The following is a 55,288-nucleotide window of genomic DNA, read 5'->3' on the forward strand; positions in this document are numbered from 1 at the left end:
ACGGCCGCGTCACCCGCCACCTCATCGACCACCGCTGCCGGGTGATCGCCACCACCGACCCCCTCGGCCACACCACCCACTTCACCTACGACACCCACGGCAACCTCCTCACCCGCACCGACCCACTCGGACGCACCACGGCGTTCTCCCACGACAAGGAGGGCCGGCTGGTCACGGTCACCCGTCCCGACGGCACCGAACTCCGTGTCGTACGCGGCCCGTCCGGCCTGCCCACGGAGCGTCGGGACCCGGACGGCGCCCGGTGGCTCCAGGAGTTCGACGAGCGGGGGAACCGCACCGCGGTGACCGATCCGGCCGGCCGCACCACCCGCTACACGTACGACGAGGCCGGTCTCCTGACGTCGGTCACCGATGTCCTGGGTGCCACCACCGTCGTGCGCTGCGACCGGGCCGGCCGCCCCGCGGAGGTGACCGACCCTGCCGGCGGGACCACCCGTCTGGAACGCGACGGCCTCGGCCGTCCGGTCCGCATCACCGACCCGGTGGGCGCCGTCACCCGCCTGGAGTGGCACGCCGACGGGCAACTCGCCAGGCGCACCGGCCCCGACGGCGCCACCGAGTCCTGGACCTACGACGGCGAGGGCAACTGCCTCACCCACACCGACCCGGCCGGCGGGGTGTCCCGCTTCGAGTACACCCACTTCGACCTCCTCGCCGCCCGCACCCGGCCCGACGGCGCGCGGTACGAGTTCGAGCACGACGCCGGCCTGCGGCTGACCCGGGTCACCGACCCGCAGGGGCTCGTCTGGACGTACGGGTACGACCGGGCCGGCCGGCTCGTCTCCGAGACCGACTTCGACGGCCGCACCGTCACCTACGGCCTCGACGCCGCCGGACAGCTCACCACCCGGACCGATCACCTCGGCGGCGTGGCCGCGTACGCGTACGACGAGCTCGGCCGGGTGATCCGCAAGGAGGCCGGGGGCCGGGTCACGGTCCACACCTACGACCGCGCCGGACGCCTGATCCAGGCGTCGAGTCCGGACAGCGAACTGGTGCGCCGCTACGACCGGTGCGGCCGGCTCAGGACCGAACTCGTCGACGGCCGCGCCCTGGACCACGCCTACGACGCCGCCGGCCGCCGGATCCGTCGCACCACCCCCACCGGGCTGGTCACGAGCTACGCCTACGACGCCGCGGGCCGCCCCACCCGGGTGACCTCCGGGGGCCACGACATCACCTTCACGCACGACGCGGCCGGACGCGAAGTGGCACGCGTCTTCGGTGACGTCGTCACCCAGGTCTCCGCCTGGGACGAGGCGGGCCGGCTGTCCGCCCAGCACCTCACCGCCGGCTCCCGCACCCTCAACGAGCGCACGTACGCCTACCGCGCCGACGGCCGCCTCACCGCGACGTCCGACCTGGTGTCGGGGACGCGCACCTTCGACCTCGACCCGGTCGGCCGGGTCACCGCCGTCCACGCGCGCGGCTGGAGCGAGCGGTACTCCTACGACGCCAGCGGCAACCAGTCCTCGGCCGCCTGGCCCGACTCGCACCCCGGCCACGAGGCCACCGGGCCCCGCGCCTACAGCGGCACCAGTGTCACGCGTGCGGGTGACGTCCGCTTCGAGCACGACGCCCTGGGCCGCGTCACGCTGCGCCAGAAGACCCGGCTCTCCCGCAAACCGGACACCTGGCGCTACACGTGGGACGCCGAGGACCGTCTCACCTCCGTGGTCACCCCGGACGGCACCCGCTGGCGCTACCGCTACGACCCCCTGGGCCGGCGCACCGCCAAGCAGCGCCTGGCGGCGGACGGCGAGACCGTGGCGGAGGAGATCCGTTTCACCTGGGACGGCCTGACCCTCTGCGAACAGACCACCGTCTCCGGCGACCTGCCCCGCCCGGTGGCGCTCACCTGGGAGCACCGCGGCCTCGTGCCCCTGGCGCAGACCGAACGGATCCTCACGGCGGACGCCCGTCAGGAGGAGATCGACCGGCGCTTCTTCGCCGTGGCCACCGACCTGATCGGCACCCCGACCGAACTGGTCGACGAGTCCGGGGACATCGCCTGGCGCACCCGCACCACTCTGTGGGGGACCACCGCCTGGTCCCGCTCCAGCACGGCGTACACCCCGCTGCGCTTCCCCGGCCAGTACTACGACCCGGAGACCGGCCTCCACTACAACCTCTTCCGCCACTACGACCCGGAGACCGGCCGGTACACGTCCGCGGACCCGCTGGGGCTCTCGCCCGCGCCGAACCCGGTCGCCTACGTGACCAACCCGCACACCGTGTGCGACCCCTTCGGCCTGTCCCCGTACTCGAACGGTGACGGCCCGGCCATCGGCGAGTACACCTCCAAGGGCGAGGGGCAGGACCTCAAGCGCTCCGCCAAGGTGGGCGACGACCAGTGGCACTTCAACACCGGCCACGGCTACGACCGGGCCCACACCGGACCGGGCGGGACCACGAACGACCTGCGCACCACGAACCTGAAGCCCGACCAGATCGAGCAGGCGATCGTCTCCGACGTGTACGGGTACATGAAGGACGGCGGAGCCGTTCCCCGCGCCGGAACCCCCGAGTTCACCGGCCCGCTCGACAGGTCGGTACAGATCGACGGGCACGACGTCGGCTACCGGGTCATCCAGCGGCCGGACGGGGCCTACCAGCTGTCCACCTACTGGCTCAACCCGTAGCGCAGAGCCCTCGATCCCGGCGCCGCACCGGCTGTTCGGGCAGCGCCGGGATCGACTGTTAGGGTCTGGGCGCCCGTACCGTCCACGACCGCCCCGGCGCTCCGGCGCTCCCGGGCGACGGAAACACTTCGTCAGGAGAAGCGACAGATGCCCGATCCGACCCCCGCGGCCAGGAGCCTCAGCCAGGCCATCGACGGCGCCGACAGCCGGCAGGTCAACGAAGCGGCCCGTGAGTTCGTCGAGCAGCTCACCTTCGCGACGGCCGACGAGATCCTCGCCATGCTCCGTGACGTCCTCACCGAGGACTGGATGGCCCTGCCGCCCTGGGCCCGCAATCTCGCCTACCGGCTGGCCTGCCTGCAGCGCCCCGACGACCCGCAACTGCTCCGGGAGGCGGCAGCGGACCTGTTGTCCTTCGGGCCGGACTGGGACGCGTTCGCCGAAGACCTCAAGAGGCGCGCGGCGGAACTGGGGTAGGGCCGGATCTCCGTACAGCCCGCAGAGACGAGGTGATCAGTTCTCGGTGCCATGCCGAGCCATGTACCCCGCCGTGCGTTCGGCCAAGGGGGCGCCGCGGAGTCCGTCCGCCTCTGTCCGGAACCCCTTCTCCGGCGCTGTGTTCACCTCTGTCCGCGCCCCTCGAAGTCCCGGCGGACGGTGGCGCCCTGATCCTCGGTCAGCCCGGCGCGGTCCGGCAGGTCCAGAACGGCCCCGCAGTGCTCACACAACGTCCCGCCTTCGGCAGGCGTGCCGCATGCCTTGCAGAATCGTCCGGTCTGCTGATCCTTGATCTCTTCTGTCATGGCGTCTCCGATACGGTGAGGACAGTGCCGAACGTCGCGTACCCGAAGCGCGCGGAGTGATGCGTTCTGTGCCGGGTGCCCCGCGGTCCGTGGAACTGAGGAGCCGGGCTCCCCTGCCCCACGGACCGGCGTCCAGCGCTGATGCTCACGCCGGGCGGCCGGCGGCCGGCAGTCGTCCCCGAGTCGGTTGCGACGCCACCCCCGACTGCCGAGAGGCGGGGACAGCAGCGACGGCAGGGGTCGGGTCAGGCCAGGCCACCGGTGCCATGTCCCCCTGTATGGCCCCGGCCACCAGCGGCGTCGGCGCCGGGGCGGCCGGCACCTTGCGGTACACCGCCTCGTACCCGGCGCCATGGTCTCCGGCTGGAAGCGTGCGATGACGTGGTCACCGCGGTCCCGCGAGCCGAGGGCGCCCACCGCCCGGATCGCCTCGGGCAGGCCGGCGACGTCGTCGCGGACCAGGCCGGTGACCGTCGACGACCACCTCCAGGCGGCCTCTTGCAACGCCAACGCGTGCCACGCCTATGCCTGCCTCGACAACGCGTGGCCACGCCTATGCCTGCCACACCGCGGCCGGCCCACCACCCTTCGCGTGATCCCTATTCCGGATGCCGTCGATCCACGGTGTGGATGTGCCGGTCACCTCCGGACGGTCCGCCTCACTCCCCGGGTGCGTCCGCGAGCCGTCTGCCGACCCGCTCGGCCGTCTCGCGCAGCCAGATGTGGGCCGCGTCATGCGTGTGCACGGGGTGCCACCACATCGCCTCCCGCAGCGGCACCGCCTCGTACGGCGGCTTCAGCACACGGACGGCGGCCAGCGGCGCCATCAGCCGGGCGAGACGGGCCTGGACCAGGGCGATGCGCCGGGTGCCGGCGACCAGGAGCGGCAGCAACTGGAAGCTGTCGACGGAGACTTCGACACGCGGTTCGATCCCGAGCATGCCGAGCTGGCGTACGGCCGGAGCGTCGTAGGTCCGCTGGTAGGTGACCCAGGGCAGCCTGGCCAGGTCCTGCCGGGTGAGCCGGTCGTCCACGCTCGGGTGGTCGTCGGCGACGAGGAAGACCCAGCGGTCGTCGTAGAGCTCGGTGGCCGGGAAGTCGCTGATGACACCGTGCGGCATGAACAGACCGTCGGTGGCGCTCAGCAGCGTGGCGGTGTCGTCGACCACGGTGGTGGGCGTCTGTGTGAAGCGCAGCCGGATGCCGGGCGCCTCCTCGTGGACGACGCGGGCGAGTTCGGTGCCGAAGACGGCGACCGCGTAGTCGGAGGCGACCAGCTTGAACTCGCGGCTCTCCTTGGCCGGGTCGAAGTCGGCCTGGCTGGCGAAGAGGCGTTCCAGCACGTCGTAGGCGGTGGAGGTGCGGTCCAGGAGTACCTGGCCGAGGGCGGTGAGCTCGTAGTGGCCGCCGACGCGGGCGAGCAGGTCGTCGTCGAAGTGGCGGCGCAGCCGGGCCAGCGCCGCGCTCATGGCGGGCTGGCTGAGACCGACGCGCTGCCCCGCTCGGGTGACGTTGCGCTCTTCGAGCAGGGCGCGCAGCGCGACCACGAGGTTGAGGTCGAGACGGGCCAGATTCACGGGGGCTCTCCTTGCGGTACGACGCCGATCTGGGGAAATAGACCCGGTGGATGCCGTGCATCCACAGAATCGATTTCCCTGATCGCGGGTGCGGGGTCCAGATTAGTCACACCGCAATCAGGAGGACATGTCCGTGAAACCTGAACCCGCGTCCGCGCTCTTCGCCGGGCCTTTCGCACTCGCCACCCTGTCGGCCCCCGATGGGCCGGCCTTCCCCGCCCTCGTCACGCCGGACGGCCAGGTGATCGACCTGCGCATCGCGCTGCTGGACCGTACGTTGACGACGCGGGGGCTGCTGGAGCGCTGGGAGACGGCGCTGCCGCGACTGCGCGAGCTGGCCGCCGACTGCGGTACGGAACGCCGGCCGCTGGGTGAGTTCCGGGTGCACGCTCCCGTCGAGCCGCGCCAGGTGTTCCAGTCCGGCGCGAACTACCGGCAGCATGTGATCGATCTGCACGTGGCCCACCGCGCCCCCGGCGACGACCGGTCCGAGGACGAGCGCCGCGCGGAGGCCGCGGAGATCATGGACCGGCGGGCGGCGGAGGACCTGCCGTACGTGTTCATCGGGCTGCCGAGCGCGATCACCGGCCCCTACGACGACGTGGTCCTTCCCGCCTGGGCCGAACAGCCGGACTGGGAACTGGAGTTGGCGGCCGTCATCGGCAGGCCCGCCCACCGGGTCCCACCCGAGGAGGCGCTGGAGTACGTAGCCGGGTACACGATCGCCAACGACCTGACCGACCGGGCCACCGTCTTCCGCCGGGACATGCCGCAGATCGGCACCGACTGGCTGCGCAGCAAGAACGCGCCCGGGTTCACCCCGCTCGGCCCCTGGCTGGTGCCCGCCGAGTCGATCGCCGACCCCGGTGATCTCCGCGTCACGCTCAAGCTCGACGGCGCGACCATGCAGGACGAGTCCACCAAGGACATGATCTTCAGCGTGGCGCGGATGGTCGCGTACGCCTCCCAGGCCGCCCAACTCCTCCCCGGCGACCTCGTGCTGACGGGATCCCCGGCCGGCAACGGCATGCACTGGGGCCGGCTGCTGCGCGACGGCGACGTGATGGAGGGGGCGATCACCGGGCTCGGCGCGCAGCGCACCCGCTGCGTGGCGGAGGCCTCCTCATGACCCTGGACCGCCTCGACCCCGAGGGTGCCATCGCCGAGGCCGCCAAGGCGTGCTCCAACTGGGGGCGTTGGGGCGAGGACGACGTGCTCGGCACCCTCAACTTCCTCGACGAGGCCAAGCGCCGGCAGGGCGCGGCCCTGGTGCGCACAGGTGTGAGCTTCTCGCTCTCCCAGCGCTTCGACATGCACGGCCCGCAGAAGGGCTGGCGGCGCCGGACCAACCCCGTGCACACCATGCTCGACACGGGCACCGACGCCGCCCTCGGCAACCAGGGCTTCCCGCACGGCATCGGCGGCGCCGACGACGTGATCGCGATGCCGTTGCAGTGCTCCACGCAGTGGGACGGGCTCGGGCACATCTTCGACCACGGCAGGGCGTGGAACGGGCGCCCGGCGGAGAAGGTCGTCACCTCGGACGGCGACCTGGTCACCGGCATCGAGCACATGGCGCCGCACGTCGCCGGCCGCGGTGTGCTGCTCGACGTGGGCCGGGTGATCGGCGACGACGGGGAGCTGCCCGACGGGTTCGCGGTCACCGAGGAGCACCTGACCGCGACCGCCGAGGCGCACGGGGTGACCGTGGAGCGCGGGGACATCGTCGTCGTCCGCACCGGACAGCTGGCCCGGGTGCGGCGCGAGGGCTGGGGCGACTACGCGGGCGGGCCGGCGCCCGGTCTGTCGTTCACCGCGGCCGGCTGGCTGCACCGGACCGAGATCGCGGCGATCGCCACCGACACCTGGGGCTTCGAGGTCCGGCCCAACGAGTTCGAGCACGCCTTCCAGCCACTGCACCAGGTGGCGATCCCCCACATCGGCCTGCTGATCGGCGAGATGTGGGACCTGGAGGCACTGGGCCGGGACTGCGCGGCCGACGGCGTGTACGCGTTCTGGCTCACCGCCGCACCGCTGCCCATCACCGGCGCGGTGGGCTCCCCGGTCAACCCGGTCGCCGTCAAGTAACCAGCGGAACGAAGGAGTTCCCCCATGAGCACACCCCGCACGGTCCTGGTGGTCGGCGGCGGCGCGGCCGGCAACGCCGTGACGATCCTGCTGCGCCGCGCCGGGATCGCCGTCGATCTGATCGAGGCCAGGGACGACTGGAACGCCACCGCCGGCTCGGGCATCACCCTCCAGGGCAACGCCCTGCGCGTGCTGCGTGAACTCGGCGTCTGGGACCGGGTGAAGGAGTCCGGCTTCGGCTTCGGCTCCGTCGGCATCACCGCCCCCGACGGCACGGTGCTGCACGTCGCCCGGGATCTGCGCACCGGCGGCGACGACCTGCCCGCCACGATCGGCATGCAGCGCCCGCGACTCCAGCGGATCCTCATCGACGCCGTCCGGGCGAGCGGGGCCCGGGTACGGCTGGGCACCAGGGCCGAGACCTTCGACCAGGACGGCGACGGCGTGCGGGTGCGGTTCACCGACGGCACCGAGAGCCGCTACGACCTGGTGGTGGCCGCCGACGGGCTGGGCTCGGCCACCCGGACCGCCATCGGCATCCCCGACAAACCGGAACCGACCGGAATGGCCATCTGGCGGATCGCCGCCCCGCGCCCGCCCGGCGTGGTCCGCACCGACCTCGCCTACGGCGGCCCCGCCTACATCGCCGGCTACTGCCCCACCGGCGACACCACCCTGTACGCCTACGTCGTCGAGGGCAACCGCGACCGGGCGTCGGTCCCGCCGGAGTCGTACGCCGCCGAGATGCGCCGCCTCGCCTGCGCCTACGGCGGCTTCTGGACTCAGATCACGCCGCACATCACCGACTCCGCCCAGGTCAACTACACCTGGTTCGACCGGCTGTTGGTGGAGGGCTCCTGGCACCGCGGCCGCATCGTGCTGGTCGGCGACGCGGCGCACTGCTGTCCGCCGACGCTCGCCCAGGGCGCGGCGATGTCCCTGGAGGACGCCCTCGTGCTGGCCGAACTGCTCACCGGCGCCGACGACTGGGACGACACGCTGTTCCAGGCGTACTACGAGCGGCGCGTCCCGCGCGTGCGCGCGGTGGTGGAGGCGTCGGTGCGGCTCGGCCAGTGGCAGCTGGACGGCGTGCGCGACGCCGACGTACCCGGACTGATGGGCCGCACCATGACGATGCTCCGGGAGCTGCCGTGAGGGTGCCCACGATCGACGTGCACGCGCACGTCCTGCTGCCGGAGGTCGAGGCTCTGCTGGACGGCCTGCCGGGGCTCGCCGAGGCACGGGCGCTGGACGCCCGCCGCAACGGCCCCGCCGCCCTCGCCGTCAACGTCCCCATGGTGCGCGAGCGCATCCCCAGGCTCACCGATCCGGTCGTACGCCTGGCCGCCATGGACGCCCAGGGCGTGGACATCCAGCTGGTGAGCCCGTCGCCCTCGCACTATCACCACTGGACCGACGAGGCGACGGCCGAGAAGCTCTGCCGGCTGGCCAACGAGGCGACGGCGGCCCACTGTCGGGCCGCCCCGGACCGCCTCAAGGGCCTCGGGCTCGTACCGTTGCAGCACCCGCACCGGCTGGTGACGGCCCTCGACCACGCCCTCGGCCAGGGCCTGCTGGGCGTGGAGATCTCCAGCCACGCTCCCGGGCGGGAACTGTCGGACCCGGCGTACGAGCCCTTCTGGTCCCGGGCCGAGGAGACGGGCGCGCTGCTCTTCCTGCACCCGTTCGGCTGCACGCTCGACCAGCGCCTGGACCGGTGGTACCTGTCCAACACCGTCGGCCAGCCCACCGAGAACGCCGTCGCCCTCTCGCACCTGATCTTCTCCGGCGTCCTGGACCGCCACCCGGACCTGAAGCTGATCGCCGCCCACGGCGGTGGCTACCTGCCCACCCACATCGGCCGCTCCGACCACGCCTGGTCGGCCCGCTCCGACGCGGGCACCGGCTGCGCGCACCCGCCCAGCAGCTACCTCAGGCGCCTCTACTTCGACTCCCTCGTCCACGACCCGCACACTCTGCGGGAGTTGATCCGCGCGGCCGGATCCGACCGCGTCCTGCTCGGCTCGGACTTCCCCTTCGACATGGGCACCGAGGACCCCGTCGGCGCGCTGCGCGCCGCCCGGCTGCCCGAGGCCGACTTCGACGCCGTACGAGGTGGCAACGCCGCCGCCCTGCTGACGGAAGGACCGACATCATGAACGCCCGACTGCTCACCCACCTGAGGCACGTCGACCTCGCCGTGCCCGACTACGACAAGCAGCTCGACTTCTACGCCGGCGTCTGGGGCCTGACGAAGGTCGCCGAGGACTCCGGGATCTCCTTCCTGGCCGCCGAGGGCTCGCCCGAGCAGTACGTCGTACGGCTGCGCAAGGCGCGGGAGAAGCGTCTGGATCTCGTGTCGTACGGCGCCGCGTCCCGCACGGACGTCGACACGCTCGCCGAGCGGCTGCTGTCCCAGGACGTACGGCTGATCTCGCGGCCCGGCCCGGTCGACACCCCCGGCGGCGGCTACGGCTTCCGGTTCTTCGACGTCGACGGCCGCACGATCGAGGTGTCCGCCGACGTGGAGGTGCGGCGGCACCGCAGGATCGAGGAGAAGGAGGCGATCCCGGTCAAGCTGTCGCACGTGGTCCTCAACTCCCCCGACCTGAACCGGACTCGGCAGTGGTACGAGCGTCACCTCGGCTTCCGGCTCTCCGACACGCTCAGCTCACCGCACATGGGCGAGGTCATGCACTTCATGCGGATCTCCAGCCAGCACCACTCCATGGCCATCGCCCAGGGCCCGCACACCTCGCTGCACCACGTCTCCTTCGAGATGCGCGGTCTCGACGAGTACATGCGCGGCTCCGGCCGGGTCATGCGCGCGGGATTCCAGAAGATCTGGGGCCCGGGCCGCCACATGGCCGGCGACAACACCTTCACCTACTTCCTCGACCCGCACGGCAACACCGTCGAGTACACGACCGAGCTGGAACTCCTCGACGAGGACACCTGGCACCCGCATGTCTACGACTTCTCCCAGCCCGAGGTCACCGACCAGTGGGGCACGGCCAATCCGATGAACGAGCTGGTCGCCAAGGAGTCCTTCAACGACGTCGACCGCGGCTGCTTCGTCGCGCCGCCGGTCTGAGGGGCCGACGATGCGCTTCGCGACCTTCGTGTACGAGGGGGTGCACCGCTGCGGCCTGGTCGAGGAGGACTCGGTGCGCCCCTTCCCCGTCGGCACGGATCTCCTGCACCTGCTGCGGGCCGGTCTTCCGGCCGGTCCGCACCAGGCCGGTCCGCAGCAGGCCGGCCCCCCGGTGCCCCTGTCCGCCGTACGGCTGCTGCCACCGCTCCAGCCGCCGTCGGTGCGGGACTTCGTCACCTTCGAGGAGCACGTCGAGGGCGTCCGCCGATCCGTCGAGGGCACCGGCGGCGTCCCCGAGCAGTGGTACGCCGCCCCGACCTTCTACTTCACCAACCCGCACGCCGTCTACGGCCCGGGCGACGGCATCCCGGTGCCGCCCGGCTCGGCCCTCCTGGACTTCGAGCTCGAGGTCGCCGCCGTCATCGGCCGCGAGGGCCGCGACCTCACGCCGGAGCAGGCCCGCGACCACATCGCCGGCTACACCGTCCTCAACGACTGGTCCGCCCGCGACCTGCAGTCGGCGGAGATGAAGGTCGGCCTCGGCCCGTGCAAGGGCAAGGACACCGCCACCACCCTCGGCCCCCACCTGGTCACCGCCGACGAGCTGGAGCCGTTCCGGGACGGGGACGGCTTCCTGCGCCTGAGGCTGACCGCCGAGATCAACGGCGAGGTGGTCGGCGAGGACCTGCTGTCCCACATGAGCTGGACCTTCGAGGAGATGGTCGCCTACGCCTCCCGCGGCACCCGCGTCGTGCCCGGCGACGTGCTCGGCTCCGGAACCTGCGGCAACGGCGGCTGCCTCGCCGAACTGTGGGGCGTTCGCGGCGAGCGGACCCCGCCGCCCCTGAAGCCCGGCGACACCGTCACCCTCACCGTCGAGGGCATCGGCACCCTCACCAACACCGTCGTGCCGGGCGCCGAACCGGTGCCCCTGCCGACCGGCCGGCGCCGGCCACGGAAGCGGTCATGACCGGCCCGCGCCCGGGGAGGCTGCTCGGCAAGGTCGTGGTCGTCACGGGCGCGGCCCGCGGCCAGGGCGCCGCGGAGGCCGAGGCCCTGGCCCGGGAGGGCGCCCGGGTCATCGCCACCGACGTGAACCCCACGGGCGACTGCCGCCGGCTGGACGTCACCAGCGAGAGCGAGTGGGCCGATCTCGCCGCCGAGTTGCACGGGTCCTACGGCCAGGTGCACGGCCTGGTCAACAACGCCGGCATCACCTGGCGCGCCCGCCTGGACGCCGTACGGGTCGAGGACTTCGCCCGCGTGCACGACGTCAACGTCATCGGCCCGCTGCTCGGCATCCAGCATCTGACCCCGTTGCTGCCGCCCGGCTCCTCGATCGTCAACGTCGGCTCCTCCGCCGCGCTCACCGCCCACTGTCCGGTCGCCTACACCACCAGCAAGTGGGGCCTGCGCGGCCTGTCGAGGACGGCGGCACTGGAACTCGGGCCCCGGGGCATCCGGGTCAACACCATCCACCCGGGCTACATCGAGACGGAGATGACCGCTTCCGCCGCGCCCGCGTTCCGCGAGGCGAACGTCCGCGAGACCCCGCTCGGGCGCACCGGCACCGTCGACGAGGTCACCCCGCTCGTGATCTTCCTGCTCTCCGACGAGTCGTCCTTCATCACCGGCACCGACATCCCCGTCGACGGCGGTCTCACCGCGCACGGCGGTGTCAAGTCCATCTCGGACGCCCTGCGTTGGGAGGCGTCGTGAAGCGCTTGGACGGCACAGTCACCCTGATCCCGGGGACCGCCGGCGGGCGGTCGCGCTCACCTCCGGTCGGTCTCTGGACGTGACCGAAGAGGCTCCGCCCGGGCCGGATCCTGGTCGACGTCGCAGGCGATCAGTCGAAGTCGTAGGCGGTGAAGGCGAGGCAGACGGCCGTTCCGTCCTCCTCCAGTGCCTCGTGGCCGTCTCGTTCCTCGGCCTCGACCGGGCGCGTCTTCGTCAGGTCTCCCGGACCGGCGCGTAAACCTCGGGCTCCACTCCGAACGTCCAGGCGACGCCCGCCTTCGCGGTCCGGGTGGTGGGAGGTACCCGCAGCCAGTACGTGCGCCGGGTGCCGTCCGGTTCCGGAGTGGAGTTGAGCACCTCCACCATCGCCACCGGCTCGTCGTCCGGCAGGTCGATCCGCCACAGGGTGCCCGTCTCGTCCCGGTGCACGGGCTGGGCCTGGGAGTCCGTCAGATAGCGGTCGTAGCCGTAGTGCTCCAGCATGATCCGGCGCAGCTCGGCGTTCTCCTCGGAACGGATCCGTTCCGGTGTGAGCGCGGGCAGTTCCGCGAGGAACTCAGCCGGGACGGGCATACCGCGCCACGCGTGGAGGGCGAAACCGTCCGGGTAGGCGAGCGCCGGGCCGTCTCCGTGGTCGAGCCGGCCCGCCTCGTCCCGGTGCAGGGCCACGGGTCGCTCGGACACGACCGCCACCCGGGCGTACGGCCACCACCAGCCCGCGCTGCGGCACACCGCGGCCACACCGTCGAGCGGCCCGTCGTCCGTGGCGAACGCGGCGAGCCAGGGCGCGTCGTGCTGCCCGAGCACCGCGTCCAGAAGGAGCAGCCGGGTCTCTGCGGCCGCCGCTCCCGTCTGCCGGCCCACCAGCTCGTCGAGGACGCCGGTGCGGATCCGGTCCACGAGGGCCTGGGTGGGCTCCCACAACCGTCCACCGGTCGCCGCCCAGTGCGCCGACCAGCCCGCGGCCCCCAACTCCGCGTGGAGACGGCGCCGTTCAAGTGCCCAGGGCGTGCTGCGGACCGCATCCCGCACGCTGGGGCCCCGGTCCGCGAGTTCCCGGAGCAGCGTGACGGCCGCGCGCGGCGAACCGGCCCACACCACACGCTCCGGTGCGGCGAGTCCCGCCCGCCGGTACGCCCACCGGACACCGTCCTCGGCGGCTGTCCGGTCGGCCGGAACGGTCGCCGACGCCCACGCGCGCCACACCCCCAGGCCGTCGGAGGAGATGTCCTCCACCGCCGACGCGCCCGTGTCCGCCCTGGTCATGAGCCCCTCCGTCACGTACCCCTCCATCATGTGCCCGCCCCTCATCTGCGTCTCCGCCATGTGCCCGCCCGCCCAGCGCTGTTCAGTCCGCCACGATCCGCACGGACCCGGGCACGTACTCCCGCTGTCTGATCACCCGGTACCACCCCTTGGGCAGCGAGATCGCCGCGTGCTCCTCATGCACCACCCGCCCGCCCTGGGGCAGGTGCAGCAGGAACGGACCGAACGGCCCCGGCTCACGCACCAACTCCCCCGGTCCGACGACCGCGTGGGCATGTCCGGTGACCTCGCCGAGCGCCAGCACGAGCCGGCCCCGCGCGTCACGTCGCTCCCTCGGCGTGTGGGCCACATGCGCGGGCACCGCTTCCTCCTTCACGGGCACGATCAGTACGTCTCCCTGCCGGTACATGGCTCTCCCCTCACCGCCGGGTGCCCGTCGCACCGGCCTCATGACGAAGACCGTACGGGCCGCCACTGACAACGCGCCCTCAAGCCAGCCCCCGCCCACCGGGGTTGTCAGTGCCTGTTGGTAGAACTGCCGTCATCACAGACCGCACACCCTTTCTGCTCAGGAGCAGCCGCATGACCATCGGTGACCACCTCCGCACGCTGTACCGGCTGCCCGCCCACGACTTCCCGGGCCCCGACGCGAAGACGGACGGCCTGCCCGGCCCGGACTCCGTCGCCTGGCGCGTCAAAGCCGACGTGTACGACTCCGAGGAGGACTGGGCGGGAGCCTTCGCGCGCTTCTGCGCCGCCCTCGACACCACACGCGTACGGGCCCTGATCGTCGGCGCCTGGGCGGAGGCCTACGACACGGGCCCGTCCGGCGTCATCGAGGCCCTGCTCGCCGCCCGGGAGCGCTTCCCCGAGCTGCGCGCACTGTTCCTCGGCGACATGGTGATGGAGGAGTGCGAGATCTCCTGGATCAACCAGGCCGACGTCACCCCGCTGCTCACCGGCTTCCCCGCCCTGGAGGAGTTCGGTGTGCGCGGCGGAACGGGGCTGGAGTTCCCCGCGCTGAGCCACGGCGCGCTGCGCAAGCTCGTGGTGGAAACCGGTGGCCTGCCCGCCGAGGTGGTGCGCGGCATCGGCGGCAGCGATCTGCCCGCCCTGGAACATCTCGACCTGTGGCTGGGCACCCCTGACTACGGCGGCGACAGCGAGGCCACCGATCTGGAGCCCATCCTGTCCGGCGCCCGGCTGCCGCGCCTGCGTCATCTGGCCCTGCGCAACAGCGAGATGCAGGACGCCGTCGCCGCGGCCGTCGCCTCCGCGCCCGTCGTGGCCCGGCTGGAGGTGCTGGACCTGTCCATGGGCGTCCTGACCGACGAGGGCGCCGGCGCGCTGCTGGGCGGTCAGCCGCTCACCCACCTCAAGAAGCTCGACCTGCACCACCATTACCTCAGCAAGCCCTTCGAGGACCGCGTCCGGCAGACCCTGGAACCGGCGGGCGTGGAGGTGGACCTCGACCGTGACGACGCGGAGGAGGAGACGGAGGACGACGGCACGGTCTGGCGATACGTCGCCGTGGGCGAGTGAGTACACCCTCAGCGGCCCGGCCGGCGGCTCCTTCCCGGCCGTGCTTCGCAGTCGTCGGCAACCCGGAGAACCGCAGGGTGGCCCTCTTCGGCGACGCGGTCCGTGCGGCCGGTCTGCCCGGCCCGCGCGTCGTCCCCTGGGTGGACGTCCTGCGCGCCCGGGGAGCCGGGTTCGCCGCCGACGAGATCGTCCGCGTCGACTCACCGGGCGAGAACCGTGAGGTCGACCGTCTGCTGCGGGGTGCCCAGGACCCCACCCGGGTCGAGGGGTCGGCCCGTTGGTACGCCGGGTTCACCGCCGCGCTGCGCGGCCTGCGCGGCGGCATCCGGCTGGACGACCCCGACGACCTCGCCGTGCTGTTCGACAAGCGCCGCTGTCACGCCGTGCTCGACGCGGCGGGCGTCCCCGTCCCCGCCTCACCCACCTCGGGCCCGCGGAGCGCCCCGGTGCGCGGCTGGGACGACGTACGCACGCTGATGCGCGAGCACCGGATGCCGCGGCTGTTCGTCAAACCCGCGCACGGCTCGTCCGCGTCGGGAGTGCTCGCCGTCGAGACCGGCGGCGGCCGGATCAGGGCCACCACCTCCGTGGAACTCACCCCCGAGGGCCGTCTGCACAACTCCCTCAAGGTGCGCCGCTACGACCGCGAACAGGACATCGCCGCCATCGTCGACGCGCTCGCCCCCGACGGCCTGCACCTCGAACGCTGGCTGCCCAAGGCCTCCCAGCAGGGCCGCGCCGCCGACCTGCGAGTGGTCGTGGTGGCGGGCCGGGCCACCCACGCGGTGGTCCGCACCAGCCGCTCGCCGCTGACCAACCTCCATCTCGGCGGCAGCCGAGGCGACCTCGACGCGGCCCGGCAGGCGGTGGAGGCGGCGGGCGCCCGGTGGGCCGACGTGCTCGGCGTGTGCGAGCGGGCCGCGGCCTGTTTCCCCCGCACCCTCTGCGTCGGTGTGGACCTGCTGCCGGCCATCGGCTGGCGCCGCGCCTTCGTCGGCGAGATCAACGCCTTCGGAGATCTGCTGCCCCGGCTCACCGGCCTGCCCGGCAGCGGCGCCGAGGGCCTGGACACCTACGCCGCGCAGGTGGCGGCCGTCCTGAACGGTCACACCCCGTCCGGCCCGCACGATCCGTACAGCCCGTACAGCCCTGTACAGAACAAGGACACCGCATGCCTGAGCCGGACATGAACGAGGTCGTCGGCAGTCACGACATCCTCCTCGTCACCCTCGACACGCTGCGTCACGACGTGGCCGTCGAACTGGCGGCGGCGGGCCGGATCCCGCACCTCGCCCGCCATCTGCCCGACGGCCGCTGGGAGGAGCGCCACGCGCCGGGCAGTTTCACCTACGCCTCCCACCAGGCGATCTTCGCGGGTTTCCTGCCGACACCCGCCGCCCCCGGGCCTCATCCACGGCTGTTCGCGGCGAGCTTCGCGGGCAGCGAGACCACCGCCGACGGCACGTTCGTCTACGACACCCCGGATCTCGTGTCCGGCCTGGCCGAGGCCGGCTACCGCACCGTGTGCGTCGGAGGTGTGGGCTTCTTCAACAAGCAGGGCCCGCTCGGCTCGGTGCTGCCCGGACTCTTCCAGGAGTCCCACTGGGAGCCGGAGTTCGGCGTCACCTCACCTCACTCGTTCGAGCATCAGATCGCCCGCGCCGAAGAGGTCATCGGCCGGCTGCCCGCCGAACAGCGGCTGTTCCTGTTCGTGAACGTCTCCGCCCTGCACCAGCCGAACTGGTTCCACCTGCCCGGCGCGACGCGTGAGGCCGGAGACACCTGCCGTACGCACGCCGCCGCGCTGGAGTACGTCGACCGGCACATCGGCCGGCTCTTCGCCGCCGCGAGCAGCCGTCGCCGCTGCTTCGCCATCGTGTGCTCCGACCATGGCACCGCCTACGGCGACGACGGTTACACCGGCCACCGCCTGGGCCACGAGTCCGTGTGGACCGTGCCCTACGCCCACTTCTTCCTCGATCCCGCCGAGGCCGCCGTATGACCACCGCCCAGCTGACCAGCCCCTACCAGCACTACGTCTACGCCTACCCCCACAAGACCGCCTACCGCGAGCTGCCCGACCGCCCGGCGCTCGCCTCGCTGTGGGCAGCGGAACCGAAGGACGCCCTCTCCCTCTACCTGCACATACCGTTCTGCGAGGTCCGCTGTGGCTTCTGCAACCTCTTCACCCGCATCGGCGCTCCCGACGGTCTGACCGGCGCCTACCTCGACGCGCTGGAACGGCAGGCGGGCGCCGTACGAGACGCGCTCGGACACGCGGACGACGTCCGGTTCGCCACCGCGGCCTTCGGGGGCGGCACGCCCACCTTCCTCACCGCGGCCGAGCTGGAGCGCCTGTGCGACATCGCCGAGCACGGCATGGGCGCCGGCCTGCGCGCGATCCCGCTGTCCGTGGAGGCCTCGCCGGCCACCGCCACCGCCGACCGCCTCGGTGTCCTGGCGGAACGCGGGACCACCCGGCTGAGTCTGGGCATCCAGAGCTTCGTCGACTCCGAGGCGCGGGCCGCCGTACGTCCGCAGCGCCGCGCCGATGTCGAGGCCGCCCTCGCCCGCATCCGTGACACCCGTATCCCGGTCCTCAACATCGACCTCATCTACGGCATCGACGGCCAGAGCGAACAGAGCTGGCGGCACTCCCTGGACGCGGCCCTCGCCTGGCGCCCCGAGGAGCTCTACCTCTATCCGCTCTACGTCCGCCCGCTGACCGGCCTCGGCCGCCGCGGCGCCGACCACCGTCCCGACCCGGCCTGGGACGAGCAACGGCTGCGCCTGTACCGCGCGGGCCGCGACCATCTCCTCGGGCACGGCTACACCCAGCAGTCCATGCGCATGTTCCGCCGAGCCGACGCCCCACCGCAGGGCGCCGACGACTACGCCTGCCAGACCGACGGCATGATCGGCCTCGGCTGCGGGGCCCGCTCCTACACCTCCGCCGTGCACTACTCGTTCGACTACGCCGTCGGCACGCACGAGATCCGCGGCATCATCGACGACTACGTGGCCACCGCCGACTTCGGCCGCGCCGAGGTCGGCTACCGCATGGACGGCCAGGAGGCGCGCCGCCGTCACCTGCTGCAGTCACTCCTCCAGGCCGAGGGGCTCGCCGTCGACGACTACCGCGCCCGCTTCGGCAGCGCCCCCGCCGACGACTTCGGCCCGGAACTGCACCGCCTCGCCGACCGCGGCTGGCTGACCGACACCGGCTCCACGACCCTGCGGCTCACTCCGGAGGGCCTGGCGCACTCCGACGCCATCGGCCCGGAGCTGTTCTCCCCGACCGTACGGGCCGCGATGTCCGACTACGCGAGGAAGTGACCGTCCCGCCATGGATCTGACTGTCCTGTACCGGGGTCCGCTCGCCTCCTGCGACTACGACTGCCCCTACTGCCCGTTCGCCAAGCGGCGCGACTCGACCGCCCAGCTCCGCGCCGACCGCGCCGCCCTGGAACGCTTCGCCCAGTGGGCCGGCGACCGGACCGACGACCGGCTCTCCCTCCTCTTCACCCCGTGGGGCGAGGGCCTGGTCCGCTCCTGGTACCGGCGCACCCTCGCGGAACTGTCCCACCTCCCGCACATCCGCCGGGTGGCCATCCAGACCAACCTCAGCTGCCGCACCGACTGGCTGGCCGAGGCGGACGCCGGCACCCTAGCCCTGTGGTGCACCTACCACCCGGGCCAGACCCCCTACGACCGCTTCCTCACCAAGTGCCGCGACCTGGCCGACCGCGGAATCCGCTTCAGCGTCGGCGTCGTCGGCCTGCCCGAACACCTGGAGGCGGCCCGCCGCCTGCGCGCCGATCTGCCCGGACACGTCTACCTGTGGATCAACGCGGCCGAGGGACACACCTACCAGGACGCCGACGCCGACCGGTGGACCGCACTCGACCCGCTGTTCCCCTACAGCCGCACCCCGCACACCAGCGCCGGGCTGCCCTGCCGCACCGGCGACTCGGTGATCTCGGTCGACGGCGACGGTACCGTCCGCCGCTGCCACTTCGTCCGTGCCGAACTGGGCAACCTCTACGACGGTTCCTACCGCGCCGCCCTGCGCCCCCGCCCCTGCCCGCTGGCCGTCTGTGACTGCCACATCGGCTACGTCCACCTCGAAACCCTGCCGCTGTACGACGTCTTCGCGGGCGGGGTCCTGGAACGCGTCCCGGCCGGCCTTCCCTGACGGCGCCCGACGCGAAAGAGCTGCTGCCCCGGCTGGGCGTCACCGCCGCTCGCGCGCGCCGAGTTGGTCCTCCTCGGAGGAAACGAGCAGAACACCTGTCCTGGACGGCGCCGCCACAACGCAACCCGACGAGTCGGACAGGTGCCGAGTGGCGGCCGTTGACCGGGGTGCCCCGCAGCGCTGTTGCGGACCCATGCCGAGACGGTCCTCACGTCGCTTCCCCCTCGCGCAGGCGGCGGGCCGCCAACTGGCAGACCTGCTGGGCGGGTTGCCGGCCCGGCCCGGCACCGGGACGTGCTGCTGCTGCCGCCGGCTTCTGCGGCACGCCACTGAACCCCGCTGCTCCCTCCTCAGCCACCCGCCGCGGCCGTCACCGTCGCGGGGTCCACTCCGGTCAGCTCCACGATGCGGTGCGGCGGCACGCCCGCGGCCAAGGCCCGCCCGATCAGCCCGTCCCGGCCGTCCGCGTAGTCGCGGTAGGCGAGCAGCTCTTCCTCGACCTGGGCGACCGTCTCGGGGGCGAGCCGGTGACGCACCTGGTTCAGTTCCTCGTCACTCAGCGGGACCGGCAGGCGCTCCGCGCCCTCGGGAACGGATCCCCTTTCCTCCGGTGGCAGCACCCGCAGCTCCGGAGATGTGGACGTGCTTCCGTGAGCGTCCAGCCATGCCCGTACCGCGGGAGTTTCCATGCAGGCCAGCTCACCGACGGCGGCCGGAGGCACGCCGAGGGGCATGGCCGGGTCGTCAAGCAGGAACAAATAGGCATCGTCGGTCATCCTCGGCTCCTTCTCAACGGGATCGATCGACGTCCCTTTACCCCACCGCACCCGGATTACCGCCGGCTCACCGAGCAGTCACCCTGACGGACCGCCAGGGGTCGCGGTCACATCATCGCCTTTCCCCGGTCTCCGGCAGCAGGCGCGTCACCTGCTCCCCGGTCGGACAGCCCGCCGGCGCGAGCAGCAGCAGTAGCAGTAGCAGCACGAGCGTTGCGTCGAGTTCGCCGTTTCGACGCGCCGCGCCGCGCCGCGCTTCTGCTCCTGCTCCTGCCGCCCCGCGCGGCTACTTGAGGTACACGATGCCGTCCGTCGTGATGGCGGGACGTCCGGACGTACCGACGACCACGATCTTGACGGTGTGCTTGGCGCTGGCGGACCAGGTCTTGGTCCAGATCGCGTCACGGTACTTGGTGGTCGAGGACTTCAGGTCGACCGTGGCCGTCTTCGTTCCGTCGACATAGATGTGGGCCTGTCCGGAGGTCGAGGCCCGGGACACCGCCCAGGCGACCGAGCGACCGGTGAAGGTCCACGTCAGTGAGGCGTTCTTGGATGTGCTGGAGTACGACTTGCCGCCCAGGTAGCTGGTGGAGGACTTGGCCGTCCAGGTGCCGGTCTTGGTGGCCGAGGTCTCCTGGAGGATGACCGGGCTGCCGGAGACGGACGCGGTGCCGGTGTTGCCCGCCTGGTCGGACGCTGTCATGGACCACGCGGTGGCCGTGCCCGACTTGGCGGTGTGGTGGGCGACGGTGGTCGTCGGACCGTATGTCGCGCTGAGCGGAGCCGTCAGCTTGACGGCTTTCAACGCCTTGTTGTCGGCGGCCTTCCAGCTGAGCGTCACGGGCACGGCGGTGGTGTTCACCGTTCCGGTGCGCAGGGCCAGGGTCGGCTTGGTGGTGAACGTCGGGGCCGTCGTCTCGGCGACGACCGTGGCGGCCGCGGAGGTGGTGGTCCCGCCGGACTGGTGCGTGGCGCGGACCTGCACCTGGTGCGTGCCGACGGTGAGCGTCGCCTTCGCCGAGGTGGCAGTGCCTGCCGTGGTGACCGCCGCCTTGCCGTCGACGAGCAGCTCGTACTTCGCGATCAGCGACGAAGGTGTGGTGGCGGCCCAGTTCACGGTGATGCCGGCTTGGGTGTAGTACGTGGTGCCGGACAGGCCCGCGCCCGTGACGGACTTGACGGCGAGTCCGGTGACCGGTCCGGCGGCCCAGCCGCGGAGGGTGGGCAGCTTGGCGTAGAACTGGTCACCTGGGCACTGGGTGTTGTAGCCGTCGCGGTGGCCGTGGATGGTCGGGAAGCTCAGCTGGGCTCCCTTGGACCAGGTGGCGCCCGTGTAGTTGCGTCCGCTGTCACCGGCGGTGAGGGAGGTCGTGCCGTTCGGGCTGACGCCGTACTGGCCGAGTTTCCAGGACGCGATCCTGGCCACCGAGACCATCGCGGCCTCGCTCGGCGCGACATCGGTGTAGGTGCCCAGGACGGAGATGCCGGTGGTCTCGGCGTTGAAGCCGTAGGCGTGGGCGCCCATCACCGGACGGTCGACGCCGCCCTTGCGGCCCTCGTAAACGGTCCCGCACTTGTCGACGAGGAAGTTGTAGCCGATGTCTTTCCAGCCGAGTTGCCGGACGTGGTACGCGTAAATGCCCCGCACGACGGCCGGGCCGTCGGCGCAGGTGTAGGTGTTGCTCTCGGCGGTGTGGTGGACCACCACGGCCTTGATCTTCCCGCCGGGCAGGTAACCGGGCTCTTCGGGGCTGATCGACTCGTCCGCACCCCAGGCGGCGCGCGAGGTGATCGTCGGACGCGGTGCGGTGGACGGCGGAGCCGTGGGCACTGTGGCGGTCGGGGTCACGGACGGCGTGGCCGAGGGAGGTGAGGAGGGTGTCGGCGTCCCGGTCGAAGGCGTCGCAGCCGGTGTCGTCCCGGTCTCGGTCACCGTGGGCGTGGCGGTGGGCTCGTCGCTCAGCGAGGGATCCGCGGAGGGCTCCTCACCGGGTTCGCCCGCATCGGCCGTCGGCGTCGGTTCCTCCGACACGTCGGCCCGGTACGCAGCCGGTTCGATGTCGTTCGGGGTGCCCTTCCCCGGGTCGACCATGTCCAGCCGCAGACCGGCGGGCAACTGGGTCGTCGTCCTGCCGTCGGCGCTGACGCGTACTTCCACGCCGTCGGAGGGCCCCACCCAGGCGGGTTCGGTGCCGCCGCGCCGGGCGGCGGCCTCGCCCTGTCCGCTGTCGCCGTCCAGGCGCAGCCAGGTGGACCACTTCCCGGTTCCGGTGGCGCGGGTGCGTGCCTCGATGGTGCCCGTGATGCGGGCCGACGGGTCGGTCCAGGTGATGCCCAGCATGCTGAACAGCTCGGTGTCCCGCCGCTTCAACGTCGCCTGGCCGCCACCGCCCGTTGTCTCCAGCGCGGCGGTGCGTGCGTGGGCGCGGACCGGTCCGGCTTTGCGGTCGTCGTCGGGGGTACCGGTGGTGTGGCCGGGGCCTGACTGGAACACGAACGTTCCGGTCAGGCCGGCTGCGGCCACGGCCGCCGCGATCCAGAGGTGTCGAGGTCTGGGCATGTCGGGTCTGCGGTGTCCTTCGGCGTAGTGGGGCACGGGCAAGCGCGGGGAAACCACCGCACTCGTGAAGCAGCGCGATCACGATCAGCAGGAAGACTCCTGCGACGCCGTAATGGTTGTGGGGCAGGAGTGACAGTGTGCCAGTCGGGGGCGTCGCGGCCTGTGACCGTGCTCAGCGGGATCCGCAGATGATGAACTCGGTCCGGACGGATGCTCGTTCCGTCGATACGGAGGTGGCTGTTCTGGTCGGTCGGGCCGGCGTCGTCGGGCCAGCCGGTGTGTCCTCCTCCGCTCGGACTCGTACGTGGCCATTCCTGATTGGTCGCGGCGGTGACTGGCTTCTCGGCGGTCAGTCCGGCGAGGAAGTTCGGTAGAGGGCACGGAAGAGGGCGCCGCCGGCCGGCGTCGTCCAAGGAGAACTGGAACGACGCGTCACAGGCGCGGGTACGCCCGCATGGGGATGACGTGCTCGGTGAGACCGACGAGACCGGAGTGGGGCAGAGCCACTCCCCCTGTCAGGTACCTAGTAGGTACCATGCTGGCATGCCGTCCTTGAACATCAGCTACAGCGACGAGGAGATGGAGGAGCTGCGCGCCGCCGCCGCGGCCGCGGGCACCTCCCTCAAGCAGTACGTCCATGACCTGTCCCTGCGCGAGCGGCTGCGCCAGCAGTTCGTGCGGTACGCCGTCTCCTGGGGTGAGCAGCACCGCGAGGAGTTCGACGAGGCCTTCCCCGACGAGGTCCCCCCGGCCGGCCGCCACCAGGGAGCCGAAGCCGCCTGATGGTGCTCCACATCGACATTCCCTGGCTGCTCGACATCCAGGAGCAGTCCGTGCCCGAGGACGTCACGGTCGCGGACTACTCGGCCCTCGTCGCCGCGGTCGCCCGCCACAAGACCCGCATCCCCCGGCCGGGTGTCGCCGCGCCGGATGCCGCGTGGCGGGCAGGAGCTCTGCTGCACACCCTCGTCCGGCTCGAACCGCTGCCGTACCGCAACTCGCTGTACGCCTGCCAGGTCGTCGTCGCGTACATGCACACCTCGGGCGAGGGCATCGATCCGCCCTACGGCGCCCTGGTGGAACTGGTGCGCGACATCCAGGCCCGCAAGGCCACCGTCTACCAGGCCGCCGACCGGATCCGCGGCTGGCGGATCTGACCGGAGCGCGGCGGTCGATCACACGCAGCGCGATCACACGCCCTCCGCGGTCGGCGTGTTCCAGGGCTGGAGTACTAGCCGAGCCGGCTTCCGTCGGCGCCGACGCCGCTGTGCGTCGAGCGATCGGCTTCGTCCTGCGCCAGCATCGAGAGCAGGGAAGCCACGGTGAGGCCGGCTTCGGCGGGGTGGCGCAGGACCTTGCCGGGCTCGATCCGGTACGTGTTGCCGCGCCCCTCCCTGGTGTGCGACAGGTAGCCGTCCTGCTCCAGGTCCGAAATGATCTTCTGGACGGCGCGCTCCGTCAGTCGGCAGTGCGCGGCGATGTCCCGGATGCGCGCGGTCGGATCGTCGGCAATGACGGCGAGCACGCGCGCGTGGTTGGTAAGAAACGTCCATCCGTTGTGCGGTTCAGGCACTCCACCCATGCAGGCATCATACGCCCGAGCTTTCACGCACACAAATACGCGAACTTGATTTCATGTATCTGTTGACGTATTCGTGTTCAGGCGTGACCGTGGAGGGGCAAGTGGACGAGAGACCGTGGGAGAGTGCCATGCCGCAGTCGGCGTACTCCGCGCACCCCGGGTCGGGAGACGCCGGCGGATGCGAGGGGGCGGTTGACCGTACCGGGGCACACCGCCCCTCCGGCATGAGCGTCATCGCCACCCGCCACGGCGACCGGGTGGCCGTGACCGTACGCGGTGAACTCGACCTTCAAGCGGAGCAGCAGGTGCGGCGTGCCCTGCGCTCGGCTCTCGCCGAGTCGGACCAGGGCCTCGAACTGGACCTGAGCGGGGTCGAGTTCTGCGACTGCTCCACCCTCAACGTTCTCCTGGGCATCCGGCAACAGGCGCTCGGCGAATCCAAGAGTGTCACGCTCCGTGCCACCAGCCCCGTTGTCGACCGGGTGCTCGAACTCACCGACACGCGCTCCCTGTTCACCGCTGCGGGCACCGGTGGACGACACGGTCCGGCACCCCGCGCCACAGAGTCGGGAGCGGCCCTGACGGGAGCGGACCCGACCACTCCCCCAGACCCCGGTGACGGAGCGCAGGACCCGTCGGCGCAGGACCCGTCCGCGCAGGACCCGTCCGCGCAGGGCAAGCGCGCGCAGGACCTGCGGATAGAGCTGGCGCAGCTGCGACGGGCGATGCAGACCCGGCCGACGATCGACCTGGCCCGCGGCATCTTGATGGCCAGCTTCGGGCTCAGTCCAGAGGATGCCTGGACCACCCTGGTCGTGACGTCCCAGAACACCAACACCAAGATGCACCATGTGGCTCAGGAGCTGGTGGACACGGTCAACGGCGACTCGCTGACGGAGGACGTGCGGAAGCAGCTGTCCGCCGCGATCTCCACGCTCAGGCACCCGGCAGCCACCACGGACGACGAGTGACACCGTCGAACGGAAGGCACACAACGGCCCGGGAGCGACGGATGCCGAGCCACAAGCCGGTCATGGAAGCCCCTTCGGGCCGCCGGGGGTCTGAATGTCAGTCGACCGCGTACATCCGGATGACCACCACGTCGTCCTCGGGCCGGGCGAGGCCCACGAACACCGTGCCGGCGAGCCAGCGGTGGGCGGGCGCGTCGGTGCGGAAGACCGGGGAGGTCCGGTAGTAGTGACCGGCGTGGGAGATCTGCAGGCCGTCGTCGTACTGGTCGGGACAGTCGGGGCCGGGCCGGTAGAAGCCGCGGTTGACGATGTCGATGACCGCGCCGTCCTCGGCCTGGATCAGGTAGCGCGCGTCGAGTTCGCACACCTCGCCGCGGGTGCTGCTCCAGTCACCGCCGCCCGCCAGGACGGTGCCGCGCAACCGGGGGCCGTCCACGCTGCCGCCTGTGATGGGGGTGAACTCGGTCACCTCTCCGTCGCCGTGGCCGATGTGCAGGGTTTCGCTGACGTGGGCCCGGATCTCGAAGGCGAAGGTCAGGCCGGGGATGGAGGACATGGAGGTGGCTCCGTTCGGGAGTGAGTGCTGGATGACGGCGTCCGGGAGGAGTCTCGTGGACGGTGGACGGTGGACGGTGGACGGTGGTTCGGTCGGATGCGGATGGATCGCTGGGCGGCCGGGAGACCGGTGAACGGCGCGGCGCGGCCGGATGCGGTGGTGGAACGCTGGGCGGCCGGATGCTCACGCGGTGCCGGTGCCCGCGGTGCGGCGACGGGGCTTCCAGCCGCGGCGGGGAACGGAGTCGAGCAGCGTACGGGTGTACGGGTCCTGCGCGTTGTCCAGTACGGAGCCGGTGGCGCCCCGTTCGACGATCCGGCCGCGGTGCATGACCACGATCTCGTCGCAGACGTGCCGCACGATGCCGAGGTCGTGGGTGATGAACAGGTAGGCGACGCCGGTCCGTTCGCGGATCTCCCGCAGCAGGGTGACGATCTGCGCCTGGACCGAGACGTCGAGCGCGGCGACCGCCTCGTCGAGCACCAGCACCCGCGGGCGTACGGCCAGCGCGCGGGCGATGGCGACGCGTTGGCGCTGGCCTCCGGACAGGGCGCGGGGCAGGGACTGGGCCTGCCGGGTGTCGAGCCCCACCTGGTCGAGCAGTTCGGCCACCCGCGTGTCGAGGGCACTGCCCCGCAGGTCGGTGTGGAGCGCGACGACCTCCCCGAGGCAGTCACCGGCCCGCTGACGCCGGTCCAGGGACGCGTACGGATCCTGGAAGACCATCTGCACGTCCCGGGCGGTGCGGCCGCGCTCGGCGGCCCGGGCCCTGCGGCGGCCGGGCATCTCCCGGCCGCTCCACCGGACGGTGCCCTCGGTCGGCCGCTCCAGGCCGGCCAGCATGAGCGCGGTGGTGGTCTTGCCCGAGCCGGACTCGCCGACCACGGCCAGTGAGCCGCCGGGCGGCAGGGACAGGGTGACGTCGTCGACCGCGACGAAGTCGCCGAAGGTCTTGCGCAACCCGACCGCTTCCAGCACGGGCGGCGCGGCGGTCTCGGTGGACTTCACGGGCACTCCTGTCGGTGCCGTTCGCCGCGAAGCGCGGCCGGACCCGGGGAGGGATGGGGGGACGGATGCGGGGACGGATGCCGAGACGGATGCGGGAAGTGGCAGGCGGCGAGGCCGTCGCCGACGGGTGCCAGGTCCGGGCTCTCGGTCCGGCAGCGGTCCTGGACCGCCGCGCAGCGGGGTGCGAAGGCGCAGCCGGGGCCGGTCTCGAACGCCGAGAGCGGCCTGCCCGCGATGGCCCGCAGCGGCTGCGCCCCGGCTCCTGGGTCGGGCCGGGAGGCGAGCAGGGCGCGGGTGTACGGGTGACGGGCGTCGTCGTGCAGCCGTCCGGCGGGCAGTTCCTCGACCGCCGAGCCCGCGTACATGACGGCGATGCGGTCGCAGACGGCCGAGGCCAGCGCCAGGTCGTGGGTGATGAACAGCATCGCGAGCCCGCGGCGCACGCGGGCCTCGTCGATGATGGCCATGACCTCGGCCTGGGTGGTGACGTCGAGGGCGGTGGTGGGTTCGTCCGCGAGCAGCAGCCGGGGTTCGCCCAGCAGTGCCGCCGCGATCATCACGCGTTGCAGCAGGCCGCCGGAGAGTTCGGACGGGCGCTGGCGCAGCCGCCGCGGCGCGTCCGCGATCCCGGCCTCGCGCAGCAGGGCGGTGGCCTTGGCCTCCGCCTCCTTGCGGCGCGTTCCCCGGGTCGTGATCAGCCCTTCGGTGAGGAAGTCCCCGATGGTGCGCAAGGGGTTGATGTGTGCCCGGGGGTCCTGGAAGATCATCGCCGCTCCGTGGCTGCGCAGGGCGCGCAGTGCGGCCGGGTCCATGGCGGTGACGTCGGTTCCGTCGAAGCGGACCGCGCCGCTGACCTGGGCGCCCGGCGGCAGCAGGCGCAGCACCGCGCGGGCGGTGAGCGACTTGCCGGAGCCGGACTCGCCCACCAGGCCCACCGCGCTGCCCGCCGGTACGGCGAGGTCCACGCGGTGGATGACGGCGCGGTGTCCGCCCTTGACCGGCAGTGTGACGTGCAGTGCGTCGAACTCCAGCAGGGGTGTCTCGGTCGCGTGGAGGTTCACCGGTTCTCTCCCCACAGCCGCCGGGACAGCTCGCCGCCGAGCAGATTGCAGGCGACGACGAACACGACGATCACCACACCGGCGTAGAGCGCCTGTTCGGGCCGGCCGGCGAGGATGCCCGGGGAGCCGTTGGCCACCATCAGGCCCCACTCGGCGGTGGGCGGCTGGGAGCCGAGCCCGATGAACGAGAAGGCGGCCACGTCGAGCATCGTGTAGCCGAAGGAGGTGGTCGCCTGCACCAGGACCAGCGGCAGCAGGTTGGGCACCAGGTGCCGCAGGCAGATCCGCCGGCCGGACATGCCGAGCATGCCCAGCGCCGAGATGTACGGCAGGGAGCGCTCGCGCAGCGCCGCGCCGCGCACGATGCGGGCGATGTAGGGCAGGTAGGCGACGGAGAGGGTGGCCACGGCGATGTCGAGTCCGGCGCCGAAGACGGCCGCGCCGACCACGGCGAGGACGAGGCCGGGGAAGCCGAAGACGACGTCCAGCGCGCCGGAGACGACCCGGTCGTACCAGCCGCCGAGCCAGGCGGCGCTGACCGCGAGCGCGGTGCCGACGACGCCGGCGGTGACGGTGACGAGGGCGGGCGCCAGCAGGCTGGGCCGGGCCCCGTACAGGAGCCGGGAGAGGATGTCCCGGCCGGTGTCGTCGGTACCGAGCCAGTGCGCCGCCGAGCTGGGCTGCGACACCGCCAGCGGGTCCACGGCGTTCGGGTCGTACGGTGCGAGGAGCGGGGCGGACACGGCGGCGAGGACCACCAGGGCGACGACCGTGCCGGCGGCGATGAGGACGCCCCGGCCGCGGGTGAGGCGGCCGACGCGGCCGAGCCGGAGGCGGCCGCCCGCGAGGGCGGCCACTTGGTAGGTGCTCACGTGCTTCCTCCCAGCGGGACGCGGTGGTCCAGCGCGGCGGTGGCCAGGTCCACGGCGGTGTTGATCACGGTGAACGCCACCACGGTCAGCAGCGCCACGGCCTGGACCACGGCCAGGTCCTGCTTGGCGGCGCTCTGGATCAGCAGCGCGCCGATGCCGTTGACCCCGAACGCCTGTTCCACGATCGAGCAGCTCGCGATCAGGCCCGCGACCGCGACGCCCGAGACGGAGGTGATCGGTCCGCAGGCGTTGCGCAGGATGTGCTTGCGGATGATGAACCGCTCCCCGATGCCCCGGCTGCGGGCCGTCTGGACGTGCTCGGAGCCCAGCTCCGTCCGGACCGCGGCCCGGGTCACCTGGGTGACGTAGGCCAGCCAGGACGCGGCGAGCGCGAGGGCGGGCAGGGTGAGGTGCTCGACGCGGTCGCCGAAGCCGGTGCCGGCGCCGTAGGCGGGGAACCACGGCAGGCGCACCGCCAGGAACCAGATCAGCAGCACCGACATCACGAAGGTGGGGATCGCCATGAGCGTGGTGGAGACGGCGGTGACGGCCGTCTCCGCCCAGCCGCCGCGCAGTGCGGCGACCGTGCCCAGGGCCACGCCGGGGACGACGATGACGACGGCGGCGTAGGCGATGAGGAACAGGGTGTTGCCGGCCCGGGCGGCCAGCAGGTGGGCTACGGAGTCCTGGTAGCTGAGGGACTGGCCGGCGTCGCCGCGCAGCATGCCGGTCAGCCAGCGCCAGTAGCTCTGGAGGAACGGGTCGTCCAGGTGGTACTGGCGGTGGATCTCGGCCAGCAGCTCGGCGCTGGGCGGTTTGCCGCCGCCGACCAGCAGGGTGGCGGGATCGCCCGGCGAGAGGAACAGCGCGCCGTAGATGACGACGCTGGCGACGAGGAGGGTCACCGCCAGCGTCGCGGCGCGGCGGGCGACGAAGCGGGCGATCACGAGGCCGCCTCGCCGGTGGCGCCGAGGTAGGCCGCCCACGGCATGTTGATGTACGCGAAGGACGCGGGGGCGCCGCTGAGCCGCTTGTTGAGGAACATGCGCTCGTAGGGCGAGGCGATGGGCAGCAGGGGGAGGTCCTTGGTGTAGAGCGCCTGCGCCCGGGTGAACAGGTCGGCCGACCGCTCGGGGTCCAGGGTGGCCTGGGCCTCGCCGAGCAGGGCGCTGACCTTGTCGTTGTGGTACTTCGTCCAGTTGAACAGGGAATCGGAGGCGGTCAGCAGCTGGGCGTAGGAGAGGGCTTCGGGGATCTCGACGTAGCCCATGACCATGGTGGCGTCCAGGCCCTCGCGCAGGGAGGCGTCGTAGAAGAGGCCGGACATCTGCGTCGGCTGGAGCTGCTTGATGACGATCTCGATGCCGATCCTCTCGCCGCCGGCCCGGAGGAAGGTGAGGGTCTGCAGGGACTGCTGGTCACCGGCGGGGATGGCCACGGAGATGGTGCGCTGCTCGGTGGTGGCCCGGGCGACCAGCTTCTTCGCCCGGTCCACGTCGACACCGGGGACGGCGGGCAGGGCGTCGTAGCCCTTGGCGTAGACGGAGGACGCCTCGTTCTTCTGCCACACGAACGGCGGGACGAAGGTCTTCAGCTTCTGGGCCGCGCCGTCGTACACGTTCTTGACGAGGGCGTCGCGGTCGAGCACGAGGGAGAGCGCCTGGACGATCTTCGGGTCCGCGAGGGGCGAGGAAGGGCTGGTGGCGGTGAGGTAGTTGGTCTGGGCGGAGGGGCCGTAGTAGACGGTGCCGGCGCTGGAGGAGCGCAGCGTCCTGGCGGCGGCGGAGCTGATCTCGTAGCTGCCGTCGATCTGGCCGGACAGCAGGGCACTCGCCAGGGTGGAGCTGTCGGTGACGAACGTGAACGTCACCTGCCTGGCCTTGGGCTTGAGGGAGGTGTCCCAGTAGGCGTCGTTGCGCCGGACGGTGATGGACTCGCCCGGCTTCCACGACGTGAGTTCGAAGGGGCCGGTGCACATCAGGCCGCCCTTGGCGGTGCCGTAGGAACGCCCCGCCTTCTTGACGTAGGACGCCTCGCTGACCGCTCCGAAGCCGTTCACCAGGGCCTTGAGGAAGAGCACGTCGGGCTTGGTGAACCGGACGGTCACCTGGTGTGCGCCGGTGGCCCTGATCGACTCGACGCTCGCGAAGAGGGTGGCGTTGACGCTCTGCGTCGCGGGATCGCGCTGGCGCTCCAGACCGGCGACCACGTCGTCCGCGGTCATGGGGTGGCCGTTCCAGAAGGTGACGCCCTTACGGAGGTTGAGCACCAGGGTCGTGGAGTCCGGCTGGTCCCAGGAGGAGGCCAGGCCCGGGCCGACGGAGTAGTCCGCCTTCAGCCGCAGCAGGGAATCACAGAGGTTGGACTCGACGGTGCTGGGCGAGTAGTCGCCGACCCGGGCCGGGTCCAGCGTCGTCGGCTCGCCCATGGGCAGGTTCCACGTGACGTTGTCCAGGGCGCCCGTGGCGGCGGGCGTGGTGGTGGTGAGTTTCGGGGCGGCCGGCGCGGTGCTGGTGCCGGCGGAGCCCGACGTACATGCGGTCGCCGTCAGCAGGACGCACGCGGCGAGGGCGACGGAGGCGGTGGTTCTGGGAGCCTGCATGGGGAGTCCTCAGGGAAGGGAAGTGCTGCGGAGAAGGTCCTCGGGCCGGTGTCGGACGCGTGCGGGCGCGGGGCGGGTACGGAGGAGTGGGCCGCGGGGCGGGTGCGGAGGAGTGGGCCGCGGGGCTTCAGGAAGCCGTCGGCCGCGGTGCGACCGTGACGGTCAGGCGGGACGGGTACGCGCCGCCGGTGCGCAGGGTCTGGGTGCTGGGCTTGGCGGTGAGCGCCGTCCAGGGGTTCTCGCCGGTCCCGGTGGCGGGCAGGTAGAGGGGATGGTCGCTGCCGGCCAGCAGCAGGGCGAGCCGGTGACCGGGGCGCAGCCGGTAGCCGGTGTGGCCGAGGTCCAGGTGGATCTCACCGGTCGTCCCGGCGGTGCCGACGGAGCGCTGGCCGCGGGCGATCTGGGTGGCCCGGCCGTCCGGGGCGAGGTCGAGGAGCTTGGCGAACACGTCGAACAGCGGGGCGCTGCTGGTGGCATGGAGCTCCAGGCCCAGCGGTCCCGCCAGGTCGAGCGGTTCCGCCAGCACCGGCCCGGAGAACGTCAGCGTGTCGTCGCGGTCGGCGAGCGGTGCCAGGTCGGGGTGGGTCTGGAGGTGGGCGAAGGAGTTGTCGAGCGGTGAGGGCACCGGGGACTCCGGGTCGTGGACCCAGCGCACGTCCTGTTCGTCCTGGGCGGGCGCGTCGGCGAGCAGGCCGCCCGGCAGCGGTTCGGCCGCGCGGGCCGGTTCGGCGAGCCAGAAGGTGCGTACGGTGCTGCCGGCCGGCGGCCAGGTCCGCGAGGTCCGCCATTCGGCGTGGCCCAGTTCCCAGGTCACCTTGGACAGTGAGGTCACCGGGCGGACGCCCTTGAGGAAGACGTCGAAGAAGTCGACGGCCGGGCCGACATAGCCCGGCAGCATGCGGTCGAGGGCCGCCTCGCTGGTGTTGTGGTCGTCCTCGTCGCACACCGGCGCGTCGGCGAGGCGGTAGTTCTCGTGGTCGACGGCTCCCGCCCACAGGTACTGGACGGCGTCCCAGCCCGGCCGGGAGGCCAGTTCCAGGTAGTCCCGCAGGTGCGCGGCGAGGATGTTGTCGAACCAGCCGACGCAGTGCAGCACCGGGACCGGCCGCGCGTCGAAGGGGTGCAGTCCGCTCTGCGTGGACAGTCCGGCCTGCCGGGGCGCCAGCAGGTCGAACCAGAGGGAACGCGCCCCGATGGCCGCGAAGGCCTGTTCGTACTGTTCGATGACGGGCCGCAGGGAGCGGTCCGGCTGGTATTCGTAGGTGTCGTTGTCCACCCAGTGGTGCGCGAAGTACTCGATGCCTTCCAGCCAGACCGGCTGCGGCTGTCCCTCGGGCCGCCAGATCGCGGCGAAGTCGGCGGCGGTCACGCGCGGCACGATCGCCCGCAGCGCCGGATGCTGTGCGGCGACCGCGGCCCACTGGGTGAAGCCGTAGTAGGAGTCGCCGAACATGCCCACCCGGCCGTCCGACCAGGACTGGTGCACGACCCAGTCGATGGTGTCGTAGCCGTCCTCGCGTTCACGCAGGAAGGGGACGGTCGCGCCGCCGGAGCGGAACTTCCCGCGCACGTCCTGCGCCACCACGGCGTAGCCGCGCGCGGTGAACAGGCGGGCGATGCGGTCGGCGTACACGTACCGGCTGTTCTTGTCGTAGGGCAGGCGGACCAATACCGCCGGGTACGCGGCCTCGTCGTCCGTCGCGCCGGTGGCCCGCGCCGGGAGGTAGACGTCGGTGGCCAGTCGTACGCCGTCGCGCATACGGACCATGTGCTGGCGGGCATCGGCGGCGACGGGCGCGGCGGTGACCCGCTCGAAGGAGAAGGGCATGGGCACGGGCATGGGCATGGGAGAACTCCAGCCAAATGAAATACAACGACGTTGTGCAACGGCGTTGTATGACAACATTGCAGCTGTTCTTCACCCGGTCAACACTTCACTTGAAGGTCGATGACATGCCGATCGAGGTAGACGAGGCACGGCGGCTCGACGAGATCGCCGCCGCCACCATCCAGGTAGCCCGCGAGCGCGGTGTGCGCGCCGTGACCATCCGCGCGGTCGCGGAACAGCTCGGCGGATCCACGGCCATGATCACCAACTACGTCCCGAGCCGGGCCGGCCTCATGGTCAACGCGCTGCGCCACGCGGAGGAGGAGTGGGGACGCGAGGTGGAGGAGGAACTCGACGGCCTCGACGGGCCGGCACGCCTGACGGCCCTCGCCCGCTGGATGTGCACGACCAGGGGGGACGACGAGGTGATGCGGCGGTTGCTGATGGAGACCATCAGCGCGGGCCCGGCCGCCGGGCACGAGGTCGAGCAGGCCCGGTCCGACACCGCGCGCGCCCACCACGAGTCACTGGCGGCCGTGATCAGCGAGGCGGGTCCCGCCCTCCCGCCGTCCGCCGCGGACATCCTCCACCTGCTGTTCCGGGGGTACTGGCTCGCCGCCCTCGAAGACCCCGAGGGCTGGCCCGCCGAACGCGGGACCCGGGCCGCGCTGGCCACCCTGGAACTGCTGCGGGCGGAAGCAGCCACGGAGGCGTCGGCCGAGTGACGCCACTCCGGCGACCGGCCGGGAGGCCGCTGGGTGCCACCGGGGGTTGCCGCTGGGGTCGCCGGGGGGCCTTGACAAGCCGCGAGGCGCGCATGAGGGTGAGGTCCACCGGGAGATGCAACAACGTTGTACAACGTCATTGCGTGCCCACCACTGCTTCCCTTTGCCCGCCGTGCCCGTGCCGTGCCCCTGCCCGTGCCCGTGCCCGCTGTCCGGCCCGCAAGGCCGGTTTCGCCGTACCGCCGCTCTCCGACGTCTCGCCGCCTTCGCTGTCCGCGGCGCCGGAGCGGCCTTTCGTCGTCCCGCCGTCCGACCGGGCCGTGGCCCGGTCCTTCGGCCTTCCTCCCTAAGGCGATCATGGAATCCCAGAACCCGGCCGCCCAGCTGTGGCAGCGCTCCGCCACCGAGCTGGCCGCCGCCATCCGCGCCCGCGACATCTCCTCCACCGAGGTCGTGCGGTCCTGTCTGGAGCGCATCGAGGAGACCAATCCACAGCTGGCGGCGCTGGTCGACCTCCGCCCCGACGAGGCGCTCGCCGAGGCCCGCCGGGCCGACGAGGCCGTTGCCGCCGGCGCCGAACTCGGGCCGCTGCACGGCGTACCGGTGTCCACCAAGATCAATACGGACCAGCGGGGCCATGTCACCAGCCATGGCGTGCCTGCCCTCGCCGGCGCCCCGGCGGAGGACGACGCGGCGTGCGTGGCCGCGCTGCGGGACGCCGGTGCGGTGCTGCTCGGGCGGAGCAACGCCCCCGCGTTCTCCTACCGCTGGTTCTCCACCAACGAGTTGCACGGCCGCACCCTCAACCCCTGGGATCCGGCACGCACCCCCGGCGGGTCCAGCGGCGGCGCGTCCAGCAGCCTCGCCGCGGGCATGACCCCCCTCGCGCAGGGCAACGACATCGGCGGCTCGATCCGTTACCCGGCCGCGTGCTGCGGTGTGGTCGGCGTCCGCCCCACCGTCGGCCGGGTCTCCGGCTGGGCGCCGCCCGCCTGCGTCGACACGCCCGCCGGCCGCATCCAGCTCGACTTCCCGCCCACCGTGCACGCCTGCGCGGTCGAGGGGCCCCTGGCCCGGACCGTGGCCGACGCCAGGCTCGCGCTGCGCGTCATGACCACGCCCGACCTGCGGGATCCCTACGGCGTCCCGGCCGCTCCCGCCGACCTGCCGCACGGCCCGAAGGCCGCGGTCAGCGTCGTCCGCGGCATCGGCACCGTGAAGAACCACCCCGGCGTCGACCGGGCCGTGGACGACGCCGTCGCCCGGCTGACCGACGCCGGGTACGAGGTCGAGGAGCTCGACGGCCTGCCGCTGCTCGCCGAGGCCGCGCGCATCTGGTCGCTGCTCGTCTACGAGGACTTCCGGCCGACGCTGCCGCTGGTCCATCAGGTGGGAGACCAGGACATCCGTACCTCCCTGGAGTACTCCTTCGCGGCGGCGGCGTCCGTGTGGGGCGAGAGCCCCTCACTGGAGACGTACATCAACGGCTGGGCACGCCGGTCCACGCTCATCACCCGGCTCCAGGAACTGCTGGGCACCGACCGGATCCTGCTCACACCGGTCTCGGCCGAGCTGCCCTTCGAACAGGACGCCGACCTCGTCAGCCCGGAGCGGGCCGCCGAACTCGTCACCGCGATGTGGCCGATGACCGCCGTTCCCCTCCTGGGCTTCCCCGCCGTCACCGTGCCGTCGGCGCTCGTGGACGGTCTGCCGGTCAGCGTCCAGCTCATCGGCGGCCGCTTCGCGGAGGACCGCATCCTCGACGCCGCCCAGGCCATCGAGGACCGCACCCCGCGCTTCACACCACCCCTCATGGGCGACCGCGCCTGACCCACCCGGAGGGGCGTGCGGAGCCATCCGCTCCCACCCCGGACCGATGCCAGTCGGTCCGTGACCGGCCATCTGTGCGCACTCTTCCAGCTTCCCCACGGCCTCGGCATACCTGTGCGCCGCGAGATGAAGCCCAGGTCGACGAGAGTGATCGCATGCTCCGTGGGCACGGGACCCGGGACACGGGACCAGGCGGCTCCGTGCCCGAACGGGAGAGGCCGGGCCGTTTCCGTCCCTCCTTCGGAGGGAACCCGGCGAGATCGCACCACCGACCGGAGGAACTGTCATGGCTGGCCACAACGACCGACACGGTGACGCGCACGACCGGGCCCGCAGCGCCGACGAGCCCGGCGCCCACTCGGGTGCGGAACGGCAGGCGCAGGAGCGGTCGATACCGGGGACGGCGAGCGCCAAGGAGGGCTACCAGACGGATCAGGGCACCGTGGCGGGCAAGCCCCTGGAAGGCGTCGAGAAGGAGGACCGGGACGAGACCGGGCACACCGCCGAGGCCGCCGAGGAGCGTCGGTCCGGCAGCGGAACCGGGGCCTGAGCGCGGGCAAGCTGCCTTGCGCGGTCCGAGTGAGAGACCACCGGCCGGAGTGGAGGACCACCGGCCGGTGGGACGACGCCGACGTTCACCTGCGTGGTCTGCCGGAGAGGGAAGCGGGCAGAACGCTCCTGCCGGCCGCAGTGGTGTCGCCAGGTGCCTCGCGTAGGCAGGCGGTGATCTGTTTCCCCCGGGCGTGGGGCGCGACGACGACTCTCTCACTGACCCTGTGCACGAGGTGGAGTCCGTGGCCTCCGACGCGATGCCGGTCGCCCTGGCGCACCGTAGGTTCCTCGGTGGAGGTGTCCCACACAGTGATCGTCAATTCTTCACCGGCCAACTGCACGATCAGCCCGCAGGGGCCGGGGGCGTGCCGGATGGCGTTGGTGACCAGTTCGCTGACAGTGAGTTCCGCGTCCAGCGTCAGCGGGGCGGAGACGCGGTGGCGGCCGGTATGCCGGGCGTGGGCGAGAAAGGCGCGCAGGGCCCGGCGCGCGTCGACGGCGCGGGCCGCGCCGTCGTCCCACACCGCGCTGCAGCGCAGCGTGGCGTGCTCGTCCCTGCCCTGCTCATCTGCCGCCTGCTTCATAAGCGGGATGACCATGTGTGTTCTTTCGTTGCGGTCGCCGCTCGGGGCGGCTTTCGGTCGTGCGTCTACCCGGGGGCCGACCGCGCACACCATGGGCGACCTTTCGACGCCTGCCCGTTCGTTGCGCCGCGCAGGTATGTCCGTCCGGCGCCCGCCGAAGGGCTGCGCCCCGTGACGGAACTGGTGGTGCTCGTGGGGCTCCAGGCATCCGGGAAGTCCACGTTCTACCAGCGATGCCTGCGGGACCGTCACCTGCTGGTGAGCAAGGACCTCTTCCCGCGCTCGGCCCGGCACAAGCAGGCACGGCAGATGCGGCTGGTCGAGGAGGCCCTGGCGGCGGGCCGCTCGGTGGCGGTGGACAACACCAACCCCTCTCCCGAGGAGTGGGGTCCGCTGGTGGCCGCGGCCCGCGCGCACGGAGCCGCCGTCACCGCGTACTGGTTCCCGCCGGACCTTGCGGGCTCACTGCGGCGCAACGCCGAGCGCACGGGCCGCGCCCACGTGCCCGACGTGGGTTTCCACGCCACGCTGCGGCGGCTGCGCCGGCCTTCGCCCGCCGACGGCTTCGACGCCGTGTACGACGTGCGGTTCGACGGGCGGGGCGGCTTCGAGGTACGGCCGGCGGGTGGCTCGCCCGGCTGAGAGGGCCGGTGCGAGGACGTCACACGGGCGTCAACGCCCGCTCGCTCGGCACCCGTACGTCCCGAACGGCGAAGCCGCTGCGCACCCGCGCCGGGATCCGCCGCAGGGAGATCCGCAGGTCCTGGTCGGGGACGGTGTAGTCGAGGCGCGCCAGGCGGAGCGCGAGGGCCTCCAGCAGCCCGATGGTGAGGCCCTCACCGGGGCAGCGGTGGCCGGTGCGCGGTTCGCCACCGCCCTGCGGGATCAGTTCGTCGCGCTCGACCGCGTGCTGGAGGAACCGCTCCGGACGGAAGACGTACGGGTCGCCCCACAGTTCCTCGTCGTGGTTCTGCCCGAAGACGTCGAGGAGCACCATCCCGCCGGCCGGCACCGAGACGCCCCGCCAGGACACATCCCGTACGGCGAGGCCGCCGAGGAAGGGGGCGAACGGGTAGAAGCGGCGCACCTCGTGCACGAACGCGGCGGTGTAGGCGGTGTCGCCGGCGCGCAGCCGTTCGCGCTGGTTCGGCTGCAGATGCAGCGCGTGCGCCGTGTAGGCGACGAACCAGCAGACGGCGACGGTCGGCCGGACGACGTTCAGCAGCTCGACGGCGGCCGTGTGCGGGTGCAGCAGCTCGCCGTCGGCCTCGCGGTGCCGGCACACAGCGGCGAGCACCGACTCCTCGGGGGCGGTGACCCGGCCCGAGCGGACGTCCTCGACCAGCCGGGTGAAGCGTTCCTCCTGCCGGCTGCGGGCGTGCCGGGCCCGCCAGTGCCGTGGCCCGCCGGTGGCGAAGCCGTCGACCATGGCGACCAGGTCACGGGCGAGGTCCTGCGCCTCTCCGGCGCCCTCGTCGAGCGGGACGCCCGCCCAGCGGCACACGCCGCGGGTGAGCACCACGCTCGCCGCGTCGAACAGCACGGCCCCTCCGGACCCGCTCCACTCCCGTACCGCGTCGTCCCACGCGGGGATGACGTGTTCGACGAGGCCGGCGATCCGGTCGGCGTGCAGCAGCGGCAGGAAGAACTCCTTGCGGGCGCGGTGGGCGCCGCCGTCCAGGGTGTGGACGGCGTCGTGGCCGAACAAGGTGCTCAGCACCGGTCCCGGGAGGGCGCCGGAGCGCTGCACGTTCTCCTCGTCGTAGAAGAACCGGACGGCCTCCGGTCCGCGCACGGCGAGCGCGGGCTTGCCCATCACACGGGTGCGGGCCACTCCGTCGGGGCGCTCGCGCAGCAGGCCGGGCAGCCAGGTGTAGCCCTGGGCGAGCGCAGACAGGGAACGGTCGATCACGGGTGAACTCCGTACGTCCATGGCCGCCGAGTGTCCGCGCCACGGCTGGGACACGCGCGGGCGGTTCACACGGCTGGGTCGGATGGTGAGGATTGCGCAACGTCTCGTGTGCCTGGATCGGGTCCTCGAAGTCGGGTACCGGGGGCGGGGCCACGCGTCGAGCCCCTCGTTCCCTCCCCCGGCTCGTCACTCCCCCGGCCCGGCGCCCAGGCGTGCACCCCGGCCCGCACCCGTGTCGCGGTGCTTCCCGGACGGACGGTGCAGGCTGGGGCGTGGCGGCCCGCCTCAGTCGGTGGACAGGGCCTGGACCAGGTCGCCGACCTTCGGGTCGGGCAGGGAGCGGGCGACGTCCGCCTGGGCGACCATGCCGACCAGGTCGTGTCCGTCGATCACCGGCAGGCGGCGCACCTTGTGCTGGGTCATGGTGCGCAGGATCTCGTCCACGTCGTCGTCGGCGCCGATGGTGACGGCTTCGCCCTGGGCGAGGTCACCGGCCGGACAGGTGGCGGGGTCCTTGCCCGCGCCGAGGACCTTCACCACGATGTCCCGGTCGGTGAGCACTCCCTTGAGCTTGTTGTCGGTGCCGCAGATCGGCAGGGCGCCGACACCGAGGTCCTTCATCTTGCGAGCGGCGTCCAGCACCGTCTCCTCGGCGCCGATGCACTCGGCCCCGCCGGTCATGATGTCCCGCGCCTTGGTCATCGTGTTCCCTTTCCCTGGGCGTTGCGTATTCGGCCCGGGCCCGTGCGGGGGCCCGGACAGATCACACGGTCGGTGGATGTCGCATGTGTTCCCAGACAGCACGGGCCATAACGAAACGCTTCACGGCTGATCCCGAACAGCCCACCGGCCAGGCGCCGCCCGTCCGCCGTGCAGCCCGGCTCGGCCCCGGCGTCGACGGGTGTCACCCCGCTGGACGACCTGACCCGGGGCTGCGCTCGCCGTACGGGGGCCCCGTAACGTCACGGGACCTTCACACCGTCGGATCGATGGCCGGGCGCCGCGCGGGCACCCGGTGACGGCTGTCTGCCGTGAGGGAGCCCGAACCGTGGTCATCGTCGCGTGCCTGCTGCTGCCGAGCGTGGGCGTGATGCTGTACGGCATGATCCTCGTCGAGGACTGGCTGATGCGCACGTCCCGGCCGCCCCGCCATGCCCGTGCCCGGCACCTGCGCCTGATCCAGGGCGGCGGACAGGGCGGCGGGCAGGGAGGCGGGCAGGTGTCCGGCGCGCGTCCGCAGGCCGGTCGGCGGAGGTCCGGCGCCGCCTGACCGCGCCGACATCGGGGCAGGCCGCCCCGATGTGCCGTGCTCGCGGCTTCACGTGCTCGCGGGATCACGCGGCCACCAGGACGGTCAGTCGGGGACGCTGCCCAAGGTCGGATAGCTGGGCAGTACCTGGTCGGTGCCGGTCAGCGCCAGCATGTGCCGCACGCGTTCACTGGGTGCGATCAGCACCAGGCGGGCGCCGGTGGTCCTGGCCGTACGGTAGGCGGCGATCAGGCAGGTCAGGCCGGTGGAGTCCATGAACGCGACGCCGGACAGGTCGGCGAGCACGGTATGGCCTGCGGCGCGCAGGAGGGGCAGCAGAGCGTCCGAGAGGCGCAGGGCGGTGCGCAGGTCGAGGACGCCCGCGGCCGTCACGAGGGAGCGGTCGGCGGCCAGGGCGCGCACGTGCACGTCCAGCTGACGGCCGTCGGGGGCGGACTGATCGGTGCTCATCGCCGCTCCTGTTCGTCGGGGCCGCTCACGGGATCAGCCTCTGCTGGTGGCCGGCGCGCCACTCGGTGAGCAGGACGGTGGCGTCGTCGTCGAGCTTGCCGTCGTGGTGTTCCAGCACGGCTGCCATCAGGCGGCGCAGCGTCTCGTGCAGGGTGTGCTCGCCGGAGTGGTGCCGCAGGATGAAGTCGGTGAACCGCTCCCGGCCGAACTGCCCGCCCTGGGCGTCGCGGGCCTCGATGACTCCGTCGGTGTACAGCAACAGGCGGTCACCGGGCTCCAGTTGCTCGCTGCGTTCGGTCACCGGCAGGCCGAGATCGGCGCCCATGGGGCCGGCCGGCGGGCAGTCCAGTTCGGTGGTCCAGCGATGACGGCGCAGCAGGACCGGCAGAGGGTGGCCGCGGTTGATCCAGGTGAGCCGGCCGGTCCTCATGTCCAGGTCGGCGAGGATCCCGGTGACGTACCGGCTGGTTCCGAACTGCTGGAGGAGGGTGTCCTCCACCTGCCGGCTGGTCTCGGTCAGTGACGCGCCCTGACGGCGGGCGTTGCGGCACGCGGCCACGGCGACGTTGGCGGTGATCCCGGCGGTGGTGTCGTGGCCCATGGCGTCGAAAACGCTCAGGTGGAGGGTGCTGCCGGCCACCGCGTAGTCGAAGGCGTCCCCGCCGACCTGGTAGGCGGGCTCCATCACGGCGCCCACGGTGGCGCCGTGTCCGGCGTAGGCGGTCGGCGGGGTGAGGTTCCACTGCATCTCGGCGGCCACGTTCATGGGCTCGGTGCGCACCAGGCGGGCGTAGGAGTCGCTGAAGGAGCGCTTGCTGAGCAGCAGCAGGGCCGTCATCGACGCCAGGTCACGCAGCGCCTGACGCACCGGTTCGCCGTCGGTGTCGGTCTCGCCCCGCAGGACACCCAGGCGCTCCACGCCGTCGGTGATCGCCACCCACCACCGCCGGCCGCTCGGACTGTCACCCGTCCTGTCCTGTTCGGGAAGCAGTTCCACACGCTGATAGGCCTGGCCGGGCAGGCTGCCCCGCACGGTGAACTCCTGCCCGCCGTCGCCTGCGCCCGTCCCCGCGCCGGTGAGCTGGCGCAGCACCGTCTCACGGAGGTCCACGACGAAGACAGCCGTGTCACGCACGCCGAACGCGGCGGCGTGCTCGGCGATCATGTCCGGGAGCTGCTCGAGCGTCGCGACATGGCTGGCCTGCATCAGCCGGACCAGTGACGCCGCGCCCAGCCTTTCAGCAGCCACACCTCACACCCCTCACCCGGCAGCCCCGCGGGCCGCCGCTCTCCGGCACAATGCGCGCCGCACGGCAGATCGACCGTCACTGGCCCCTCCCGGCCGCTCCACCGCGTACCCGTCCTCACGCATCACACGCGTTCCGGCGGCGGGCGGAACCACGGTGAACGAACCGCTGCGCGATCCGACGGGCGGCACCTACGGGCTACGCGGTACCGGGTCGGGCGCCCCATTGCTCCGCCCGTGTGGCTGTGCCGCTTTTTCCCACGGACGTGCTGGTGTTCCACGACATTGGGGGTAGACGGCTGACGTAACGGTCACAGCTCAGGAAGCGGGCGGATCGCATGGACGAGGCTGCCCGCAAGGACAGTTCCCTGGTACGCGACGAGTTGATCAGGGTCTCGGCGGCTTATGAAGGCGTTCCCGGTGACATCGCCCAGGGTCGTGAGACGGCCCGCACGTTCCTGGTGCGCCTGCAGGCCCTCCACGGCCTTCCGGTGTCCAGCCGGGCGATGGAGATCATCCAGCTGGTGGTCAGCGAGCTGCTGACGAACGCCTGCAAGTACGCGCCGGGTCCGTGCCTGCTCGATCTGGAGGTGTCCGGCGGGCGGGTCACGGTCACGGTCTGGGACAGTGACCCGACGCTGCCGGTGGCCGCGGCCACCGAGCCGGGCCGGGTGGGCCAGCACGGTCTGGAGATCGTCATGGCGGTGTGCCAGAGCTTCGAGGTGCACCGGGAGCCGGTCGGCAAGCGTATGACGGCCGCGGTCATGCTCGCGGACGACCCTGGCGGGGATCTCGCCGGGCACAATCCGTGAGCCGGCCGGGCAGTGCCGCCGGAGCAGCACGGGAAGCGGAGGTCACACCGCGCCGGCCATGGACCGGCGCCGGACAGTGGCCCGCCGGCGGTGTCGCCGGGGGACCTGTGCTGACCACCTGACGGGCCGGCCCTCGCGCTCCAGCGTCACTCCCGCGCCCTCGGCGTCGGACAGCTCCAGGGCGGCGTCGGCGAGCGTCTGCGCCGAAGCTGGACGAGAAGCAGTACGGCCAGCACGACGGCCCCTGCCTGCAGTCCCTGCGCACCGGCCAGGAGATCACCGTCGACGACATGCTGGAGGAGAGCCGCCGGGGCGACTACCCCGCCTACGCCGCCGCCTGCGGCATCCGCTCCTCCGTCTCCCTGCCGATCGCCCCCCACACGCACACCGCCGACGCCCTCAACCTGTACGTCGGCCCGCCGCACGCGTTCGCGCACACCGACCTCACCGCCCTGCGCTCCCTGGCCGACCGGGCCACCGGCGGTATCGCCCTGGCCCAGCGCATCAGCGAGACCCAGGAGTTCGCCGACCAGCGGCAGTCCGCCATGCGGTCCCGCAGCGTCATCGATCAGGCCCTCAAGGGGTCATGGGCCAGCGCCGGTGCATCGCCCGGGAGGCCTTCGGCATCCTGCGCGCCGCCTCCCAGCACCGCAACATCAAGCTCCGGGAGCTGTGCACGCGGATGACCACCGATCTCACCGGCCAGTCCCCCACCATCCCCGAACTCCGCCCCACAGGGCGGGATCCGGGCGCCGAAGGGCCGTCGAAACGCTAGGACTCGCGGTGGCACGTCCCGTCGGCATCAGGGGCGTTGGAGGGCGACGGCTGCCTGCCGGGAAACGGCCCGCACCGACTCGGTCGGCACCGGAGGGACGAACTCCCGGTCCGCAGCGGACCTTCGTGACAGCGGGCTGCCCGGCCCGCTCCCAGCCGGTCCGTGCGCCGACGATGCCCGGTGCGGGTCAGACGCCGTCGGCGACGGGCCGGGCCGGGAGGGCTGCGGAGGTGACGCCGTCGGCCTTGGCCGCGTCGGCGACGGCAGCGGCGGCGGCTTCCGCGGCCTGCGCCGCGTCGTCGGCGGCCTTGGTGGCCCGTTCGTCGTCGGAGGGCTTCTCGCGGGTGGCCGGTGACTGGGGCAGCACCTCGCTGAAGGCGCGCGACACCCCCTGCAGTGCCGAGGTCATCTCGCTGGGGATCACCCAGAAGGTACTGCCTGAGCCCTGCGCGAGCTGGGGCAGCATCTGGAGGTACTGGTAGGCGAGCAGCTTGGGGTCCGGGTCGTTGCGGTGCACGGCCTGGAACACCTCGTCGATGGCCCGGGACTGGCCCTCGGCCTGGAGGATCGCAGCGGTACGGTTGCCCTCCGCGCGAAGGACAGCGGCCTGCTTGTCGCCTTCCGCGGTGAGGATCTGCGACTGGCGTTGCCCCTCGGCTCCGAGAATCGCGGCCCGCTTGTCCCGTTCGGCCCGCATCTGCTTCTGCATCGCGTCCTTGATGGACTGCGGCGGATCGATGGCCTTGATCTCCACCCGGTTGACCCTCAGCCCCCACTTGCCGGTGGCCTCGTCCAGTACGCCACGCAGCTGGCTGTTGATGGTGTCGCGCGAGGTGAGCGTTTTCTCCAGGTCCATGGATCCCACGACGTTGCGCAGGGTGGTGACGGTGAGCTGCTCGACTCCCTGGAGGAAATTCGCGATCTCGTAGAAAGCCGCTCGCGGGTCGGTCACCTGGAAATACAGGACGGTGTCGATCTCGACGACCAGATTGTCCTCGGTGATCACCGGCTGCGGCTTGAAGGAGACCACCTGTTCCCGGAGATCGATCACCGGATGGACACGGTCGATATAGGGAATGACGAGACTGAGGCCGGGTTTCAGTGTCCGGTGGTAGCGGCCGAGCCGTTCGACATTCCGAGCGCGGGCTTGCGGCACGATGCGCACCGCCCGTACCACGGTGAACACCGCGATCAGCGCGACGATCAGACCGGCGATGAGGAACGCCGAAACTTCCATGGTTCACTCCCGGGGATAGACGAGTGCGGTCGTGCCGCTGATCTCCATGACGTCGACGGTCGTTCCCGGAGAGATCACCAGCGTCTCGTCGTAGGCGCGGGCCGTCCATTCCTCCCCGTCGATCCGGACCCTGCCGCCCAGGCCCGTCACCTCGGAGACGACATAGGCCGCTTTGCCGACCAGTGCCTCCACGCCGAATCTCTCCACCTGGGGCTGCAGGACGTGGCGCAGTGCGAGGGGACGCAAGAACAGCACGGTGGCTGTGGAGACGATGGTGAACACCAGGAATTGCAAGGGCAGCGGCAACCCGGCCGCCGCGAATCCCGCCGTGACCAGTGCGGCCGCTCCCAGCATGCCGAGCGCGGCGGTGAGCGTGAAGATCTCCGCCACGGCCAACACCCCGGCGACGATCAACCAGATCAGCCATGGATCCATTTCTGGCCCCTCCTGACCGGTACGGGTGCGCGAATGGCTGGACGATCACCCAAGGTCGCCGAACGGGACAATCACGTATCCCCGAGAAATGAGACGTCCGCCGGAAGCGCGGGGCTGCGTCGGCGAAATGATCCCCAGGGCGACTGCATCATCCCTTTAAGGTAACTTTACCCGCCCCGAGAAAATAGGACCCCCCTGCGCAGGACGAAGCGTGGGGCGCCGCGCGTTCCCGGCGCAGCGGACTTCAGGAGGCGGACGGCCGGCCCAGGATGTCCGCTGTGATGTCGGACAGAGTCTGTCCCGTCCCGAACGCGCGGGCCCGCATGAGGGCCAGGGCGTCCTCGGGAGCCACCCCCTGACGGGCGGCCAGCACGCCGATGGCGCGGAAGGTGTCGAACCAGTGGGCGCGGACGACCTCCGCGGGTTCCCAGTCGGGCGCCTTGTGTCCCTTGAGCAGCTTCGTGTGGACCGGCAGCAGGGCATCCGCCACCGCGTCCGCCACACCCTGTCCCTGCGCTGCGGCTTCCTCACTCAGAGCGCGAGGACGGCAACCGAGGACGTCCAGTGTGCCGAGGACGTAGTCGCCGAAGTACAAGGGATACGCGTACACCGCCCCGACCTCGGGCAACTGCTCCCGCATGGTCGCGCCGAACAGCGGCCAGGGGGTCGGTTGCCGGTGCAGGTCGTCCACCACCACGAGCTCGCCCTCGACGGCGGCGCTGATGCACGGGCCTTCGAGAACGGTGAACTGGATCTGCTCCAGCCGCAGTGCCATGTCGTCGGAGGCGGCCAGCAGTTGGCGAGACGGTGTGTCGGTGAGCAGCGCCAACGTCGCTCCGTCCGCGCCGAGGGCCTCGCACACCGCTGCGCACAGACGCCGCGGGAGCTCTGCGGGCACCGCCTGCGACGCGGCATCCGCCACCATCCGGGCCGCGTCCCGCTCATCCCGTGGCGCGCCATGCTCCCCGGCCGTCATCCGTGCTCCGGCCCGCCGTGCTGCCGGGCGGACACAGCGGAACAGGACGTACCGCCGGACGCGTCGCCGGAGGCGCCGGAGGCGTCACCGGTGGACGGCGCGCGGCCACGGAGGACGAGTACGGCATCGGCCTCACCCCTCAGCGGTTCAGGAGCAGGATGAGGATGCCCGTCGCCAGTGCGCTGATGAGCAGGGAACCGAGGCACCCCACGCGGTTGCTGAAGAAGAACATGCCTCCGACTACCCCGTCCACGCCGATCCGATCGCCTGCGGCCGGGACACCTGGCGAGAAAGCGAAGTCCAGCGTGTCCGTCCCGCCCGCGCGCCCGCGCGGATCAGCCGTGCCGTGCGGGCAGCCAGCGGTCGAGGTACGCGCGCAGTCCGGCCAGGTCCGCTCCGCGGGCGACGTAGCCGAGGTAGCCGTCAGGGCGTACGAGCGCCTGCGCCTCGGTCTGCCAGGGGCTCCTCCGGCCGAGGCGGTGCACGCCGATCAGGTCGTCCCGTCCGCCCACGACGGAGGCGAGCCGTTCATCCGGCCAGGTCGCCGGCGGCCCGGACAGGAGCAGGTGCCAGCCCGGCCCCGCGGTCCGCGCTTGGAGCCCGCGCGGCAGATCCGGCAGCCGGTCACCTGCCCGAGGACCGCGCCCCGGCCACCGGGAGCCCGCGACCGTGACGGGGCTGCGCCGATAGTGGACGGCCAGCTCCGACACCGTACGGAAGAGCCGCTTCCGTGGGCCGCTCGCGAGCAGCGCCAACGGGGCCAGACGGGGGGCGAGCCGGGCACGGGCGAGGCGGATGACGGGGTTGCCGCTGGTGCCGATCGTGAAGGCGCGGTCGGTGAACCGGCGCACGCCGCGGCCGACCGGGGCCCGCTCGGTCTCGTACGTCTCCAGCAACTCCTCCGGTGCCCTGCCCCGGCACACGAGGGCGAGCTTCCAGCCCAGATTGAGGGCGTCCTGGATGCCGGTGTTCATCCCCTGGGCGCCGGCGGGGCTGTGGATATGGGCCGCGTCCCCGGCGAGGAAGAAGGGTCCCGAGCGGTAGTGGACGGCGCCTCGGTTGTGGAGCCGGAACGCGGTCGTCCACACCGGGTCCCGCAGCTCCAGCCGGTCCGTGGTGTAGGTGTCGGCGACCTCCTGAAGGAGCCCCAGCGTCACCTCGGAGTCCGGGGCGCCCGGTGGCCGCACGGCGAGCATCCGCCAGGTGGCGGGCGAGCCGAGCGGGAAGAAGAACAGCATCCCGGACCCGGTCATGTACGTGTTCACGGCCCCGGGCTCCAGACCGTCGACCTCCAGATCGGCGAGCAGGTAGGTCTGCGGATAGGCGTAGCCCTGGAAGCCGATGCCCGCCTGCGCGCGTACCGTGCTGTGCGCGCCGTCGCAGCCCACGACGTAGCGGGCGTCCACGATCTCCTCCGGGCCGTCGCCGCGCCGGAGCCGACAGCGTACGGACGAGCCCGTGTCCTCCAGCCGCACCAGCTCCGTGCCGCGCTCCACGGCGACGTCCCGCCCCGCCAGGTACTCAGCCAGCACGCTCTCGGTCTCGGCCTGCGAGAGGAACAGCAGGAAGGGGTACGCGGTGTCGGCCAGCCCGATGTCGAACAACGGCATCCGCACCACCCGCCCCGGCAGCTGCATCCGCAGCCGCACCGCGGGGTTGCCGCGAGCCACCAGCTCATCGGTCACCCCGAAGCCGGCGAGCGCCTCCAGCGTGCGCGGCTGGATGCCCAGCGCGCGCGATTCGTGGACCCGGTCGAGGGAGCGGTCGACGATCCGGAAGGCAGCCCCATGGCCGCGCAGCTGCGCGGCGAGCGCGAGCCCCGTGGGTCCCGCACCGACCACCAGCACGTCCAGAGGCGGCGTCATGGACCCACGGTAGGGGGCGCTCGCCGACGGGGCCGTTTCCGACGGGGCGAGCTGTCCGGACCTCGCTTCGTCGACCCAGACGCAGCCGCCCCTGCCGAGGGCGATCTGGCCGATAGTGGCCTTGTCCCGCGGCCCCGAGGCAGGGCAGCGACCCCTTTGACGTCCAGATGACCTCAGACACTCTCGGCGATACTCTGACAATCAGGACAAGAGAACGCCCAGGTAATGGATCACTGGTGAACCTCTCCGGTAGCGTCAAGGTATGAGTCATCCACACCCCGAGCTGACCGCCGCCCCGCCCCTGCCGAAGGGAGGGCTGCGGGTCGTCGCGCTGGGCGGCCTCGGTGAGATCGGCCGCAACATGACAGTCTTCGAGCACGCCGGAAAGCTGCTCATCGTCGACTGCGGCGTGCTGTTCCCCGAGGAGAACCAGCCCGGCGTCGATGTGATCCTTCCCGACTTCACCTCGATCCGGGACCGCCTGGACGACATCGTCGCCGTAGTGCTCACCCACGGGCACGAGGACCACATCGGAGGCGTGCCGTATCTGCTGGGCGAGCGCTCCGACATCCCCGTCGTCGGTTCGAAGCTGACCCTGGCGTTCCTGGAGGCCAAGCTCAAGGAGCACGGCATCAGGCCGCGCACAGTGCGGGTACGCGAGGGCGACCGGCGCAAGTTCGGCCCCTTCGACTGCGAGTTCATCGCGGTCAACCACTCCATCCCGGACGGTCTCGCGGTCGCGATCCGCACCGCCGCCGGAATGGTGCTGCACACCGGCGACTTCAAGATGGACCAGTTCCCGCTGGACGACCGCATCACCGACCTGCGCGCCTTCGCCCGCCTGGGCGAGGAAGGCGTCGACCTCTTCCTCACCGACTCCACCAACGCCGAGGTCCCCGGATTCACCACCTCCGAGCGTGAACTGAACCCGGCGATCGAACAGGTGATGCGTACCGCCCCGCGCCGGGTGATCGTCTCCAGTTTCGCCAGCCATGTGCACCGGATCCAGCAGGTCCTGGACGCCGCGCACCAGCACGGCCGCAAGGTCGCCTTCGTGGGCCGCTCCATGGTCCGCAACATGGGCATCGCCCGCGACCTCGGGTACCTGAAGGTGCCGAGCGGCCTGGTCGTGAGTACCAAGGAACTGGAGAAGCTCCCCGACCACAAGATCACGCTGGTGTGCACCGGGTCCCAGGGCGAGCCGATGGCGGCGTTGTCCCGGATGGCCAACCGCGACCACGTGATCCGCGTCGGCAAGGGCGACACCGTCCTGCTCGCCAGCTCCCTCATCCCCGGCAACGAGAACGCCATCTACCGGGTGATCAACGGGCTGACCCGATGGGGCGCCAACGTCGTCCACAAGGGCAATGCCAAGGTGCACGTCTCCGGGCACGCCAGCGCCGGTGAGCTCGTCTACTGCTACAACATCGTCAAGCCCCGCAACGTCATGCCCGTGCACGGCGAGTGGCGCCACCTCCGGGCCAACGGCGACCTGGCCATCCGTACCGGCGTCGATCCCGAGCGGGTGGTCATCGCCGAGGACGGCGTCGTCGTCGACCTCGTCGACGGCCGGGCGACCATCACCGGCAAGGTGCCCGCGGGCAACGTGTACGTGGACGGCATGGAGGTCGGCGGCGCCACCGAGGCGTCCCTCAAGGACCGCCTCACCCTGGCCGAGGAAGGCGTCGTCACGGTGGTGGCGATCGTCGACGCGGACACCGGCGCCCTGGCCGAGACCCCCGACTTCCTGGCGCGCGGATTCGTCCACGACGACGCCACCTTCGAGCCGGTCATCCCCGTCATCGAGAAGACCCTGGCCACCGCGGCTCAGGAAGGCGTGGGCGACGCGCACCAGCTCGAACAGCTCATCGCCCGTGCCGTGGCGAACTGGGCGTTCCGGACCCACCGCCGCAGGCCCCTCATCATCCCCGTGATCATCGACGCCTGACCGGCCGGCCTGGTCTGGTCTGGCCCACGGCTGAACGGTGTCGCAACTGCACCTGGTTGCACCAGTACCAGCACCCACGCCTGTGCCTGCGCACGGCGTTGGGTGCCGGTGCCAGCACTTCCCGGAGGGTCAGATGGCCGGCGGCCAGCGGCCACCGAACCGTCCCCGGGCCGTGTACGGGCCGTGCACGGGCTATGCGGTGACCGTGGGACCCGTTGCCGCGGGGTCGGCTGCCATGAAGGTGTCCGCGTGCTCCGCGGCCCACTGGGCGAAGGCGCGGGCCGGGTGGCCGGTGACCTTCTCAACGGTGTCGAGGACCGTACGGCCCACTTCCGGGGTGTTCGCGTACACCTCGAGGAGGAAGCCGATCAGGTCCTCCGGCCGGCCCGCCGCCCGCCACTGCGCGACGGCCTGCTCCTCGGTCAGTTCGACCAGGGCGATCTCCCGGCCCCGGGCGGCGGCCATGGCCGCCACCTTGTCGCCGACGGTCAGCAGTTCGGGGCCGGTGATCACGTACTCCTGGCCCGCGTGCCCTTCCTCGGTGAGCGCGACCGCGGCGACGGCGCCGATGTCGCCCTCGTGGACCATGGCGCTCAGCCGGGCGACGAACGGTTCGCGGACTTCGTCCGAGGCCACGATCCCGTCCGCCCACTCCAGGGCGTTGGCCATGAACTCGACCGGCATGAGCACGGTCCAGTCCACACCGTCGTCGGCACGCACGACGTCCTCCAGCGGTGACGGCCCGCCGCCATGCAGCACGGTGACCCGGCGTACACCGGCCGTGCGGGCCAGCTCCAGAACCCGCGGGCCGGTCTCCAGCGGGGCGAAGTACGGGCCGCCGAAAGTGATCAGATGCAGGCCGGTGACGCCCTCGAGGGCCGGGGCCAGGCTGTCGGGTGCGGTCAGGTCGCCCTGGACGACCTCGACGCCTTCCGGGAAGGCGGCCCTCGACGCATCCCGGGTGAGGGCGCGGACCCCATGGCCGCGGGCGAGCAGTTCGGCGACGACCTGGCGGCCGACGGTTCCGGTGGCACCGGTGACAAGAATGTTCTGCGGCGTCTGAGTCATGCCACGACCGTAGGAGGGCTTGCGGTCAGGTTCTGTCCGCCCGGAGCATCTCCCCGGTCAGCGCGGCCCGGGGCGCAGGCGAGGGCCGCCCGTAGACGCCGGGGGTGGTGCGTGCGCCGAGTCCCGACGCCTCATCGCCGTCTTCTCATCGCCGTCTTCTCATCGCCGTCCTCTCATCGCCGTCCGCGGCTCGCCGCCAGGCCGAGCCCGACGACGGCGAGCACGACACGGTGATCACGAACCACGTGGGCATGATCCGCACCACCCGCCGGCGTGGGTGGGCGTCCTACTGTGTGCGGGACACCGCCCTCCATCCGACGAACGAGGAGCACCAGGCTGTGCAGGTCGAGATCCAGCCGGACGTACACGACACCGCCGCCCGGCTCGGGGCAGACGTTCCCTACGCGCTGAAGGCCCTGGCCGGCCAACTGGCCGACAACCCTGACATGGGCCGGCCGTCAGGACTGCCCGGCATCCTGAACGTGACGATCGACGGCGACATGTTCGACGACTGCCCCGACCTGTCCGTCGGCTACATCCGCGAGCCGGACCGGATCGAGATCCGGTTCCTGAGAGCGGCCCCCTCCACCGAGCCCTCCGCGCACGCCCGCGACGAGAAGCAGGAACCGGAGGGGAACCGAGAGCAGGAGCATAAGCAGAAGCAGGAGCAGCCTGTCGACCCTGCTGCCGCCGCGCTCACCGCACGGGAAGTCGCCGACGCCTGGCATCGCATCACCCGCTGGCTCCAGCATCATGCCCCCGACTCCTACGCCGCGCTCCGCGTCGGTGCCGGCCCCGCCGCCCTCGCCGCCCTGGAAGGTGACCTCGGCTTCCGGATACCCGTCGAACTGCGTGTCCTGTGGCTCCTGACCTCGGGTGACGACGGGGCCGGCGGCTGGGGCTGCCTGCCCGGCAACCGGGCCTTGATGTCCCTGGACGCCGTGACCGCCGCCTACCGCAGGAGGATGGACTCCCAGGCCCACGAGGACACCCTGAACGCCAACCGCCCCGAGTACGAGCGGATCACCGTGTGGAAACCGACCTGGATTCCGGTCGTCGCCCTCGGTCCGGCCGACCACACCTCGGGCCTGTACCTGGACGCCGCCACCGGCTACCTCGGCCCCTGGTCCCGCTACCAGGAGGCCCCCGGCGAAGAGCTCGACACACTGGTCACCTACCTGGAAGAGGCTGCCGACATGCTCGAAGCCCCGGCCCTGGCCACGCGGGACAAGCCCGGCCTCATCGGTGGGACGCTGGTGTGGCTCAGCAGTGTCGACCCCGCGCGGGAAGACCGGTGGCGACCCCTGACCGCCTGACCCGTTCGGACGGCCGGACAGCCGGACAGCCGGACAGCCGGGCGGCCGATGTCCGGGGAGCACTCCGCCGCCCGGCCCGCCGGACGGGTCAGCACGGGGCGGTCAACTCCCCAAAGGCATCGGGCAGATGGCTGTGTGCGGCGCCCAGGCGTGCGATCGCGGCCGTGGGAGGCGGTTCCACGCCCGCGCACCGGGCGAAGAACAGGCGGACGCTTCGTCCCGCTCGGCATGCTGCCCAGGGACCAGGGCGCCGGTCGTGACGAGCGAGGCCGTCGAATAATCCCGTGCCGTGCCGTCGGGGGAGGTGCAGACTCGTTCCATGGCGGACATGCGGGCGTTCCGGGACGAGGTGAGCGGCTGGGCAACCGGTGGTCCCGGCGGCTCGGCGAGTGATCTGGCTGTGCAATTGAGGGTGCGGACAGCGGTACTGCTCGAAGGGCCGAGCGACCTCGCCGCCGTCGAGGCGCTGGCCGCACGGCGCGGCCGGGACCTGGCCGCCGAGGGGGTGTGCGTCGTGCCGATGGGAGGAGCGATGAGCGTCGGCCGCTACGCCGGCCTGCTCGGGCCGTCGGGCCTCGGCCTGCGGCTGACCGGACTGTGCGACGAGGGCGAACAGCGCTTCTACGACCGCGGCCTGACACGGGCGCGAGCGTCACGCCGGGACATCTTCGTGTGCGTGACGGACCTGGAGGACGAGCTCATCCGCGCGCTCGGCACGGCTCGGGTCGAGGAGATCGTCCAGGCCGAGGGCGACCTGCGCCCCTGGCAGACCTTCCTGCACCAGCCCGCACACCACGGTCGGCCCCGGCACCAGCAGTTGCGGCGCTTCCTCGGCACGAAGAAGGGCCGCAAGATCCGTTACGGCCGCCTCCTCGTCGAGGCCCTCGGCCCCGAGCAGGCGCCCGCCCCGCTCGACGACCTCCTCGCCAGCCTGTGACATGGGCTACGGAGACACGGCGACGGCCGTGTGTGAGCGCGGAGCATTAATGAGTTGACCGGATGGTGCCGTCTGGGCAGGCTCCAGCCCTTACCTGGAAACAGGCTTCAGCCCGTGACATGCCTGGAAAACAGCCTTCTTGCCGGCGGACTGCCCTGGCCGATCGGCGGGTGGGACAGCGCGTCAGCGGATCGGAGATACCGCCCCATGACTTCTCACCTCCACGCGCTCTGCTTCGACGCACACGACCCGCCCCGTCTCGCGCGGTTCTGGGGCGGCCTCCTGGGCTGGGAGTCGGCCGACGGCTCCTCCGACGGCCTCGTGCTCCTGCCGAGTGACGACACCGGGTTCCGGATCAGATTTCTGCCGGCCCAGGAGCAGAAGACAGGACCGAACCAGATGCACTTCGATCTGACGAGCACGTCCCTCGACGACCAGCAGGAGGTTGTGGCGAGGGCGCTCGGACTCGGTGCCCGGCACATCGACATCGGTCAACTGCCGGAGGAGGGCCATGTGGTGCTCGCGGATCCCGAAGGCAACGAGTTCTGCGTCATCGGGCCGGACAACGAGTTCCTCGCCGACTGCGGGTTCATCGGCGCGCTCGCGTGCGACGGTTCGCAGGACGTCGGGTACTTCTGGAGCCGGGCGCTGGACTGGCCGTTGGTCTGGGACCAGGACCAGGAGACCGCGATCCGCTCGCCGCACGGCGGTCCGAAGATCACGTGGGGCGGTCCGCCGGTGAGCCCGAAGACCGGGAAGAACCGGCTCCATTTCGACCTCGCTCCCCCTGTCCACGGTGATCAGCAAGCGGAGGCCGACCGGCTCGTCTCCCTCGGGGCGACTCGGACCGACATCGGCCAGGGTGAGGTCGGTCGGGTGGTGATGGCCGATCCCGATGGCCAGGAGTTCTGTGTGCTGACCCCCCGATGACGGGACCGGCGCGGAGGCGGTGACGCCGAGAACCGCGCCGTCCGCGACGGCAACCACGGGTCGCTCTCACCTCGTGGTCGACCACGGCGAGCGCTGCCTCCGGCTCCGGCCACCGGCCACCGGCCACCGGCCACCGGCCACCGGCCACCGGCCAGGCTCATCCGGCCTGGGGTGCGGGGAATGCTGTCCGTCGGGATCAGAGCCGCTGCCGAAGGGCGAGCAGGGTTCCCCGGGGGCATAGTGCCGCCTTGACGGTGGGGTGAGCTGTTGCGGAAGCGGCCTGGTGATCGGCCCGTCACGGCCGTCTGACAGGCTGTGGCCATGACGGACATCCCCCTCTGGCGTCAGCCCACCCGCAGTGGCTGGCGCGTCGAGGCCGACGAAGCACGCACCCGCGTCGATGTGATCGACCCCGCCGGCCGCGTTCACGCGTCCGTCGCCACAGAGCCCGTCCAGTCCTTCACGGGCCGGTTCGCCTCGCGGATGAACGCGGACAAGAGCCGCGCCTTCGAGACGAACGGGCCGTCCTTGCCCGCCCCCGCCCGTGAACCCACGCCGATCTCCCTGCGGCCCCATGACGAGCACGCCTTCGTCAGCGACGGCGCGGCCAGTGGCCGCCGCCGGGACAAGACCGGTCGTGCTCTCGTGCGTGGCCGGCACTACTCATTCCTGCACACCGGCGGGAAGCGCGCCGAGGCCGTGCGGGACGGCACCCGCATCGCCTCCTTCCGCAGACACGGCTCCCGCCCGCACATCGGGCACGTCATCCGCGCCGACCACCACGTGCTGGATGAGACGGACGAACTGGTCCTGACCGTCTTCGAGAAGCTCCTCCGGCCAGGACGTCCCGGTGCCGTCTCCGACGCCTTCGCGAGTCTCGGCTGAACCGACGCCCCGGCGACGTTCCAGGAGCCCGCCGAACTCGCCCGCCGCCTCCCGCCCGTGCAGGAGATCGCCGACCGCTCTCACCGCCGCGTCCGCATCGCCCGGCCCCGCGGTGAGCCGACCCCCCGTCGACCGGCTCACCGGCCCCGGCGAGCTCTCCCCCTCCGCGCTCCTGACCATCGCGGTCGAGCTGGCCGTGGAAGACCCCTCCCCGCGCCGTGGGCGGCTTCCTGGGCGGTGCCAGGTCAGTCCTCGCGCTCCGGGTGCAGGCCCGGTCCGTTGCCGTGGCCGGCGAGCGGTGTCGGTGAGAGGTCCGTCTGTTCTTCGCCGGGCTCCAGGAGGGTGTCCGCGGCGCCGACGATCAGTGGATCGGGCTTCCCGACGACCACGTGATCCTTGGCCGGATAGTCACAGCGGTCGAGCAGGCTACGCATGGCTTCCAGCCGGCCACGCCGCTTGTCGTTGCTCTTCACCACGGTCCACGGAGCGTGCACGGTGTCCGTGGCCCGGAACATGTCGACTTTCGCGGTGGTGTAGTCGTCCCAGAGATCGAGGGAGGCGATATCGGTCGGCGAGAGTTTCCAGCGGCGTACGGGGTCGACCTGCCGGATGGCGAAACGGGTCCGCTGTTCCGACTGGGAGACGGAGAACCAGAACTTGATCAGCAGGATGCCGTCGTCGGTGAGCAGCCTCTCGAACATCGGCGCCTGCTCCAGGAAGTGCTGGTACTCGGCGTCCGTGCAGAAGTTCA

Annotated in this window: 55 protein-coding genes (1 of these 55 cut by a window edge); 30 read left to right on the forward strand and 25 right to left on the reverse strand. The window is 71.8% G+C overall.

Annotation, left to right across the window (positions count from 1 at the left end):
- Together ACWD0J_RS14990 and ACWD0J_RS14995 are read left to right on the forward strand one after the other, a co-directional pair.
- The coding region (locus ACWD0J_RS14990; protein WP_451496220.1) for an RHS repeat-associated core domain-containing protein at positions 1-2,663 on the forward strand (2,663 nt) is incomplete at its 5' end.
- Between the two features lie 147 nt (positions 2,664-2,810).
- Positions 2,811-3,140 (forward strand): hypothetical protein, encoded by a 330-nt coding sequence (locus tag ACWD0J_RS14995; protein ID WP_451496221.1) that lies wholly within the window; start codon positions 2,811-2,813, stop codon positions 3,138-3,140.
- 143 nt (positions 3,141-3,283) lie between these two features.
- Here ACWD0J_RS14995 and ACWD0J_RS15000 read toward each other — a convergent pair whose 3' ends face one another.
- A complete protein-coding gene (locus tag ACWD0J_RS15000; RefSeq protein ID WP_451496222.1) occupies positions 3,284-3,466 on the reverse strand; it encodes a hypothetical protein in 183 nt (60 codons plus the stop codon).
- A 659-nt stretch (positions 3,467-4,125) separates the two neighbouring features.
- Positions 4,126-5,043: a LysR family transcriptional regulator gene (locus ACWD0J_RS15005; RefSeq protein ID WP_451496223.1), complete on the reverse strand. Its 918-nt coding sequence runs from the start codon at positions 5,041-5,043 to the stop codon at positions 4,126-4,128.
- Positions 5,044-5,170: 127 nt separating this feature from the next.
- On the opposite strand from ACWD0J_RS15005, the gene ACWD0J_RS15010 reads away from it, so the two are divergent.
- The 7 genes from ACWD0J_RS15010 to ACWD0J_RS15040 are packed head-to-tail and all read left to right on the forward strand — an operon-like array spanning position 5,171 to position 11,944.
- The gene (locus tag ACWD0J_RS15010; protein WP_451496224.1) at positions 5,171-6,172 is read left to right on the forward strand and encodes a fumarylacetoacetate hydrolase family protein; all 1,002 of its coding nucleotides are present in this window, start codon (positions 5,171-5,173) and stop codon (positions 6,170-6,172) included.
- Positions 6,169-7,131 (forward strand): cyclase family protein, encoded by a 963-nt coding sequence (locus ACWD0J_RS15015; RefSeq protein WP_451496225.1) that lies wholly within the window; start codon positions 6,169-6,171, stop codon positions 7,129-7,131. The genes ACWD0J_RS15010 and ACWD0J_RS15015 overlap by 4 nt, the downstream gene beginning before the upstream one ends.
- A 24-nt stretch (positions 7,132-7,155) precedes the next feature.
- Positions 7,156-8,286: an FAD-dependent oxidoreductase gene (locus tag ACWD0J_RS15020; RefSeq protein WP_451496226.1), complete on the forward strand. Its 1,131-nt coding sequence runs from the start codon at positions 7,156-7,158 to the stop codon at positions 8,284-8,286.
- Entirely contained in the window at positions 8,283-9,290 is a 1,008-nt protein-coding gene (locus ACWD0J_RS15025; RefSeq protein ID WP_451496227.1) for an amidohydrolase family protein, read from the forward strand. The genes ACWD0J_RS15020 and ACWD0J_RS15025 overlap by 4 nt, the downstream gene beginning before the upstream one ends.
- The gene (locus tag ACWD0J_RS15030; RefSeq protein WP_451496228.1) at positions 9,287-10,225 is read left to right on the forward strand and encodes a VOC family protein; all 939 of its coding nucleotides are present in this window, start codon (positions 9,287-9,289) and stop codon (positions 10,223-10,225) included. Before ACWD0J_RS15025 ends, ACWD0J_RS15030 begins: the two co-directional genes overlap by 4 nt.
- A 10-nt stretch (positions 10,226-10,235) precedes the next feature.
- Entirely contained in the window at positions 10,236-11,195 is a 960-nt protein-coding gene (locus ACWD0J_RS15035; RefSeq protein ID WP_451496229.1) for a fumarylacetoacetate hydrolase family protein, read from the forward strand.
- Entirely contained in the window at positions 11,192-11,944 is a 753-nt protein-coding gene (locus tag ACWD0J_RS15040) for an SDR family NAD(P)-dependent oxidoreductase (RefSeq protein ID WP_451496230.1), read from the forward strand. Before ACWD0J_RS15035 ends, ACWD0J_RS15040 begins: the two co-directional genes overlap by 4 nt.
- 234 nt (positions 11,945-12,178) lie before the next feature.
- Here ACWD0J_RS15040 and ACWD0J_RS15045 read toward each other — a convergent pair whose 3' ends face one another.
- Together ACWD0J_RS15045 and ACWD0J_RS15050 are read right to left on the reverse strand one after the other, a co-directional pair.
- A complete protein-coding gene (locus ACWD0J_RS15045) occupies positions 12,179-13,231 on the reverse strand; it encodes a DUF6745 domain-containing protein (RefSeq protein ID WP_451496231.1) in 1,053 nt (350 codons plus the stop codon).
- A gap of 82 nt (positions 13,232-13,313) precedes the next feature.
- Positions 13,314-13,640 carry a hypothetical protein gene (locus ACWD0J_RS15050; protein ID WP_451496232.1) on the reverse strand — a complete coding sequence of 109 codons (327 nt, stop codon included), beginning with the start codon at positions 13,638-13,640 and terminating at the stop codon, positions 13,314-13,316.
- 173 nt (positions 13,641-13,813) lie between these two features.
- Here ACWD0J_RS15050 and ACWD0J_RS15055 point away from each other — a divergent pair, with 173 nt between their 5' ends.
- From ACWD0J_RS15055 to ACWD0J_RS15075, 5 genes are read left to right on the forward strand one after another with little or no spacing between them, the layout of a single operon-like run.
- Entirely contained in the window at positions 13,814-14,773 is a 960-nt protein-coding gene (locus ACWD0J_RS15055; protein WP_451496233.1) for an STM4015 family protein, read from the forward strand.
- Positions 14,770-15,963 carry an STM4014 family protein gene (locus tag ACWD0J_RS15060; protein WP_451496234.1) on the forward strand — a complete coding sequence of 398 codons (1,194 nt, stop codon included), beginning with the start codon at positions 14,770-14,772 and terminating at the stop codon, positions 15,961-15,963. Before ACWD0J_RS15055 ends, ACWD0J_RS15060 begins: the two co-directional genes overlap by 4 nt.
- Complete coding sequence (locus ACWD0J_RS15065; RefSeq protein WP_451496313.1) at positions 15,960-16,775, forward strand: STM4013/SEN3800 family hydrolase; 816 nt, start codon at positions 15,960-15,962, stop codon at positions 16,773-16,775. Before ACWD0J_RS15060 ends, ACWD0J_RS15065 begins: the two co-directional genes overlap by 4 nt.
- A complete protein-coding gene (locus tag ACWD0J_RS15070; protein ID WP_451496235.1) occupies positions 16,772-18,109 on the forward strand; it encodes an STM4012 family radical SAM protein in 1,338 nt (445 codons plus the stop codon). Before ACWD0J_RS15065 ends, ACWD0J_RS15070 begins: the two co-directional genes overlap by 4 nt.
- Before the next feature lie 10 nt (positions 18,110-18,119).
- Entirely contained in the window at positions 18,120-18,968 is an 849-nt protein-coding gene (locus ACWD0J_RS15075) for an STM4011 family radical SAM protein (RefSeq protein ID WP_451496236.1), read from the forward strand.
- 350 nt (positions 18,969-19,318) lie between these two features.
- On the opposite strand, the gene ACWD0J_RS15080 is transcribed toward ACWD0J_RS15075, so the two are convergent.
- The gene (locus ACWD0J_RS15080) at positions 19,319-19,744 is read right to left on the reverse strand and encodes a DUF6003 family protein (protein WP_451496237.1); all 426 of its coding nucleotides are present in this window, start codon (positions 19,742-19,744) and stop codon (positions 19,319-19,321) included.
- A 286-nt stretch (positions 19,745-20,030) separates the two neighbouring features.
- Complete coding sequence (locus ACWD0J_RS15085) at positions 20,031-22,304, reverse strand: N-acetylmuramoyl-L-alanine amidase (RefSeq protein ID WP_451496238.1); 2,274 nt, start codon at positions 22,302-22,304, stop codon at positions 20,031-20,033.
- Between the two features lie 543 nt (positions 22,305-22,847).
- On the opposite strand from ACWD0J_RS15085, the gene ACWD0J_RS15090 reads away from it, so the two are divergent.
- Positions 22,848-23,087, forward strand: a complete 240-nt coding sequence (locus ACWD0J_RS15090; protein ID WP_451496239.1) for a hypothetical protein — start codon at positions 22,848-22,850, stop codon at positions 23,085-23,087.
- Positions 23,087-23,461, forward strand: coding sequence for a toxin Doc (locus tag ACWD0J_RS15095; RefSeq protein WP_451496240.1), 375 nt, complete (start codon positions 23,087-23,089; stop codon positions 23,459-23,461). Before ACWD0J_RS15090 ends, ACWD0J_RS15095 begins: the two co-directional genes overlap by 1 nt.
- A gap of 74 nt (positions 23,462-23,535) precedes the next feature.
- Here ACWD0J_RS15095 and ACWD0J_RS15100 read toward each other — a convergent pair whose 3' ends face one another.
- A complete protein-coding gene (locus tag ACWD0J_RS15100) occupies positions 23,536-23,886 on the reverse strand; it encodes a helix-turn-helix transcriptional regulator (RefSeq protein ID WP_451496241.1) in 351 nt (116 codons plus the stop codon).
- 224 nt (positions 23,887-24,110) lie between these two features.
- Here ACWD0J_RS15100 and ACWD0J_RS15105 point away from each other — a divergent pair, with 224 nt between their 5' ends.
- Positions 24,111-24,857: an anti-sigma factor antagonist gene (locus ACWD0J_RS15105; protein WP_451496242.1), complete on the forward strand. Its 747-nt coding sequence runs from the start codon at positions 24,111-24,113 to the stop codon at positions 24,855-24,857.
- Between the two features lie 97 nt (positions 24,858-24,954).
- Here the strand turns inward: ACWD0J_RS15105 and ACWD0J_RS15110 are convergent, their stop codons facing one another.
- The 7 genes from ACWD0J_RS15110 to ACWD0J_RS15140 form a co-directional block, all read right to left on the reverse strand.
- The gene (locus ACWD0J_RS15110; protein WP_451496243.1) at positions 24,955-25,413 is read right to left on the reverse strand and encodes a DUF3237 domain-containing protein; all 459 of its coding nucleotides are present in this window, start codon (positions 25,411-25,413) and stop codon (positions 24,955-24,957) included.
- 183 nt (positions 25,414-25,596) lie between these two features.
- Complete coding sequence (locus ACWD0J_RS15115) at positions 25,597-26,421, reverse strand: ABC transporter ATP-binding protein (protein ID WP_451496244.1); 825 nt, start codon at positions 26,419-26,421, stop codon at positions 25,597-25,599.
- Positions 26,418-27,482, reverse strand: coding sequence for an ABC transporter ATP-binding protein (locus tag ACWD0J_RS15120; protein WP_451496245.1), 1,065 nt, complete (start codon positions 27,480-27,482; stop codon positions 26,418-26,420). The genes ACWD0J_RS15115 and ACWD0J_RS15120 overlap by 4 nt, the downstream gene beginning before the upstream one ends.
- A complete protein-coding gene (locus ACWD0J_RS15125) occupies positions 27,479-28,354 on the reverse strand; it encodes an ABC transporter permease (RefSeq protein WP_451496246.1) in 876 nt (291 codons plus the stop codon). The genes ACWD0J_RS15120 and ACWD0J_RS15125 overlap by 4 nt, the downstream gene beginning before the upstream one ends.
- Positions 28,351-29,301, reverse strand: a complete 951-nt coding sequence (locus ACWD0J_RS15130) for an ABC transporter permease (protein ID WP_451496247.1) — start codon at positions 29,299-29,301, stop codon at positions 28,351-28,353. Before ACWD0J_RS15130 ends, ACWD0J_RS15125 begins: the two co-directional genes overlap by 4 nt.
- On the reverse strand, positions 29,298-30,956 hold the full coding sequence (locus ACWD0J_RS15135) for an ABC transporter substrate-binding protein (RefSeq protein WP_451496248.1): 1,659 nt from the start codon (positions 30,954-30,956) through the stop codon (positions 29,298-29,300). Before ACWD0J_RS15135 ends, ACWD0J_RS15130 begins: the two co-directional genes overlap by 4 nt.
- A 127-nt stretch (positions 30,957-31,083) precedes the next feature.
- Positions 31,084-32,802 carry a CocE/NonD family hydrolase gene (locus ACWD0J_RS15140; RefSeq protein ID WP_451496249.1) on the reverse strand — a complete coding sequence of 573 codons (1,719 nt, stop codon included), beginning with the start codon at positions 32,800-32,802 and terminating at the stop codon, positions 31,084-31,086.
- Between the two features lie 107 nt (positions 32,803-32,909).
- Between ACWD0J_RS15140 and ACWD0J_RS15145 the strand changes: the two genes are divergently transcribed.
- From ACWD0J_RS15145 to ACWD0J_RS15155, 3 genes are all read left to right on the forward strand, one after another.
- Positions 32,910-33,509 (forward strand): TetR/AcrR family transcriptional regulator, encoded by a 600-nt coding sequence (locus ACWD0J_RS15145; protein ID WP_451496250.1) that lies wholly within the window; start codon positions 32,910-32,912, stop codon positions 33,507-33,509.
- A gap of 357 nt (positions 33,510-33,866) precedes the next feature.
- On the forward strand, positions 33,867-35,339 hold the full coding sequence (locus ACWD0J_RS15150; protein WP_451496251.1) for an amidase: 1,473 nt from the start codon (positions 33,867-33,869) through the stop codon (positions 35,337-35,339).
- 286 nt (positions 35,340-35,625) lie between these two features.
- Positions 35,626-35,889 carry a hypothetical protein gene (locus ACWD0J_RS15155; RefSeq protein WP_451496252.1) on the forward strand — a complete coding sequence of 88 codons (264 nt, stop codon included), beginning with the start codon at positions 35,626-35,628 and terminating at the stop codon, positions 35,887-35,889.
- 85 nt (positions 35,890-35,974) lie between these two features.
- Here the strand turns inward: ACWD0J_RS15155 and ACWD0J_RS15160 are convergent, their stop codons facing one another.
- Positions 35,975-36,490 (reverse strand): ATP-binding protein, encoded by a 516-nt coding sequence (locus tag ACWD0J_RS15160; protein ID WP_451496253.1) that lies wholly within the window; start codon positions 36,488-36,490, stop codon positions 35,975-35,977.
- 156 nt (positions 36,491-36,646) lie between these two features.
- Here ACWD0J_RS15160 and ACWD0J_RS15165 point away from each other — a divergent pair, with 156 nt between their 5' ends.
- Complete coding sequence (locus tag ACWD0J_RS15165) at positions 36,647-37,117, forward strand: AAA family ATPase (RefSeq protein WP_451496254.1); 471 nt, start codon at positions 36,647-36,649, stop codon at positions 37,115-37,117.
- A gap of 19 nt (positions 37,118-37,136) precedes the next feature.
- Here ACWD0J_RS15165 and ACWD0J_RS15170 read toward each other — a convergent pair whose 3' ends face one another.
- Entirely contained in the window at positions 37,137-38,408 is a 1,272-nt protein-coding gene (locus ACWD0J_RS15170) for a cytochrome P450 (RefSeq protein WP_451496314.1), read from the reverse strand.
- A 264-nt stretch (positions 38,409-38,672) separates the two neighbouring features.
- Positions 38,673-39,089 (reverse strand): CBS domain-containing protein, encoded by a 417-nt coding sequence (locus tag ACWD0J_RS15175; protein WP_451496255.1) that lies wholly within the window; start codon positions 39,087-39,089, stop codon positions 38,673-38,675.
- A gap of 346 nt (positions 39,090-39,435) precedes the next feature.
- Here ACWD0J_RS15175 and ACWD0J_RS15180 point away from each other — a divergent pair, with 346 nt between their 5' ends.
- Positions 39,436-39,657 (forward strand): hypothetical protein, encoded by a 222-nt coding sequence (locus tag ACWD0J_RS15180; RefSeq protein WP_451496256.1) that lies wholly within the window; start codon positions 39,436-39,438, stop codon positions 39,655-39,657.
- Positions 39,658-39,741: 84 nt separating this feature from the next.
- On the opposite strand, the gene ACWD0J_RS15185 is transcribed toward ACWD0J_RS15180, so the two are convergent.
- Together ACWD0J_RS15185 and ACWD0J_RS15190 are read right to left on the reverse strand one after the other, a co-directional pair.
- Positions 39,742-40,107 carry an STAS domain-containing protein gene (locus ACWD0J_RS15185; protein WP_451496257.1) on the reverse strand — a complete coding sequence of 122 codons (366 nt, stop codon included), beginning with the start codon at positions 40,105-40,107 and terminating at the stop codon, positions 39,742-39,744.
- A gap of 25 nt (positions 40,108-40,132) precedes the next feature.
- Positions 40,133-41,314 carry a PP2C family protein-serine/threonine phosphatase gene (locus ACWD0J_RS15190; RefSeq protein WP_451496315.1) on the reverse strand — a complete coding sequence of 394 codons (1,182 nt, stop codon included), beginning with the start codon at positions 41,312-41,314 and terminating at the stop codon, positions 40,133-40,135.
- A 377-nt stretch (positions 41,315-41,691) separates the two neighbouring features.
- Here ACWD0J_RS15190 and ACWD0J_RS15195 point away from each other — a divergent pair, with 377 nt between their 5' ends.
- From ACWD0J_RS15195 to ACWD0J_RS15205, 3 genes are all read left to right on the forward strand, one after another.
- Positions 41,692-42,165, forward strand: a complete 474-nt coding sequence (locus ACWD0J_RS15195) for an ATP-binding protein (protein WP_451496258.1) — start codon at positions 41,692-41,694, stop codon at positions 42,163-42,165.
- A 275-nt stretch (positions 42,166-42,440) separates the two neighbouring features.
- Entirely contained in the window at positions 42,441-42,851 is a 411-nt protein-coding gene (locus ACWD0J_RS15200; protein ID WP_451496316.1) for a hypothetical protein, read from the forward strand.
- On the forward strand, positions 42,794-42,940 hold the full coding sequence (locus ACWD0J_RS15205; RefSeq protein WP_451496317.1) for a hypothetical protein: 147 nt from the start codon (positions 42,794-42,796) through the stop codon (positions 42,938-42,940). The genes ACWD0J_RS15200 and ACWD0J_RS15205 overlap by 58 nt, the downstream gene beginning before the upstream one ends.
- Positions 42,941-43,127: 187 nt before the next feature.
- Here the strand turns inward: ACWD0J_RS15205 and ACWD0J_RS15210 are convergent, their stop codons facing one another.
- The 4 genes from ACWD0J_RS15210 to ACWD0J_RS15225 form a co-directional block, all read right to left on the reverse strand.
- Positions 43,128-44,177 carry an SPFH domain-containing protein gene (locus ACWD0J_RS15210; RefSeq protein WP_451496259.1) on the reverse strand — a complete coding sequence of 350 codons (1,050 nt, stop codon included), beginning with the start codon at positions 44,175-44,177 and terminating at the stop codon, positions 43,128-43,130.
- A gap of 3 nt (positions 44,178-44,180) precedes the next feature.
- A complete protein-coding gene (locus tag ACWD0J_RS15215; RefSeq protein ID WP_451496260.1) occupies positions 44,181-44,612 on the reverse strand; it encodes an NfeD family protein in 432 nt (143 codons plus the stop codon).
- 244 nt (positions 44,613-44,856) lie between these two features.
- A complete protein-coding gene (locus ACWD0J_RS15220) occupies positions 44,857-45,588 on the reverse strand; it encodes a GAF and ANTAR domain-containing protein (protein WP_451496261.1) in 732 nt (243 codons plus the stop codon).
- A gap of 335 nt (positions 45,589-45,923) precedes the next feature.
- Entirely contained in the window at positions 45,924-47,453 is a 1,530-nt protein-coding gene (locus ACWD0J_RS15225; protein WP_451496262.1) for an FAD-dependent monooxygenase, read from the reverse strand.
- A gap of 262 nt (positions 47,454-47,715) precedes the next feature.
- Between ACWD0J_RS15225 and ACWD0J_RS15230 the strand changes: the two genes are divergently transcribed.
- Complete coding sequence (locus tag ACWD0J_RS15230) at positions 47,716-49,401, forward strand: ribonuclease J (RefSeq protein WP_451496263.1); 1,686 nt, start codon at positions 47,716-47,718, stop codon at positions 49,399-49,401.
- Between the two features lie 192 nt (positions 49,402-49,593).
- Here the strand turns inward: ACWD0J_RS15230 and ACWD0J_RS15235 are convergent, their stop codons facing one another.
- Positions 49,594-50,469, reverse strand: a complete 876-nt coding sequence (locus tag ACWD0J_RS15235) for an NAD(P)H-binding protein (RefSeq protein WP_451496264.1) — start codon at positions 50,467-50,469, stop codon at positions 49,594-49,596.
- A 230-nt stretch (positions 50,470-50,699) separates the two neighbouring features.
- On the opposite strand from ACWD0J_RS15235, the gene ACWD0J_RS15240 reads away from it, so the two are divergent.
- The 4 genes from ACWD0J_RS15240 (at position 50,700) to ACWD0J_RS15255 (ending at position 54,537) form a co-directional block, all read left to right on the forward strand.
- Positions 50,700-51,785 carry a hypothetical protein gene (locus ACWD0J_RS15240; protein ID WP_451496265.1) on the forward strand — a complete coding sequence of 362 codons (1,086 nt, stop codon included), beginning with the start codon at positions 50,700-50,702 and terminating at the stop codon, positions 51,783-51,785.
- A 319-nt stretch (positions 51,786-52,104) separates the two neighbouring features.
- On the forward strand, positions 52,105-52,722 hold the full coding sequence (locus ACWD0J_RS15245; protein WP_451496266.1) for a TOPRIM nucleotidyl transferase/hydrolase domain-containing protein: 618 nt from the start codon (positions 52,105-52,107) through the stop codon (positions 52,720-52,722).
- Positions 52,723-52,929: 207 nt separating this feature from the next.
- On the forward strand, positions 52,930-53,652 hold the full coding sequence (locus ACWD0J_RS15250) for a VOC family protein (protein WP_451496267.1): 723 nt from the start codon (positions 52,930-52,932) through the stop codon (positions 53,650-53,652).
- A 321-nt stretch (positions 53,653-53,973) separates the two neighbouring features.
- Positions 53,974-54,537, forward strand: a complete 564-nt coding sequence (locus ACWD0J_RS15255) for a hypothetical protein (RefSeq protein WP_451496268.1) — start codon at positions 53,974-53,976, stop codon at positions 54,535-54,537.
- 245 nt (positions 54,538-54,782) lie between these two features.
- Here the strand turns inward: ACWD0J_RS15255 and ppk2 are convergent, their stop codons facing one another.
- A protein-coding gene (gene ppk2, locus ACWD0J_RS15260) for a polyphosphate kinase 2 (protein ID WP_451496269.1) crosses the window boundary here: on the reverse strand, positions 54,783-55,288 show its 3' portion. The gene runs 493 nt beyond the window's last position; only the last 506 of its 999 coding nucleotides appear in the window; the start codon falls outside the window, past its right edge; its stop codon occupies positions 54,783-54,785.

This window comes from Streptomyces sp. NPDC003011 (genome assembly GCF_053591515.1).

Coding starts and splice junctions, on each gene's coding strand:
- ACWD0J_RS14995 (WP_451496221.1), top strand. CDS start 2,811: ATGCCCGATCCGACCCCCGCGGCCAGGAGCCTCAGCCAGGCCATCGAC.
- ACWD0J_RS15000 (WP_451496222.1), bottom strand. CDS start 3,466: ATGACAGAAGAGATCAAGGATCAGCAGACCGGACGATTCTGCAAGGCA.
- ACWD0J_RS15010 (WP_451496224.1), top strand. CDS start 5,171: ATGTCCGTGAAACCTGAACCCGCGTCCGCGCTCTTCGCCGGGCCTTTC.
- ACWD0J_RS15015 (WP_451496225.1), top strand. CDS start 6,169: ATGACCCTGGACCGCCTCGACCCCGAGGGTGCCATCGCCGAGGCCGCC.
- ACWD0J_RS15020 (WP_451496226.1), top strand. CDS start 7,156: ATGAGCACACCCCGCACGGTCCTGGTGGTCGGCGGCGGCGCGGCCGGC.
- ACWD0J_RS15030 (WP_451496228.1), top strand. CDS start 9,287: ATGAACGCCCGACTGCTCACCCACCTGAGGCACGTCGACCTCGCCGTG.
- ACWD0J_RS15035 (WP_451496229.1), top strand. CDS start 10,236: ATGCGCTTCGCGACCTTCGTGTACGAGGGGGTGCACCGCTGCGGCCTG.
- ACWD0J_RS15040 (WP_451496230.1), top strand. CDS start 11,192: ATGACCGGCCCGCGCCCGGGGAGGCTGCTCGGCAAGGTCGTGGTCGTC.
- ACWD0J_RS15045 (WP_451496231.1), bottom strand. CDS start 13,231: ATGACCAGGGCGGACACGGGCGCGTCGGCGGTGGAGGACATCTCCTCC.
- ACWD0J_RS15050 (WP_451496232.1), bottom strand. CDS start 13,640: ATGTACCGGCAGGGAGACGTACTGATCGTGCCCGTGAAGGAGGAAGCG.
- ACWD0J_RS15055 (WP_451496233.1), top strand. CDS start 13,814: ATGACCATCGGTGACCACCTCCGCACGCTGTACCGGCTGCCCGCCCAC.
- ACWD0J_RS15065 (WP_451496313.1), top strand. CDS start 15,960: ATGAACGAGGTCGTCGGCAGTCACGACATCCTCCTCGTCACCCTCGAC.
- ACWD0J_RS15070 (WP_451496235.1), top strand. CDS start 16,772: ATGACCACCGCCCAGCTGACCAGCCCCTACCAGCACTACGTCTACGCC.
- ACWD0J_RS15075 (WP_451496236.1), top strand. CDS start 18,120: ATGGATCTGACTGTCCTGTACCGGGGTCCGCTCGCCTCCTGCGACTAC.
- ACWD0J_RS15080 (WP_451496237.1), bottom strand. CDS start 19,744: ATGACCGACGATGCCTATTTGTTCCTGCTTGACGACCCGGCCATGCCC.
- ACWD0J_RS15085 (WP_451496238.1), bottom strand. CDS start 22,304: ATGCCCAGACCTCGACACCTCTGGATCGCGGCGGCCGTGGCCGCAGCC.
- ACWD0J_RS15090 (WP_451496239.1), top strand. CDS start 22,848: ATGCCGTCCTTGAACATCAGCTACAGCGACGAGGAGATGGAGGAGCTG.
- ACWD0J_RS15095 (WP_451496240.1), top strand. CDS start 23,087: ATGGTGCTCCACATCGACATTCCCTGGCTGCTCGACATCCAGGAGCAG.
- ACWD0J_RS15100 (WP_451496241.1), bottom strand. CDS start 23,886: ATGGGTGGAGTGCCTGAACCGCACAACGGATGGACGTTTCTTACCAAC.
- ACWD0J_RS15105 (WP_451496242.1), top strand. CDS start 24,111: ATGAGCGTCATCGCCACCCGCCACGGCGACCGGGTGGCCGTGACCGTA.
- ACWD0J_RS15110 (WP_451496243.1), bottom strand. CDS start 25,413: ATGTCCTCCATCCCCGGCCTGACCTTCGCCTTCGAGATCCGGGCCCAC.
- ACWD0J_RS15135 (WP_451496248.1), bottom strand. CDS start 30,956: ATGCAGGCTCCCAGAACCACCGCCTCCGTCGCCCTCGCCGCGTGCGTC.
- ACWD0J_RS15140 (WP_451496249.1), bottom strand. CDS start 32,802: ATGCCCATGCCCGTGCCCATGCCCTTCTCCTTCGAGCGGGTCACCGCC.
- ACWD0J_RS15145 (WP_451496250.1), top strand. CDS start 32,910: ATGCCGATCGAGGTAGACGAGGCACGGCGGCTCGACGAGATCGCCGCC.
- ACWD0J_RS15150 (WP_451496251.1), top strand. CDS start 33,867: ATGGAATCCCAGAACCCGGCCGCCCAGCTGTGGCAGCGCTCCGCCACC.
- ACWD0J_RS15155 (WP_451496252.1), top strand. CDS start 35,626: ATGGCTGGCCACAACGACCGACACGGTGACGCGCACGACCGGGCCCGC.
- ACWD0J_RS15160 (WP_451496253.1), bottom strand. CDS start 36,490: ATGGTCATCCCGCTTATGAAGCAGGCGGCAGATGAGCAGGGCAGGGAC.
- ACWD0J_RS15170 (WP_451496314.1), bottom strand. CDS start 38,408: ATGGACGTACGGAGTTCACCCGTGATCGACCGTTCCCTGTCTGCGCTC.
- ACWD0J_RS15175 (WP_451496255.1), bottom strand. CDS start 39,089: ATGACCAAGGCGCGGGACATCATGACCGGCGGGGCCGAGTGCATCGGC.
- ACWD0J_RS15185 (WP_451496257.1), bottom strand. CDS start 40,107: ATGAGCACCGATCAGTCCGCCCCCGACGGCCGTCAGCTGGACGTGCAC.
- ACWD0J_RS15190 (WP_451496315.1), bottom strand. CDS start 41,314: ATGCAGGCCAGCCATGTCGCGACGCTCGAGCAGCTCCCGGACATGATC.
- ACWD0J_RS15195 (WP_451496258.1), top strand. CDS start 41,692: ATGGACGAGGCTGCCCGCAAGGACAGTTCCCTGGTACGCGACGAGTTG.
- ACWD0J_RS15210 (WP_451496259.1), bottom strand. CDS start 44,177: ATGGAAGTTTCGGCGTTCCTCATCGCCGGTCTGATCGTCGCGCTGATC.
- ACWD0J_RS15215 (WP_451496260.1), bottom strand. CDS start 44,612: ATGGATCCATGGCTGATCTGGTTGATCGTCGCCGGGGTGTTGGCCGTG.
- ACWD0J_RS15220 (WP_451496261.1), bottom strand. CDS start 45,588: ATGACGGCCGGGGAGCATGGCGCGCCACGGGATGAGCGGGACGCGGCC.
- ACWD0J_RS15225 (WP_451496262.1), bottom strand. CDS start 47,453: ATGACGCCGCCTCTGGACGTGCTGGTGGTCGGTGCGGGACCCACGGGG.
- ACWD0J_RS15230 (WP_451496263.1), top strand. CDS start 47,716: ATGAGTCATCCACACCCCGAGCTGACCGCCGCCCCGCCCCTGCCGAAG.
- ACWD0J_RS15235 (WP_451496264.1), bottom strand. CDS start 50,469: ATGACTCAGACGCCGCAGAACATTCTTGTCACCGGTGCCACCGGAACC.
- ACWD0J_RS15245 (WP_451496266.1), top strand. CDS start 52,105: ATGGCGGACATGCGGGCGTTCCGGGACGAGGTGAGCGGCTGGGCAACC.
- ACWD0J_RS15250 (WP_451496267.1), top strand. CDS start 52,930: ATGACTTCTCACCTCCACGCGCTCTGCTTCGACGCACACGACCCGCCC.
- ACWD0J_RS15255 (WP_451496268.1), top strand. CDS start 53,974: ATGACGGACATCCCCCTCTGGCGTCAGCCCACCCGCAGTGGCTGGCGC.